This window comes from Pantoea sp. PvP021 (assembly GCF_054056055.1).
Window position 1 is genome coordinate 57,672 of the sequence record NZ_JBSRXX010000006.1, and the last position, 57,671, is coordinate 115,342.

General features: G+C 57.0%; 46 protein-coding genes and 3 pseudogenes (2 of these 49 cut by a window edge). 36 read left to right on the top strand and 13 right to left on the bottom strand.

The genetic code is table 11. The features are described from left to right. The 3 genes from ACVKSX_RS16250 to ACVKSX_RS16260 all read left to right on the top strand — a co-directional run. Nucleotides 1–12, top strand: partial view of an MFS transporter gene (locus tag ACVKSX_RS16250; protein WP_010258909.1) — the end only. The gene continues 1,269 nt to the left of window position 1, outside the view; the window shows 12 of its 1,281 coding nt (coding positions 1,270–1,281); its start codon lies off the left edge, out of view; it ends in the stop codon at nt 10–12. Nucleotides 13–86: 74 nt separating this feature from the next. Continuing rightward, on the top strand, nt 87–1,061 hold the full coding sequence (gene ghrB / locus ACVKSX_RS16255; protein ID WP_010671603.1) for a glyoxylate/hydroxypyruvate reductase GhrB: 975 nt from the start codon (nt 87–89) through the stop codon (nt 1,059–1,061). Between the two features lie 81 nt (nt 1,062–1,142). Then, on the top strand, nt 1,143–2,393 hold the full coding sequence (locus ACVKSX_RS16260; RefSeq protein ID WP_010671604.1) for a valine--pyruvate transaminase: 1,251 nt from the start codon (nt 1,143–1,145) through the stop codon (nt 2,391–2,393). Here the strand turns inward: ACVKSX_RS16260 and ACVKSX_RS16265 are convergent. Further along, entirely contained in the window at nt 2,390–3,841 is a 1,452-nt protein-coding gene (locus ACVKSX_RS16265; protein WP_010671605.1) for an aminotransferase-like domain-containing protein, read from the bottom strand. The two genes, ACVKSX_RS16260 and ACVKSX_RS16265, sit on opposite strands and share 4 nt — an antisense overlap. A 167-nt stretch (nt 3,842–4,008) precedes the next feature. On the opposite strand from ACVKSX_RS16265, the gene ACVKSX_RS16270 reads away from it, so the two are divergent. The 6 genes from ACVKSX_RS16270 to ACVKSX_RS16295 are packed head-to-tail and all read left to right on the top strand — an operon-like array spanning nt 4,009 to nt 9,731. Further along, nucleotides 4,009–5,475 carry a hypothetical protein gene (locus tag ACVKSX_RS16270; RefSeq protein ID WP_354439195.1) on the top strand — a complete coding sequence of 489 codons (1,467 nt, stop codon included), beginning with the start codon at nt 4,009–4,011 and terminating at the stop codon, nt 5,473–5,475. A 17-nt stretch (nt 5,476–5,492) separates the two neighbouring features. Next, nucleotides 5,493–6,767: an ATP-grasp domain-containing protein gene (locus ACVKSX_RS16275; RefSeq protein WP_033768425.1), complete on the top strand. Its 1,275-nt coding sequence runs from the start codon at nt 5,493–5,495 to the stop codon at nt 6,765–6,767. Further along, nucleotides 6,755–7,462: a class II glutamine amidotransferase gene (locus tag ACVKSX_RS16280; RefSeq protein ID WP_022624802.1), complete on the top strand. Its 708-nt coding sequence runs from the start codon at nt 6,755–6,757 to the stop codon at nt 7,460–7,462. Before ACVKSX_RS16275 ends, ACVKSX_RS16280 begins: the two co-directional genes overlap by 13 nt. Before the next feature lie 5 nt (nt 7,463–7,467). Further along, nucleotides 7,468–8,268 carry a 2OG-Fe(II)-dependent halogenase WelO5 family protein gene (locus ACVKSX_RS16285; protein WP_354439197.1) on the top strand — a complete coding sequence of 267 codons (801 nt, stop codon included), beginning with the start codon at nt 7,468–7,470 and terminating at the stop codon, nt 8,266–8,268. Between the two features lie 29 nt (nt 8,269–8,297). Then, nucleotides 8,298–8,798: a YbaK/EbsC family protein gene (locus tag ACVKSX_RS16290; RefSeq protein WP_010258916.1), complete on the top strand. Its 501-nt coding sequence runs from the start codon at nt 8,298–8,300 to the stop codon at nt 8,796–8,798. Between the two features lie 21 nt (nt 8,799–8,819). Further along, on the top strand, nt 8,820–9,731 hold the full coding sequence (locus ACVKSX_RS16295) for an EamA family transporter (protein ID WP_033768428.1): 912 nt from the start codon (nt 8,820–8,822) through the stop codon (nt 9,729–9,731). A gap of 62 nt (nt 9,732–9,793) precedes the next feature. Here ACVKSX_RS16295 and ibpA read toward each other — a convergent pair whose 3' ends face one another. Continuing rightward, nucleotides 9,794–10,210 carry a small heat shock chaperone IbpA gene (gene ibpA, locus ACVKSX_RS16300; protein ID WP_010258920.1) on the bottom strand — a complete coding sequence of 139 codons (417 nt, stop codon included), beginning with the start codon at nt 10,208–10,210 and terminating at the stop codon, nt 9,794–9,796. Nucleotides 10,211–10,500: 290 nt separating this feature from the next. On the opposite strand from ibpA, the gene ACVKSX_RS16305 reads away from it, so the two are divergent. Next, nucleotides 10,501–10,869 carry a YceK/YidQ family lipoprotein gene (locus ACVKSX_RS16305; protein ID WP_223564587.1) on the top strand — a complete coding sequence of 123 codons (369 nt, stop codon included), beginning with the start codon at nt 10,501–10,503 and terminating at the stop codon, nt 10,867–10,869. Here the strand turns inward: ACVKSX_RS16305 and ACVKSX_RS16310 are convergent. The 7 genes from ACVKSX_RS16310 to dnaA all read right to left on the bottom strand — a co-directional run bounded on the left by ACVKSX_RS16310 (nt 10,844) and on the right by dnaA (nt 20,147). After that, entirely contained in the window at nt 10,844–12,103 is a 1,260-nt protein-coding gene (locus ACVKSX_RS16310) for a DUF3748 domain-containing protein (protein WP_045139492.1), read from the bottom strand. The two genes, ACVKSX_RS16305 and ACVKSX_RS16310, sit on opposite strands and share 26 nt — an antisense overlap. A gap of 115 nt (nt 12,104–12,218) precedes the next feature. Beyond that, entirely contained in the window at nt 12,219–13,028 is an 810-nt protein-coding gene (yidA, locus tag ACVKSX_RS16315; RefSeq protein WP_354439199.1) for a sugar-phosphatase, read from the bottom strand. 99 nt (nt 13,029–13,127) lie between these two features. Next, entirely contained in the window at nt 13,128–13,607 is a 480-nt protein-coding gene (locus ACVKSX_RS16320) for a YhcH/YjgK/YiaL family protein (RefSeq protein ID WP_010258925.1), read from the bottom strand. Between the two features lie 192 nt (nt 13,608–13,799). Beyond that, a complete protein-coding gene (gene gyrB, locus ACVKSX_RS16325; protein WP_354439201.1) occupies nt 13,800–16,208 on the bottom strand; it encodes a DNA topoisomerase (ATP-hydrolyzing) subunit B in 2,409 nt (802 codons plus the stop codon). A gap of 18 nt (nt 16,209–16,226) precedes the next feature. After that, on the bottom strand, nt 16,227–17,312 hold the full coding sequence (gene recF, locus ACVKSX_RS16330) for a DNA replication/repair protein RecF (protein WP_010258927.1): 1,086 nt from the start codon (nt 17,310–17,312) through the stop codon (nt 16,227–16,229). Between the two features lie 314 nt (nt 17,313–17,626). Continuing rightward, the gene (gene dnaN, locus ACVKSX_RS16335; RefSeq protein ID WP_010258930.1) at nt 17,627–18,727 is read right to left on the bottom strand and encodes a DNA polymerase III subunit beta; all 1,101 of its coding nucleotides are present in this window, start codon (nt 18,725–18,727) and stop codon (nt 17,627–17,629) included. Between the two features lie 4 nt (nt 18,728–18,731). Next, nucleotides 18,732–20,147, bottom strand: a complete 1,416-nt coding sequence (dnaA, locus tag ACVKSX_RS16340; RefSeq protein ID WP_031591042.1) for a chromosomal replication initiator protein DnaA — start codon at nt 20,145–20,147, stop codon at nt 18,732–18,734. Between the two features lie 597 nt (nt 20,148–20,744). On the opposite strand from dnaA, the gene rpmH reads away from it, so the two are divergent. From rpmH to ACVKSX_RS16375, 7 genes are all read left to right on the top strand, one after another. Further along, a complete protein-coding gene (gene rpmH, locus ACVKSX_RS16345) occupies nt 20,745–20,885 on the top strand; it encodes a 50S ribosomal protein L34 (RefSeq protein ID WP_003849659.1) in 141 nt (46 codons plus the stop codon). A gap of 14 nt (nt 20,886–20,899) precedes the next feature. Then, a complete protein-coding gene (gene rnpA / locus ACVKSX_RS16350) occupies nt 20,900–21,259 on the top strand; it encodes a ribonuclease P protein component (protein WP_008926396.1) in 360 nt (119 codons plus the stop codon). Beyond that, nucleotides 21,223–21,480 carry a membrane protein insertion efficiency factor YidD gene (gene yidD, locus ACVKSX_RS16355; RefSeq protein WP_008926397.1) on the top strand — a complete coding sequence of 86 codons (258 nt, stop codon included), beginning with the start codon at nt 21,223–21,225 and terminating at the stop codon, nt 21,478–21,480. The genes rnpA and yidD overlap by 37 nt, the downstream gene beginning before the upstream one ends. A gap of 2 nt (nt 21,481–21,482) precedes the next feature. Next, the gene (gene yidC / locus ACVKSX_RS16360) at nt 21,483–23,129 is read left to right on the top strand and encodes a membrane protein insertase YidC (protein WP_010258933.1); all 1,647 of its coding nucleotides are present in this window, start codon (nt 21,483–21,485) and stop codon (nt 23,127–23,129) included. A 92-nt stretch (nt 23,130–23,221) separates the two neighbouring features. After that, a complete protein-coding gene (gene mnmE / locus ACVKSX_RS16365) occupies nt 23,222–24,586 on the top strand; it encodes a tRNA uridine-5-carboxymethylaminomethyl(34) synthesis GTPase MnmE (RefSeq protein WP_010258935.1) in 1,365 nt (454 codons plus the stop codon). Between the two features lie 265 nt (nt 24,587–24,851). Continuing rightward, nucleotides 24,852–25,442, top strand: coding sequence for a malonic semialdehyde reductase (locus ACVKSX_RS16370; RefSeq protein ID WP_010258936.1), 591 nt, complete (start codon nt 24,852–24,854; stop codon nt 25,440–25,442). Nucleotides 25,443–25,611: 169 nt separating this feature from the next. After that, a complete protein-coding gene (locus tag ACVKSX_RS16375; RefSeq protein WP_010258937.1) occupies nt 25,612–26,361 on the top strand; it encodes a 4'-phosphopantetheinyl transferase family protein in 750 nt (249 codons plus the stop codon). A gap of 36 nt (nt 26,362–26,397) precedes the next feature. On the opposite strand, the gene ACVKSX_RS16380 is transcribed toward ACVKSX_RS16375, so the two are convergent. Further along, the gene (locus ACVKSX_RS16380; protein ID WP_010258938.1) at nt 26,398–27,711 is read right to left on the bottom strand and encodes an NCS2 family permease; all 1,314 of its coding nucleotides are present in this window, start codon (nt 27,709–27,711) and stop codon (nt 26,398–26,400) included. Nucleotides 27,712–27,863: 152 nt separating this feature from the next. Between ACVKSX_RS16380 and yieH the strand changes: the two genes are divergently transcribed. Together yieH and ACVKSX_RS16390 are read left to right on the top strand one after the other, a co-directional pair. Further along, on the top strand, nt 27,864–28,523 hold the full coding sequence (gene yieH / locus ACVKSX_RS16385; protein WP_010258939.1) for a 6-phosphogluconate phosphatase: 660 nt from the start codon (nt 27,864–27,866) through the stop codon (nt 28,521–28,523). 11 nt (nt 28,524–28,534) lie between these two features. Next, nucleotides 28,535–29,467: a GlxA family transcriptional regulator gene (locus tag ACVKSX_RS16390; protein WP_323169308.1), complete on the top strand. Its 933-nt coding sequence runs from the start codon at nt 28,535–28,537 to the stop codon at nt 29,465–29,467. Here ACVKSX_RS16390 and ACVKSX_RS16395 read toward each other — a convergent pair. After that, nucleotides 29,452–30,447 (bottom strand): acyltransferase, encoded by a 996-nt coding sequence (locus ACVKSX_RS16395; RefSeq protein ID WP_010671618.1) that lies wholly within the window; start codon nt 30,445–30,447, stop codon nt 29,452–29,454. The genes ACVKSX_RS16390 and ACVKSX_RS16395 overlap by 16 nt on opposite strands. Nucleotides 30,448–30,668: 221 nt before the next feature. Here ACVKSX_RS16395 and glyQ point away from each other — a divergent pair, with 221 nt between their 5' ends. The 7 genes and pseudogenes from glyQ to ACVKSX_RS16430 all read left to right on the top strand — a co-directional run bounded on the left by glyQ (nt 30,669) and on the right by ACVKSX_RS16430 (nt 48,882). Then, entirely contained in the window at nt 30,669–31,580 is a 912-nt protein-coding gene (gene glyQ / locus ACVKSX_RS16400; RefSeq protein WP_010258942.1) for a glycine--tRNA ligase subunit alpha, read from the top strand. A gap of 9 nt (nt 31,581–31,589) precedes the next feature. Continuing rightward, nucleotides 31,590–33,659: a glycine--tRNA ligase subunit beta gene (gene glyS, locus ACVKSX_RS16405; RefSeq protein ID WP_064690441.1), complete on the top strand. Its 2,070-nt coding sequence runs from the start codon at nt 31,590–31,592 to the stop codon at nt 33,657–33,659. Between the two features lie 378 nt (nt 33,660–34,037). After that, a complete protein-coding gene (locus tag ACVKSX_RS16410) occupies nt 34,038–35,768 on the top strand; it encodes a ShlB/FhaC/HecB family hemolysin secretion/activation protein (protein WP_354439205.1) in 1,731 nt (576 codons plus the stop codon). Nucleotides 35,769–35,826: 58 nt separating this feature from the next. After that, entirely contained in the window at nt 35,827–46,017 is a 10,191-nt protein-coding gene (locus ACVKSX_RS16415; RefSeq protein WP_354439207.1) for a hemagglutinin repeat-containing protein, read from the top strand. 298 nt (nt 46,018–46,315) lie between these two features. Then, nucleotides 46,316–46,702, top strand: coding sequence for a hypothetical protein (locus tag ACVKSX_RS16420; RefSeq protein ID WP_137229734.1), 387 nt, complete (start codon nt 46,316–46,318; stop codon nt 46,700–46,702). A 102-nt stretch (nt 46,703–46,804) separates the two neighbouring features. Then, nucleotides 46,805–48,667, top strand: a pseudogene (locus tag ACVKSX_RS16425) (VENN motif pre-toxin domain-containing protein); the annotation flags it as partial. After that, a complete protein-coding gene (locus ACVKSX_RS16430) occupies nt 48,667–48,882 on the top strand; it encodes a hypothetical protein (RefSeq protein ID WP_010671622.1) in 216 nt (71 codons plus the stop codon). The pseudogene ACVKSX_RS16425 and the gene ACVKSX_RS16430, both read left to right, overlap by 1 nt. A 43-nt stretch (nt 48,883–48,925) precedes the next feature. Here ACVKSX_RS16430 and ACVKSX_RS16435 read toward each other — a convergent pair whose 3' ends face one another. Beyond that, the gene (locus ACVKSX_RS16435) at nt 48,926–49,177 is read right to left on the bottom strand and encodes a SymE family type I addiction module toxin (protein ID WP_010671623.1); all 252 of its coding nucleotides are present in this window, start codon (nt 49,175–49,177) and stop codon (nt 48,926–48,928) included. On the opposite strand from ACVKSX_RS16435, the pseudogene ACVKSX_RS16440 reads away from it, so the two are divergent. The 10 genes and pseudogenes from ACVKSX_RS16440 to ACVKSX_RS16485 form a co-directional block, all read left to right on the top strand. After that, nucleotides 49,059–50,874: pseudogene (locus ACVKSX_RS16440) on the top strand (VENN motif pre-toxin domain-containing protein); the annotation flags it as partial. The gene ACVKSX_RS16435 and the pseudogene ACVKSX_RS16440 overlap by 119 nt on opposite strands. Further along, nucleotides 50,874–51,224, top strand: a complete 351-nt coding sequence (locus ACVKSX_RS16445) for a hypothetical protein (protein ID WP_132499535.1) — start codon at nt 50,874–50,876, stop codon at nt 51,222–51,224. The pseudogene ACVKSX_RS16440 and the gene ACVKSX_RS16445, both read left to right, overlap by 1 nt. 129 nt (nt 51,225–51,353) lie before the next feature. After that, a pseudogene (locus tag ACVKSX_RS16450) lies at nt 51,354–53,183 on the top strand (hemagglutinin repeat-containing protein); the annotation flags it as partial. After that, nucleotides 53,157–53,813 carry a polymorphic toxin type 17 domain-containing protein gene (locus tag ACVKSX_RS16455; protein WP_080740542.1) on the top strand — a complete coding sequence of 219 codons (657 nt, stop codon included), beginning with the start codon at nt 53,157–53,159 and terminating at the stop codon, nt 53,811–53,813. The pseudogene ACVKSX_RS16450 and the gene ACVKSX_RS16455, both read left to right, overlap by 27 nt. Nucleotides 53,814–53,818: 5 nt before the next feature. Then, nucleotides 53,819–54,034: an Imm31 family immunity protein gene (locus ACVKSX_RS16460; protein WP_050482658.1), complete on the top strand. Its 216-nt coding sequence runs from the start codon at nt 53,819–53,821 to the stop codon at nt 54,032–54,034. Nucleotides 54,035–54,174: 140 nt separating this feature from the next. After that, nucleotides 54,175–55,620, top strand: a complete 1,446-nt coding sequence (locus ACVKSX_RS16465) for a VENN motif pre-toxin domain-containing protein (protein ID WP_354439209.1) — start codon at nt 54,175–54,177, stop codon at nt 55,618–55,620. Then, entirely contained in the window at nt 55,617–56,090 is a 474-nt protein-coding gene (locus tag ACVKSX_RS16470; RefSeq protein WP_167430500.1) for a hypothetical protein, read from the top strand. The genes ACVKSX_RS16465 and ACVKSX_RS16470 overlap by 4 nt, the downstream gene beginning before the upstream one ends. Before the next feature lie 138 nt (nt 56,091–56,228). Next, nucleotides 56,229–56,417, top strand: coding sequence for a hypothetical protein (locus ACVKSX_RS16475; protein WP_073832249.1), 189 nt, complete (start codon nt 56,229–56,231; stop codon nt 56,415–56,417). Nucleotides 56,418–56,609: 192 nt separating this feature from the next. Continuing rightward, on the top strand, nt 56,610–57,038 hold the full coding sequence (locus ACVKSX_RS16480) for a filamentous hemagglutinin (protein ID WP_137229829.1): 429 nt from the start codon (nt 56,610–56,612) through the stop codon (nt 57,036–57,038). An 11-nt stretch (nt 57,039–57,049) separates the two neighbouring features. Continuing rightward, a complete protein-coding gene (locus tag ACVKSX_RS16485; protein ID WP_031593501.1) occupies nt 57,050–57,397 on the top strand; it encodes an immunity 8 family protein in 348 nt (115 codons plus the stop codon). 58 nt (nt 57,398–57,455) lie between these two features. On the opposite strand, the gene ACVKSX_RS16490 is transcribed toward ACVKSX_RS16485, so the two are convergent. Then, nucleotides 57,456–57,671, bottom strand: the 3' portion of a protein-coding gene (locus tag ACVKSX_RS16490) for a SymE family type I addiction module toxin (protein WP_010257495.1). 108 nt of this gene lie beyond the right edge of the window; 216 of the gene's 324 nt are visible here — the last part of the coding sequence; the start codon falls outside the window, past its right edge; its stop codon occupies nt 57,456–57,458.

The window sequence follows — 57,671 nt, forward strand, 5'->3', positions numbered from 1 at the left end:
AAACCCGCCTGAAAGCGTAAACGTTAGCCTCTATTTCTCCGGGCGGCCTGCAAGCCGCCCGCTACTTATTGACCGGGAGCCACCGAATGAAACCCGCTGTAATTCTCTATAAAAAACTGCCCGACGATCTTTATGCTCGCCTGGCTGAACAGTGTGACGTGACGGAAATCAGCGATCTCTCGCCGGAAAGCCAGCAGGAACATGCTGCGGCGTTCCAGCAGGCAGAAGGTCTGCTGGGATCGGGCGGTAAAGTGAATGGCGAGCTGCTGGCGAAGATGCCCAATCTGCGCGTCTGCTCCAGCGTCTCTGTAGGCTATGACAATTTTGATGTGGATGCGCTGAATCAGCGTCACGTGGTGCTGATGCACACGCCGACCGTGCTGACCGAAACCGTGGCGGACACCATGATGGCGCTGGTACTGAGCACCGCGCGTCGGGTGCCGGAACTGGATGCCTGGGTCAAAGCGGGCAACTGGCAGAAGAGCATCGGTCCGGCGCAGTTCGGCATCGACGTGCACCATAAAACGCTGGGTATTCTCGGCATGGGACGTATCGGGATGGCGCTGGCGCAGCGCGCCCACTTTGGCTTCGGCATGAAAATCCTCTACAACGCCCGCCGCGAGCATGAAGAGGCGCAGTCGCGCTTTGGCGCACAGCGCTGTGAACGGGAGGCGCTGCTGAAGCAGAGTGATTTCGTCTGCATCAGTTTGCCGCTGACCGAAGAGACGCACCATCTGATCGGTGCCGCCGAGCTTGAACTGATGAAGCCGGATGCGGTGCTGATCAACGCCGGTCGCGGGCCGGTGGTGGATGAGAATGCGCTGATCGCCGCGTTGCAGGCGGGCAAACTGCATGCCGCCGGGCTGGATGTGTTTGAGCAGGAGCCGGTCTCTGCCGACTCTCCGCTGCTGTCGCTGCCCAATGTGGTGACGCTGCCGCATATCGGTTCTGCCACCCATGAAACCCGCTACGGCATGATGCAGGATGCGGTAGAAAATCTCCTCGCTGCACTCGGCGGAAGCGTCGAGAAAAACTGCGTGAACCCGCAGGCGCTGAAGTAATCCCCTCGCCTTTCCATTGCGCCCGCCCATGGCGGGCGTTATGGTGGACCCCCGATTCGCTATCACAAATATTTAACCGCTATGTCTTTTTCTCAGTTCGGCGACAAATTTACCCAACATTCCGGCATCTCACGTCTGATGGAAGATATGGGCGCGGGCCTGCGAACGCCCGGCACCATCATGCTGGGCGGCGGTAATCCGGCGCAGATCCCGGCCATGAACGACTACTTTCAGCAACTGCTGCAGCAGATGCATGAGGAAGGCAAACTCAGCGAGGCGCTGTGCAATTACGACGGCCCGCGCGGAAAAGCGACGCTGCTGGCGTCGCTGGCCGGGCTGCTGAGCGATCAGCTTGGCTGGCCCATCACCGCACAGAACATTGCGCTGACTAACGGCAGCCAGAGCGCCTTCTTCTATCTGTTCAATCTGTTCGCCGGTCGTCGGGCCGATGGCAGCAAAAAGCGGGTGCTGTTCCCGCTGGCGCCTGAGTATCTGGGCTATGCGGATGCCGGCCTGGAAGAGGGGCTGTTTGTGTCGGCGAAGCCGAACATTGAGCTGCTGCCGGAAGGTCAGTTTAAATATCATGTCGATTTTGAGCATCTGCCGATGAACGAAGAGGTCGGGCTGATCTGCGTATCGCGCCCGACCAACCCCACCGGCAACGTGATCACCGATGATGAACTGATGCAGCTCGATGCGCTGGCACAGCAGCATGACGTGCCGCTGCTGATCGACAATGCCTATGGCGTGCCGTTCCCCGGCATCATCTTCAGCGAGGTGCGCCCGCTGTGGAACCCCAACATCATTCTCTGCATGAGTCTGTCGAAGCTCGGCCTGCCGGGTGCGCGTTGCGGCATCATTATCGCTGACGAGAAGACCATCACCGCGCTGAGCAATATGAACGGCATCATCAGTCTGGCGCCCGGCAGTATCGGTCCGGCCATTGCCAATGAGATGATCCGTCGCGGCGATCTGTTGCGGCTCTCCGAAGAGGTGATTAAGCCGTTCTATCAGCAGAAGGTGCAGCAGACCATTGCGATCCTGCGGCGCTATCTGCCGGAAGACCGCTGCCTGATCCACAAGCCGGAAGGGGCGATTTTCCTCTGGCTCTGGTTCCGCGATCTGCCGATCACCACCGAATTGCTTTATCAGCGGCTGAAAGCGCGCGGCGTGCTGATGGTGCCGGGCCACTTCTTCTTCCCGGGACTGGAACAGGCGTGGCCGCACACCCATCAATGTATGCGGATGAATTACGTGCCGGATGCAGAGAACATTGAGCGGGCGGTGCAGATTCTGGCGGAAGAGGTTGAGAACGCCTGGCGCGACAGCTAATCCTGCGAATCGGTTAACGACAGCTGGCACCACTGTGCCAGCTGCTGAATCGCCTGTTCCACCTCTGCATTCCAGCCAAAACCGGCATTCAGCCGGAAACAGTGATCGTAGCGCTGGTCGGTGGCAAAAATGTGGCCCGGCGCAATGCCGATGCCCGCGTTGCGCGCTTTCAGAAACAGCTCGCGCACGTTCAGCGCCTGTCGGGGCATCTCAACCCACAGCACATAGCCTCCTTCCGGATCGGACACCCGGGTTCCCGCCGGAAATTCCCGCAGCACCGACTGACGCATTTCACGGATTTGTCGTGCCAGCTCACGCCGCAGCTTACGCAGATGAGCATCATAGCCGCCGCTGCGCAGCAGTTCCGCCACCGCCGCCTGCGACAGCACCGAGGTGCCCATGGTTGAGGTATATTTCAGTGAGGCGATTTTGCGCATGTAGTTGACGCTGTGAACCCAGCCAATACGAATGCCTGGCGCCACGGTTTTAGAGAAGCCGCTGCAGAGAATGGCGTTGGGGCTGAAGGCGCGCATCGGGAAAGGGCGGCGTTCACCGAAGGCAGTATCGCCAAAAATATCATCCTCAATAATCACCACGTCGTTTTCATCCGCCTGCCGCGCAATATAGGCCTTATGCTCATTGGGAATGCTTTTTCCCAGCGGATTGTTGACGTTGCACAGGGTGAGAAAGACCCGCACTGCCTTGCGCTGAAACAGCCCGGTGAGCTTCGCGACATCGACATACCCTTCCGGCCCGGCTTCCACTTCAATCACCCGTAAATTGAGGTTATGCAGCATCTGCAGCAGCACGAAATAGCAGGGTGATTCCACGGCGACCACATCGCCCGGCTGGGTCGTGGCGCGCAGCGACAGCGAGATCGCCTCAATGCAGCCGTTGGTGATCAGAATATCGTCAGCGCTGATATTACAGCCGTAACCCACTGCCCGACGGGCAATCTCTGTTTTCAGCGGCGCATAACCGGTGCCCTTCACCGTATTCCCGAGCAGGGCCGGTTTGCTGTAGCCCATCTGACGCATCAGCAGGCCGATGCGCTTGACCGGATAGAGTGCGCTGTCACCGTTGGCCAGATCGAGACGCACCCGGCAGTCTGAGCCAAGCATCGCCAGATGGAGTTCTGTCTGCTCATCAAGCGGCGCAATGGCGCGCGGCTGTTCACTGACGGCGGGCAGCTGACGGGAAGAGGGCCGCTGCGGGGCAACAAAAAAGCCCGATTTGGGGCGGGCAACGGCGTAGCGCTCATCTTCCAGCGTGCGCAGTGTCTTCAGGGCGGTGGTAAGGCTGACATTGTACTGCGTCGCCAGCGTGCGCACCGACGGCAGACGGCTGTCAGGTGCCAGCGAACCGGCATGAATGGCCTGCTTGATCTGTTCTGCGATCTGGCGGTAACGACTGCTCTGACTCTCCTGTTCCCCGATAATATCGGCCATCTGTTCCACCCCATATCGCGCTGATCTGTGCATATTCAACAGAGTACATTCAAAGTACTTTAGGCTGCATCTCTTAATTATTCATAACGCTAAACGGCCCGGCAACCCCGTCAGCCCCGGGCTTCAGACCATAAAGTGATTCTGTTCACCTGAGGAAAACGTGAGAAATGAATAATCTGCCCGCCATGATGAAGGAGATGGAAGCGTATCTGTCACCCGCCATCATTGAGTCTGCTCAGCGCTGCTCTCTTCGCCTGCTGGCAGCGTTGCCGGATCAGCAGCTGCTGGAGAATAACCGTGTGCTGCTCGCCTATGGCGGGGGAAAAGACAGCAGCTACATGGTGGCTTACGTGCGTTACATTCAGGGACTGATCTGGCAGCAGCAGGGCAGCACCTTTCATCTGCGGATCAGCACCAATCGCCATGCGGCGATGAATCAGAGCGTAATGGAGAATATCCACCGCGTTTATCAGTCGCTGGCGATGCATGACGATGAACGGGTGGAGTGCCTGGTCGTGGATGGCCTGCTGATCCGGCCGTTTGACCGCGACCTGCCGATGCCGGAGAGCGTGCGGCAGCAGAACCGCAATGACGTGCTGATGAATGGCCACCGGTTTCGCGCCGACGCGCGCTCGACCTTCTGCAACGCCTGTAATCTCAGTATGGTGAACTCCTTTGGCCTGGCGGCAGACTACAACGGTGGCGTGGATCTGATTGTTACCGGCGACTCGCCACAGGAGCAGGCCGCCTATGTCGCCTGGGCGCGGCACCTCTCACGGCTGTTTGATGCGCCGGTGGCGGATAAAACCCGGGGCTTCAGCGGGTTTCTGCAGACGCTGGATGGCGTGGCAGAGCGCTACTTCAGCGATGTTTATGGCGCCGATCAGCTGACGCCTGCGCACCGCATCACCCACCAGCTGGCGCGCAATCCACTGTTCTTCAACATCTATCAGGACACCGCCTATGAAGCGGGCGCGCACTGGGCACTGCTCAGCGAATTTATGCGCTTCCGTTTTGATGCGCTGATGTTCAGCTTCTCCGAGTCCGACTGCGGTAATCCGACGCTGATGGCACACCTGCGCGGATTGCGGGCAGAAACGCTGCTGCAGCGCCACTATGCCGAAGGGATCCGCGAATATGTGCGCTTTGCGCTGGGACTGATGGTGAAGAAAGATTTTCCGCCCGCGCTAATCGATGAGATGGCAGCACGCTATCAGGATGACGCCGCGATCCAGCGGCAGCGGCAGCGCGCGGCGGACTTCGCCATACAGGCGTTTGAACTCAGCGAAGATCAGCTGATCTGCATGATCTATTCCCCGTTCCTGGCGCAGGGAGAGCAGCTCGGACACTGGCTGGTGCAGCAGCAGATTACGCTGGATGAGGCGGCCATCCGCGATCTGCTTGAGCAACGCAGTGAAGATCGCGCGCTGGCACAGCAGTTAACCCGGCTCTCCGGCATGACGCTGACGCAGATGCGGCACTGCTGGCAGAGCAAGCCGGTCAGTTCGCTGCTGGAGGGCAAAAGCGCCGATCCGCTGTCGCGCGTGCTGCGTTTTGATCCCCACAAAGCGGTGATTCAGGTCAATAACGGTGTACTGAATGACATCGTGACAGAAATCATTTCCGGGCGTTAACCCGGTAAGGCGAGGCGATGAAAAAGATTTTTCTGCAAATTGGCGCCACCCGCGACGGGCAAAATCCTTACTGCGCGGTGGCGAAGCGCGACGGCTATTTTACCGTGCTGGCTGAAATGGGTGATTTCGTCGATTACCAGTCGTTAAGCCTGGCTCTGCCGTTTGATCTGATCATTCGCCTCGATCGCCCCGAGAATCCCTGGGAGGTGATGCAGGCCTATCTGCACGCCGGTTTACTGGCGCATCCGCTGGTGGTGCTGGCGGGCTTTGAAGCCTACAACGCCAGCGCCGGACGACTGCGCGAGATGCTGGCCGGGCCGGATGCGCCCGCCGCCTTTATTCCGCTGGATAAATATGCGCAGCGCATGGCGCTGAAAAAAGCCTGGCCGCGCTTCCCGCAGCCGGAGTTCCGCTTTTTCGCCTCGCCGCTCAGCATTCTGGATGCCGGACAGGCGCTGATCTATCCCTGCGTCGTGAAGCCGGTGGATGGCGGCGGCGGCCTGGGTATCTGGCTGATTGAGCATGCCGATCAGCTGCATAGCGTAGTGAAACAGCTGGTACAGACCATGAACTACGGCGGACGCGGCTTCAGCGGCTTTATTGTGGAAAGCGCGCTGATCGGCGATGAGTTTTCGTTGCAGGGCGTGGTGCATCAGGGACATCCCCAGGCGCTGACCTGCTGCCAGAAGGTGATTGAGCAGCACCGGGATGCTGAGGGCTGCGTCAGCTTTTATGAGTCGGGGCATGTGGCGATGGCGGCAGCGGCCCTGCCGGCGTCGTTCAGCAGCCTGATGACATTCTGTTGCGAAACCTTTGGCTACCGTCAGGGTGCATTTCATATCGATTTTATTGTGGTCAACGGCGTGCCGCATTTCCTGGAAATGGGGTTCCGGCTCTCCGGCATGGGTGTGGCGACGCTGGTGCAGGAGGCGACCGGCATCAACTGGGCGGAAGTCACCTTCCGGCTGGAGGCGGGTGGCGCATTGCCCGCGTTTGCCTTCACCACACCCGGTGCGGTCGGCCAGCTGCGGTTGCGGCAACCGGCGCAGCTGCAGGCTGCCGAACGCTGGATCGATCAGCATCAGCAGGGCGCGTTGTTACCGCCACTCAGATTGCCTGCGTTACAGGTTTCGTCACGCTCATCGCTCTATGCCGACCTGACGCGTCACGCGGGCATTCTGGCCACTTTCAGCCTGACGGCCACAGCGCGTGAGCCGATTATGACCACTTTTCAGCAGGTGATTGCCGCGCAGCCGGTGGCGGCCGGGAGAGATAAAGTATGTGCAGGATGATTCTGGCGCATGGCCGGTTCGACAGCGCAGAGATTCTGGAGGCGGCGCGCGCCATGAGCTGCGGTGAAAGCGCCGAACACGATGGCCCGATCAAATCACACCCTAACGGCTGGGGCTGTCTGTGGCTCGAAGAGGGTGAGATTCGTACCCTGCACGGCACCGGCGCGTTCGCAGAAGCGCTGCCGGGTATCGATGTGGATCGCCTGCGCAGCCGGTTTCTGGCGGTGCATGTGCGGCACGCCACGCTGAGTAAAAATCAGGGACTGGCGTTTTCTCATCCGCTGTGGCGCAACAGCGCCGGACATCAGTGGTACATGATGCATAACGGCTTTCTGCCGACGATTTACCGCCAGCTCGGTCTGGCCGAATCGCGCTTCGATTCAGAAGAGTATCTGCGTTATCTGGTGGATCAGACCACGCCTGCCGATTTCACCCGCGACTATCTGCGCGCAAAGATGGCGCAGGTAGAGCCGGGCGGCAGCGCAGGGAATGCCATTTTCGTCACCCGTGACAAAGCCTGGGCGTGGCAGTGGTATCCGCACGACACGCCCTGGCCTGACTATTTTACGATGCATTTTCAGCAACAGGATGGTTGCACGCTGATCGCCTCTGAACCCGTGGCAATACCAGGCAGCGCTGGCAACTGGCGGCGAATGAACAATCATGAACTCTATGAAATACCGTTTAGGGAGTGATAAACATGGCAATTTTCAATCAGTTCCGCGTGATTAATCCCAACATGTTTGTGGAATCGACCTGGCTGGATGACATCGTTACCGCACGGGTGCCGCTGCTGGTGCTGCGTAATTTCCTGACGCCAGAGGTGCGGGAAGCGGTGGTGACTGACCTGCAGAGCTGCCGGGAAAAGATCCGTGTCTCCTACTATCCCAATGGCGCGCTGACCACGCTCGGCCCCTATCTGGCGCGTCATACTGCGGCTCCCGATAACTACTTTACCGAGCTGCGCGATATCCAGCCGGCGTTGCCGCCCTCGCTGAATACGCTGCGCGAACAGATTTACCGCTGGGTTCAGCATGCGCTGCGGCTGGAAAGCTTACGCATCGCCCACGAACCGGGTTGTGGAGACTACGCCGGTTCTATCGTGCGCTTTCATGCCAATGGCGTCGCGAACCCGCTGCATAACGACAATATCGTGCGCGACGCCGCAGAGACTTCGCTGGTGGTGACGCAAATCCTGCATCAGCTCAGCTGCGTGGTCTGCCTGCAGGAGTGCAACGCGGGTGGGGCACTGCGCATCTACAACAAAAAGTGGTCGCCAGAGGATGAGCAGTTCAAAACCGTCGGGGAGCTGGGTTATCGCAGTGGGGTGATCGAAAACAGCGAGATCTGCGAATTTTCACCACGCAGTGGCGATATCTATCTGTTTAATCCTGCGTTTTATCATGAGATCGATCGGGTCGAAGGCGATACCCGTATCACCATGGGTTTCTTTTTCGGGCTGACCGATAAAAAAATGAAACACGCTATCGCCTGGAGCTAAGCCGGGCTGTGCCAGAACAGGAGAAGGGAATGACGACGTTTGAAAAAATTACTGCGCTGCTGGATCAGCAGCAGGCCAGCTACCGCGTGGTGGAACATGAGGCGATAGGGCAGACCGAACAGATCAGCCAGATACGCGGTAACCTGCTGGGCCAGGCGGCCAAAGCGATGGTGCTGGAGGTCAGCATGCCGGACGGTGCGCCATCGCGTCAGCTGCTGGCGATAGTGCCGGGCGACTGCCGGATCAATTTCAAAAGTGCGGCGCGCGCCATCGGCGGCAAAAAATCCTCTTTCGCCGCTCCGGAGCTGGCGCAGGCGTTGACGGGCTGTGTGATGGGCGCGGTACCGCCGTTTAGTTTTGATGACCGGCTGGCGCTGCGGGTGGATACCCGGCTGCAACAGGTCGGAACGTTATGGTTTAACGCGGGCGAGCTGGATAAGTCGATCGCGCTGGCTGTAGATGATTATTTTCGGATCGTGGGTGAAGGCTGCTGTGCCGATATCGCGACCCCGATTGCGGTTACCGCCTGACGGCAGGACAAGGAGTTTCTGATGTCGGTAAAAGATATGCTGTTAGCGCTGTGCGTGGTGGTGGCGTGGGGCGTCAATTTTGTGGTGATCAAGCTGGGGCTGCAGGGTATGCCGCCTTTTTTGCTCGCCGGGCTGCGTTTTACCCTGGTCGCCTTTCCCGCCATTTTCTTTGTGCGTCGCCCGCCGATTCCGCTGCGCTGGCTGGTGGTTTATGGCATGACCATCAGTTTTGGTCAGTTCGCCTTTCTGTTCCTGGCGATCAAGCTCGGCATGCCTGCCGGTCTGGCCTCGCTGGTGCTGCAGGCGCAGGCATTCTTTACCCTGTTGCTGGGCGCGCTGTTGCTGGCGGAGAGGCTGCGCTGGAATCATATTGTCGGGATTATCATCGCTACGCTGGGGATGTTTTTGCTGGCGACGGCAGGCATGGAAGGGCAGACCAGCGCCGGTATTACGCTGACCACCATGATGCTGACGCTGTCGGCGGCGCTCTCCTGGGGACTGGGTAATATCACCAATAAGATTATTATGCGGAACCGCAGCGTGCCGATCATGTCACTGGTGGTCTGGAGTGCGCTGGTGCCGATCGTTCCTTTCTTTGCCTGTTCGCTGCTGTTTGATGGTCAGGCCGCCATCGTTTACAGCCTGCTGCATATCGGCCTGCAGACCGTGCTGGCGCTGTTCTATCTGGCATTTGTCGCCACCATTGTGGGTTACGCTATCTGGGGGAATCTGCTGAGTCGCTACGAAACCTGGCGCGTCGCGCCGCTGTCGCTGCTGGTGCCGGTGGTGGGGATTATTACCGCCGCGCTGGTGCTGGATGAGCATCTCTCCGGGCAGCAGATGCTGGGTGCGGTGGTGATTATACTGGGGCTGCTGGTCAACGTGTTTGGTGGCGTGCTGGGTCAGCGCTTAGCGATGCGAACGCAGCCGTAAGGACAAGTCTGCCTTCAGATATAAGGGCAAAAAAAACGCCGCTAACGCGGCGTTTGTCATGGTTACTTCAGAATCTCAATACGGCGTGGTTTCGCCTCTTCCGGCACCAGACGTTCAAGATCGATGCTCAGCAGACCATTTTCGAGACGGGCATCGCGCACCACAATGTGGTCGGCGAGCTGGAATTTACGCTCGAAGTTACGCTCGGCGATACCCTGATACAGGTATTTACGCTCGGTCTGCTCTTCAGGATGGGCACCCCGCACGATCAGCACGTTATCGTGCGCCGTGATATCCAGTTCGCTCTGAGCAAAACCGGCCACCGCAATAGTAATGCGATAGTGATTTTCATCGACCAGTTCAACGTTATAGGGAGGATAGCCGCCATTGCTCTGATTCTGATTAGATTCGAGCAGGTTAAACAGGCGATCAAAACCGATAGCAGAGCGATAAAGTGGGGTGAGATCAAAATTACGCATATTAAGACTCCTGAATTTCAGCAAGTTTTGGCAACCTTCCACTACTGGACAGGCTGGATACGGCACCCCACTGTCCCTTGCGGCAACGGTGAGTGCGTCCGTAAACTAAAAATGGGTGCCACAAGACCATTTTCAAGAGGGTGAAATGCAATTTTTTTCGCCAATTTGAGGAAATGACATACACTCAGGACTACATTTGCCAGACCCAGACGGACTTCGCCCCAGAGTGTTGACGTTGTCTGGCAAGCAAACTCAGCCAGGCTTATGCCATGACTGAAGGGATGATGATGATGAAATTGATGAAGACCTTACCTCTGGCTGGAGTGGTGTGCTGCGCAATGGCAACAACCGGCTGTTCCAGCGTGATGTCTCACACAGGTGCGAGTCAGGGCTACTATCCAGGCACCCGTGCCAGCGCTGATATGCTGTCCGATGGTGATACCAGCTGGGCGCTGAAGCCGCTGGCGTTAATCGATCTTCCTTTCTCTGCTGTGCTGGATACGCTGCTGCTGCCGTGGGACTACTACCGCAGCGACAAAGATAAATCTCTCGACTCTCCACGTGAACGCATCCTGCAGAGCGAAAGGCTGGCGCATACGCAGGAAAGCCTGGCGCAGGCGCAGCCTATGCCTCCTATGCGGTCACTGCCGCAACCGTAAAGAGTTGCCGCCAGCCATTCACCTCACGCATATAAGCAATCTGTGTACCATCCGGTGACCAGACCACCGCGTCACCTGATGGCGCCTCTTCCGTTCTGCGGGTCAGACGCTGACACGCGCCGCTCTCAACGTCACATCGCATCACGCTGTTATCGCAGATAAAAGCGATCGCCTGGCCGTCAGGATGCCAGCTAAAGGCGGACTGAATGCTGTGGCTGAGTCGGGTGATCTGACGCGGTTCGCCGCCGTTGGGGGAGACCGTCCAGAGCTGGATCACCTCTGCGGCATCCGCCATCAGAAACGCTATCTGGCTGCCATCCGGTGCGGCGCGCAGCCAGTGGCGTGGTTGCAGAGCCACGCCACGGCTGTGCGTCAGGCGACGCTGCTGCACGCCAGCCGGTGGCGCAGGTAACTGCTGGCTGCTGCCCTCCATCGGCATCTCTCCGGCGCGAGCGTAATCCTCCAGCGCATCAGGCAGATCAACAATAAAAACTTCAGGCCGTTTTTCGCCCTGCGCCGTCAGCGTGTCGCCAATAAAGGCGATCGCCCAGCGCTGCCAGCTGCCGTCCGGCTTCTGGTAGCCACGCTCACCGACCCAGCACTCCTCACAGGCACGATTAATCTGGTCACTGCCTGGCAGCGGTTCCGCATGCGTCTGGCTCACCAGCAGGCAAAAAAAGGTGCCGTCATATTCGCGCGGATGCTGCTTTTCAGGCGTTACAGCGCAAAGGGGCACCGCGATGCCGACGTTGCGCAGATCGAGCCGGCTATCCAGTTCGTGCATCACGTGGTCATTGTAGGTAAAGCTCAGGCGAGAACCGTCGGGACTGAAGACATGTACATGCGAGCCGCCACGCAGCGCGCCAGGGGTAAACGGTGGCGTGATATCGCAGGCATCCAGATTCACCGCCGCACCGTTCTGAACGATCACCCCGCGCCGGTGGTGGAAGTCATACTGCCAGCTGGCATCGGGATGTTCCGGGCCATGAATGCAGACGTAGCGCGGTGGCAGATCGGGACTGACCGTGACGACGCCGACATGGGCACCATGTCGGGCCTGATAGAGCACCTCCACCTCACCGGTCATCACATTGACCCGCTCAATGGTCTGACTGGTAAACGACGCGCCCGATGGACGAACGTCAAACGCCAGCCACTGGCTGTCGGCAGTCCAGACATTAATATTGGTGAGCTGATGCTGACGGGCAGCAAAGGTGATCTGTTTTTCTGACATGATGAAACCCACGGAGAAAGAGTTGCCCGACAAATTACGCGATTCTGTTTTGCGGTGCAGCATTTTTGCCGGGTTAGGGGATCCGGGCCGAAGCGGCCCGGCAGAGAACGGGCCGTTACAGCACTAACTCTTCGATGGCATGCGCGACGCCATCTTCCATATTGGTTTTGGTGATGAACTGAGCAATTTTCTTAACAGAGTCAATGGCATTCCCCATTGCGACACCCGTTCCTGCGTATTCGATCATCGCCAGGTCATTCTCCTGATCGCCAATCGCCATTACTTCTTCCTGCTTCAGGCCGAGCTTCTCAGCCAGCATTTTGACGCCCTGGCCTTTATTCACCCGACGATCGAGGATTTCCAGGTAATAAGGCGCGCTCTTCAGGATGGTGTAAGTCTGCTGAGCATGCCCGGGCAGGCGGGCAATCGCCGCGTCGAGCAGAGCGGGCCGGTCGATCATCATCAGTTTCGGGAAGCGCATGGCACGATCCATCTCCTCCACCGCGCGGTAGCGCACCGGAATGCCGGTCAGGCTCGCTTCATGGATGGTGTATTCGCTGATGTCTTTGTTAGGGGTATAGAGATGGGTTTTGTCGAATGCCTGGAAATGTACGCCAAGCTCACGTGCCAGGTTCTCGATGTAGAGGTAGTCGTCAAAGGTCAGCGTCACTTCCGCCACGCACTCACCATCTTCGGCCTGATGAACCAGCGCACCGTTGTTGCTGATCGCGTACTGGCCGGGCGTCTGCATATTCAGTTCCATGAGATAGCGCTGGATACCCACAAACGGCCGGCCGGTGGTCAGCACAATCGACACCCCTTGCTGACGGGCGCGATCCAGGGCGGATTTCACCGCCGGTGTGATCTCATGTTGCGGGTTGAGCAGGGTGCCATCCATGTCGATAGCGATCAATTTAATAGCCATAGAGTCCTCGTAGCGTCTGGGTTTTGTTCAATGCTAGCGCGATTCAGCGCACATTGACCAGTTTCATGGCAGGCGAGAACGGCCAGCTGATCACCAGTTTCAGGCGGTAAAGAGATCGCGGTGGATTTTAATCACGGCTTTTCGGATTGTTGCGGGTTCGCCAGGGGCGCAGCAGGGGCGATGGATATCGTGCGGGAAAAAGAGCGCGAACATGCCGGGCATCAGCGTAATCACAGACTCATTCAATATCTTCTGATAAAAAACGACGTCTCGCTGCTGGGCAAAATCTTCGGTGATGTGCTGGTCGGGATGGGCGCGGGCCACGCCAATATTTTCGGTGCCTGCCAGCAGATACTGAATATCGATGTAGTTGAAGTGGGACTCCGCTTTACGCGCGCTGGCCGGTTCGGTCATCATCTCCTGCACCAGACAGAACATTTTGTTGTCGGGCAGGATCTCATATTTGCCGGTTTCCAGCTGGCTGAAATCTGTGCTGGCAATCCAGCTTATCGCCTGATCGACTACCGGATGAAAGGCGTGACGTTCTCTGTCCCAGTCGTGACGATCGCAAACAATCATGGTGTTACTCCCTGTGTGGAATAGTGCGCGGTAAATGCGCAAAGAGGGGCAAGAGTAAGGGAGCTGACCGGGTTAAAACGTGATCGGGATCGCAGCATGCGGGCAGGAAGGCACGCCCTGGCGGGTTTTCCGCCCGGACGGCACAAAAAAAAGGCCATCACCTGGGTGATGGCCTTTCATCTCTGATGCCGGTTAAATATCGATATTGGCGGCTTTCAGCGCATTTTCTTCGATGAAGGCGCGGCGCGGTTCAACCGCATCGCCCATCAGGGTAGTAAACAGCTGATCAGCGCCAATCGCATCTTTAATGGTGACGCGCAGCATACGACGGCTGTCTGGATCCATGGTGGTTTCCCACAGCTGCTCCGGGTTCATCTCGCCCAGACCTTTGTAGCGCTGGACCGAGAGGCCACGACGCGACTCTTTAATCAGCCACTCAATCGCCTGTTCGAAGCTTGCCACTGGCTGACGACGCTCGCCACGCTCGATATAAGCATCTTCTTCCAGCAGACCACGCAGCTTGCTGCCCAGGGCGCAGATTTTGCGGTACTCAGGACCCTGAATGAAATCAGCATCCAGCGGATAGTCAGTATCTACACCGTGGGTACGGACGCGCAGTACCGGCTCGAACAGGTTTGATTCGCGGTTTTCACGCACCTGTGCCAGATAGGTGCTGCCATGCGCTTCGCGTTCAGTCAGATAGCTCACCAGACCATTCAGCCAGGTTGTAACCTCTGCTTCGCTGGTCAGGTCGCTCAGCGTGTCGTGATAAATCATCGCACGCAGCATGGCCATCGGATAACGGCGCTCCATACGCTTGATCATCTTCTGGGTGCTGTTGAAGTTAGTGACCAGCGTCTCCAGCGGCTCACCGCCCAGCGCCGGCGCGCTGGCATTGGTGTGCAGCGTCGCGCCATCAAGCGCGATAGCGATCTGATATTGATCCATCGCTTCATCATCTTTGATGTACTGCTCCTGCTTGCCTTTCTTCACTTTGTAGAGTGGCGGCTGGGCGATATAAACGTGGCCGCGCTCAATGATTTCAGGCATCTGACGATAGAAGAAGGTCAGCAGCAGGGTACGGATGTGCGAACCATCGACGTCGGCATCGGTCATGATGATGATGCTGTGATAGCGCAGCTTGTCCGGGTTGTACTCGTCGCGACCAATACCGCAGCCCAGCGCGGTGATCAGCGTGGCCACTTCCTGGGAGGCGAGCATCTTGTCGAAACGCGCTTTCTCAACGTTAAGAATCTTACCTTTCAGCGGCAGAATCGCCTGGTTTTTACGGTTACGGCCCTGTTTGGCCGAGCCGCCTGCGGAGTCACCCTCCACCAGGTAGATTTCAGACAGCGCCGGGTCGCGCTCCTGGCAATCCGCCAGTTTGCCTGGCAGACCCGCCAGGTCCAGCGCGCCTTTACGGCGGGTCATTTCACGGGCGCGGCGTGCCGCTTCACGGGCACGGGCAGCGTCAATAATTTTGCCGACTACAATTTTGGCGTCTGATGGATTTTCCAGCAGGTATTCAGCCAGCAGCTCATTCATCTGCTGCTCAACCGCTGTTTTCACCTCGGAGGAGACCAGTTTATCTTTGGTCTGCGAGGAGAATTTAGGATCCGGTACTTTCACCGAAACCACAGCGATCAGACCTTCACGGGCATCATCACCGGTGGCGCTGACTTTGGCCTTCTTGCTGTAACCCTCTTTTTCCATATAGGCATTCAGGGTACGGGTCATCGCTGAACGGAAACCGGCGAGGTGTGTACCGCCGTCGCGCTGTGGGATGTTGTTGGTAAAGCAGTAGATATTTTCCTGGAAGCCGTCGTTCCACTGCAGCGCCACTTCCACACCAATGCCATCTTTCTCGGTAGAGAAATAGAACACGGTAGGATGAATCGGGGTTTTGTTTTTGTTGAGGTACTCAACAAACGCCCGGATGCCGCCTTCATAGTGGAAGTGATCACTTTTACCATCACGCTTATCATCCAGACGAATCGACACGCCGGAGTTCAGGAATGAGAGTTCACGCAGGCGTTTCGCCAGGATGTCATACTCAAAATCGCGCACGTTGGTAAAGGTTTCGTGGCTTGGCCAGAAACGCACACGGGTCCCGGTAATGTCGGTCTCACCCGTCACCGCCAGTGGTGCCTGCGGTACGCCATGGACGTAAATCTGCTGATGCACTTTGCCTTCGCGACGAATGGTCAGCTCCAGCTTCTGCGACAGGGCGTTAACCACGGAGACGCCCACGCCGTGCAGGCCGCCGGAGACTTTATAGGAGTTATCATCGAACTTACCGCCAGCATGCAGCACGGTCATGATCACTTCAGCGGCAGAGATGCCCTCTTCTTCGTGAATACCGGTAGGAATGCCGCGTCCATCATCCTGCACCGATACGGAGTTATCGGCATGGATGGTGACCACAATGTCACTACAGTGACCAGCGAGCGCTTCGTCGATTGCGTTATCCACGACCTCGAATACCATGTGATGCAGACCGGTACCGTCATCGGTATCGCCGATATACATGCCCGGGCGTTTGCGTACCGCATCAAGTCCTTTCAGGACTTTAATACTTGAGGAGTCATAAGAATTCGACATCAACGTTTCTCGCTCATTTTAATCTTCAGGTTGAACCGCTATTTTACCCTGTTCCACGCGGAACATCTTGCCCTTTTCGTCGGTCATGTCGATTACATGTCCGGCAGAAATTGCGCTGACAAATACCTGAGCCTGAGTGGCTTTTAACCGTTCCGCCAACAGGCGTCGGCGGCTCTCATCCAGCTCAGAAGCAAAGTCATCAATGAGGTAAATACAGCGGCGTCCGCTCTGGCTTGTCAGGAACTCGCCCTGTGCCAGACGCAATGCACACATCAGCAGTTTTAACTGCCCGCGTGAGAGTAAATCTTCTACCGGCGTCCCTTCAGCCCGAATACGAAAATCCGCTTTATGGGGGCCGCTGGCGGTATAGGTCAGTGCGCGATCGCGCTCGAAGTTACGTTCCAGCAGTTCGGCGTAGTCGCTCTCTTTGTCCCAGCCACGCTGGAATGAGAAGCGCAGCTCAAATTCCGGCAGAAACTGGCCACAGGTGGCGGTGATTTCCGCTGAAATCGCCGCGCTGTATTCCGCCCGCCACTGGCTGATCTGTTCAGCCAGCGGAACCAGCTCCTGATCCCAGGGACGAATCTGGCTGTAACGTGAGACCTGGCGCAGCGCCGCGTTCCGCTGTTTAAGCAGGCGGCGCATGTTGTTCCAGGCGTTAAAAAAGCCGGGGGTGTTATGAAAGCAGCCCCAGTCGACATAGGCTCTGCGATATTTGGGGCCGCCATTCAGCAAACTAAAGCCTTCAGGGGTGATTAACTGCATCGGCAACAGCTGCGCCAGCTCCGCGACCTTATGACCATCGCTGCCATCAATGCGCACTTTGCTGTCACCGGCACGGTTTTTGGTCAGCCCGACTGAAATTTCCCGCTCTTTGTTTTCCAGACGCCCATGCAGCACAAACGCCGCCTCATCGTGACGAATGACGCGTCCCGCCTGCAGGCTGCGAAACGAACGGCCATGCCCCAGAGTATGAATCGCTTCTAAAACGCTGGTTTTACCACTGCCGTTGGCGCCGACCAGGAAATTAAAGCCGGGTGCCAGCTGCAGGTCAGCCTGCTCAATATTACGAAAATCTTTGATAAGAAGGCGGGTTAAAGCCATGAATCAGTCCAGCGTGAAGGGCAATAAAATTTTGGGCCTGGCGATCCAGGGCGTCAACGGGAAAGCAGGTTTGCCCGATACCTCAGTCACCAGGCCGTCGGCGTCGCAGCTACGTTGTGCCCCGCCAGCGCACAACCACCGGAGCGTACTGAAGTACGTGAGGATGGCGAGCACTGCCGGGGCACAACGTAGCAAGTAAGCCAGGCCGATATATTCTACAAGAAGCGCGCAGGCCCTGGGAGCATACTGAAATATGTGACCAGGGGCGAGCACTGCCCGGAATCAGAATGGCAAGTAAGCCAGGCCGATATCTTCTACAAGCGCATGGGCATGACGACATAGGCCGCTGCCGGGCTCGCCACATCCTCAATCTGCACGCTCGACACTGAATCGGTCAGCAGCAGACGGACGTTTTCGCACTTCAGCGCGTTCAGCACATCCAGCACGTAACTGACGTTGAAGCCAATCTCCAGTTCCGTGCCGTTGTAGCTGACATCCAGCATCTCTTCCGCTTCTTCCTGTTCAGGGTTATTGGCGGTGATCTTCAGCTGATTTTCGGTGATATAGAGGCGAACACCGCGGAACTTCTCGTTAGAGAGGATAGCGGCGCGGGCAAAGGCCTGTTTGAGCAGATCGCAGCCCGCTTCCAGCGCTTTGTCGGGATTCTTCGGCAATACGCGACGATAATCGGGGAAACGGCCATCAACCAGCTTAGAGGTAAAGATGTAGTCGCCGACATGCGCACGGATATTGCTGCCGCCAATCTGAACCTGCAGAGGTGTATCGCCGCCATCCAGCAGACGCAGCAGTTCAATCACGCCTTTGCGCGGCACAATCACCGAATGACTCGGCAGCGCCTGACCAATCGGCATGGAGCAGACAGCCAGACGGTGACCGTCAGTGGCCACGGTGCGCAGCTCTTCCCCTTCGGTTTCAAACATCATGCCGTTGAGGTAGTAACGCACATCCTGATGCGCCATCGAAAACTGGGTGGCTTCAATCAGCCGTTTCAGCGTTGCCTGCGGCAGGGTGAATTCAACCTCACTCTGCCAGTCGTCAAGATTCGGGAAGTCACTGGCGGGCAGGGTCGACAGCGAAAAACGGCTGCGGCCAGAGCGCACCAGCATGCGATCGCCTTCCAGTGCCAGAGTAATTTCTGCGCCATCCGGCAATCCGCGACAGATATCGAGGAATTTACGCGCCGGAACGGTGGTGGATCCAGGCTCATGTGCCTGAGTCAGCGCCACGCGTGCGACCATCTCCATTTCCAGATCGGTACCGGTCAGCAACAGCGAACCTTCAGTTACCTGCAGCAGCAGGTTTCCAAGGATCGGCAGCGTCGGACGACCACCCAGGGGACCACTTACTTGTTGCAGCGGCTTCAGCAGCTGCTCACGTTCAACAATAAATTTCATAGCGTCAGGAAGATAATGTTCTGATGAGATTAGAGAAATCTTCTTTGATATCGTGGCTCTCTTCACGCAGCTGCTCAATCTTGCGGCAGGCATGAAGCACCGTTGTATGGTCGCGACCCCCAAAAGCATCGCCAATTTCTGGCAAGCTATGGTTGGTTAACTCTTTCGCCATCGCCATCGCCATCTGGCGCGGACGTGCCACCGAGCGCGAACGGCGCTTGGAAAGCAGATCCGCCACCTTAATTTTGTAGTACTCAGCCACGGTCTTCTGAATATTATCGATGGTGACCAGCTTTTCCTGCAGCGCCAGCAGATCGCGCAGCGCTTCGCGCACGAAGTCGATGGTAATCGCCCGGCCAGTAAAGTTGGCATTGGCGATCACGCGATTCAGCGCGCCTTCCAGCTCACGCACGTTAGAGCGTAACCGCTTGGCAATAAAGAAGGCGACTTCACCAGGCAGACGGATGTCGTTCTCATCCGCTTTTTTCATCAGGATCGCCACACGCGTTTCCAGCTCAGGCGGCTCGATCGCCACCGTTAAACCCCAGCCGAAACGTGATTTAAGACGATCTTCCACCCCGTTGATCTCTTTTGGATAGCGATCCGAGGTGAGGATGATCTGCTGGTTGCCCTCTAATAAGGCATTAAAGGTGTGGAAGAACTCTTCCTGGGATCGCTCTTTATTAGCAAAGAACTGAATGTCATCGATCAGCAGCGCATCTACCGAACGGTAGTAGCGTTTGAACTCTTCAATCGCATTGTTCTGCAGTGCTTTAACCATGTCCTGCACGAAGCGCTCGGAGTGCATATAAACCACTTTTGCATTGGGTTTTCGGGCAATGATGCCGTTGCCCACCGCATGCAACAGGTGCGTTTTACCGAGACCGGTGCCGCCATACAGAAACAGCGGGTTGTAAGCGCCGCCTGGATTATCCGCCACCTGACGTGCCGCCGCGCGCGCCAGCTGGTTAGATTTACCCTCGACGAAGTTATCGAAGTTATGACGGTTGTTCACATTTGAGCGATAGGTCACATCGGCCGGAGCCGGGACATTATCCCAGCTGGGACGCATAATCTGCGTCGGGGCCGGACGAATATGGCTCTGTACGGGCATCACGGGCGCGCTGACGCTGGCCATTACGGGCTGGCTGACCGCTGCCGCCTGCTGCTGAACCGGGCGCGTTCCCACTTCAAAACGCAGTGCGGGCACGTTTGGACCGCAGAATTCATTCAGCAGTGCATTGATACTATTAAGGTATTTGTCCCGAACCCAGTCGAGTACGAAGCGATTTGGAGCATACAAGGCAAGCGTATTGTCGTTTAACTCAGCCTGTAGTGGACGGATCCACATGCTGAATTCGGTGGCAGGAAGCTCATCCTGCAAACGGGCAAGACACTGTTGCCAAAGCGTAAGTGACACGGCGGACTCCACTCGTACAAATTCGAAAAGAATAGTAGGCGTTACTCTAAGAAACGTTCATTTTTGACACAGACGCTAAGAAAGCGCCTGCGACCGCTATCAGCGGTTTTCCGTCCTGCAATCACCGGAGGATCGTCAGCGGAAGGGCGGATCATAGCGCAAAGCGAGGCAGAGATCTTCCCTTTCTACACAGTTTTGATCCTTTTTATCCACAGGCCAGAGGCGCGCAAAGAAGTTTACGCCAGTTGCGGGAAAAACCGGCAGGGATCTGGCGCAATCCATTAAAATTTCGGGCGACATCTCATTTTATCCCCAGGATCCGGCAAGCCGATCGCAATAAGATCCCGTGCGATCCTTGCGCTTTAGTGCGGAGCCCGTATAATTCTCCACCCGACATTGAGCCATCAGGCGCAAAGTCGGGACTCTGCGGGCTGTATGCGGGTTTTCAGGCACTATGACACGCGAAGTAAATTGACTCGGGACTGTACAATTATTACAATCCCGCCTCTTTATTAAAGACACATTGAGGCGTAGGTCGATTTTCTGGCCCGAAACGCGTCACCCAGTGAAAATTTTCAAGTTTAGGTAGAAACCGCCATGAAACGCACTTTTCAACCGTCCGTACTGAAGCGCAACCGTTCACACGGTTTCCGTGCTCGTATGGCAACAAAAAATGGTCGTCAGGTTCTGGCACGTCGTCGTGCTAAAGGCCGTTCTCGTCTGACCGTTTCTAAGTAATAAAGCAAGCCCTGATGGGTAAGCTCGCATTTCCCAGGGAGTTACGTTTGTTAACTCCCACTCATTTCACTTTCGTCTTCCAGCAGCCACAACGGGCTGGCACGCCGCAAATTACTATTCTCGGCCGCCTTAACGCGCTGGGGCATCCCCGCATCGGTCTCACCGTCGCTAAAAAACATGTGAAACGCGCTCATGAACGCAACCGGATCAAACGATTGACCCGCGAAAGCTTTCGTCTGCGTCAACATGAACTGCCGTCGATGGACTTCGTGGTGGTCGCGAAGAAGGGGGTTGCCGATCTGGATAACCGTATGCTGGCGGAAGCGTTGGAGAAATTATGGCGTCGTCACTGTCGCCTGGCGCGCGGCTCCTGATCGTCCTGATACGCGTCTATCAACGCGGCATCAGTCCATTACTGGGACCACACTGTCGGTTTCACCCGACCTGCTCTCATTACGGAATTGAGGCATTACGCAGGTTCGGCCTGATAAAAGGCAGTTGGTTGACATTAAAACGCGTATTAAAATGCCACCCCTTGAACCCGGGTGGTGACGATCCTGTGCCGCCAAAAACCTTTGATACCAGAGAACATTAACGATGGATTCGCAACGCAATCTCTTTCTCATCGCTTTTCTGTTCGTGACCTTTATGATCTGGCAAGCCTGGCAGACGGACCACGCTCCGCAGCCACAGCAGACGCAGACCACACAAGGCACAAACAGCGTAGCGGGTGATACCGCCAGTCAGGGTGTACCGGCCAGCGGTCAGGGCCAGACGATCACCGTTAAGACTGATGTCCTGTCATTGAATATCAACACCCGAGGCGGTGATGTTGAACAAGCACAGCTGCTGACTTTCCCGGACAAACTGGGTTCTAACCAGCCGTTCCAGCTGCTTGAAACAACGCCAGCGTTCCTTTATCAGGCACAGAGTGGTTTGACCGGTCGTAATGGCCCGGATAACCCGAACAACGGCGCGCGTCCGCTGTTCAACGCTGCGCAGGATCACTTCGAGATGGCTGATGGCCAGTCCGAACTGCGTGTGCCGATGACCTACACCGCTGAAAATGGCGTGGTTTACACCAAAACCTTCATCTTCAAGCGTGGCGAATATGCCGTTAATGTCGATTATCATGTCAACAACACCACCCAGCAGCCGCTGGAAGTGTCGCTGTTTGGCCAGCTGAAGCAGACCATCGATCTGCCTAAGCATCGTGATACCGGCAGCAACAACTTTGCTCTGCACACCTTCCGTGGCGCGGCCTACTCCACCAGCGAGTCGAAATATGAGAAGTATAAATTCGACACCATCGCGGATAACGAGAACCTGAACGCCACCACCAGCAATGGCTGGGTTGCGATGCTGCAGCAGTACTTTGCAACGGCCTGGGTTCCGCGTACCGAAGGCACCAACACCCTTTACACCAGCAACCTGGGTAATGGCGTGGCGGCGATTGGCTATAAATCTGCACCGGTCACCATTGCCGCGGGCGCACAGCAGAATCTGGGTGCAACGCTGTGGGTCGGCCCGGAAATTCAGGACAAGATGGCAGCGATTGCGCCGCACCTTGATCTGACCGTAGATTACGGCTGGTTGTGGTTTATCTCTCAGCCGCTGTTCAAACTGCTGAAATTTATCCACAGCTTCATCGGTAACTGGGGCTTCTCCATTATCGTGATCACCTTCATCGTGCGCGGCATTATGTACCCGCTGACCAAAGCGCAGTACACCTCGATGGCGAAGATGCGCATGCTGCAGCCGAAAATTCAGGCGATGCGTGAGCGTCTGGGTGATGACAAGCAGAAGCAGAGCCAGGAAATGATGGCGCTGTATAAAGCAGAGAAAGTGAATCCGCTGGGTGGCTGTCTGCCGCTGGTGATTCAGATGCCAATCTTCCTGGCGCTTTACTACATGCTGTCAGGCTCGGTTGAACTGCGTCATGCGCCATTTATTCTGTGGATCCATGACCTGTCAGCGCAGGACCCGTACTACATCCTGCCGATTCTGATGGGCATCACCATGTTCTTCATTCAGAAGATGTCACCGACCACCGTGACCGATCCGATGCAGCAGAAGATCATGACGTACATGCCGGTGATTTTCACCGTGTTCTTCCTGTGGTTCCCGTCAGGTCTGGTGCTGTACTACATCGTCAGCAACCTGGTCACCATTCTCCAGCAGCAGCTGATTTATCGCGGCCTGGAAAAACGTGGTCTGCATAGCCGCGACAAGAAGAAAGCGTAAGCGATCCAGAGCGGGAGTAATCCCGCCCTAAAATAGTCTATTCTCAGGCGGTCAAAGCGACCGCCTGTGTTTTTTGTAGCGAGAGAAAATTTATGAGCCACAGCGATACCATTGTTGCCCAGGCGACGCCACCCGGACGCGGCGGCGTAGGCATTCTGCGCGTCTCTGGCGCCCAGGCGGCAGAGGTCGCCCGCCAGCTGCTGGGCAAACTGCCTAAGCCGCGTTACGCCGATTATCTGCCGTTCACCGATAGCGATGGCCGCGTGCTGGATCAGGGCATTGCGCTGTGGTTTCCTGGTCCTAACTCCTTTACCGGTGAAGATGTGCTGGAGCTGCAGGGCCACGGCGGCCCGGTGATCCTCGACCTGCTGCTGAAGCGCATCGTGGCGCTGCCTGGCGTGCGTATCGCTCAGCCGGGTGAGTTTTCAGAGCGTGCGTTTCTGAATGACAAGCTCGATCTGGCGCAGGCCGAAGCGATTGCTGACCTGATTGATGCCAGCTCTGAGCAGGCGGCGCGTTCGGCCGTGAACTCCCTGCAGGGCGTCTTCTCCACCCGTATCAATCATCTTGTGGAAGCACTCACTCACCTGCGGATCTATGTCGAAGCAGCTATCGACTTCCCGGATGAGGAGATCGATTTCCTCTCTGACGGCAGAATCGAAGCGCAGCTGAATACGGTGATCGGCGACCTGGATGCCGTCCGTGCCGAAGCGCGTCAGGGCAGCCTGCTGCGTGAAGGGATGAAAGTGGTGATTGCGGGCCGGCCTAATGCGGGCAAATCGAGCCTGCTGAATGCGCTGGCGGGCCGTGACGCCGCCATCGTCACGGATATCGCAGGCACCACCCGTGACGTACTGCGTGAGCATATTCATATTGATGGCATGCCGCTGCATATCATCGACACCGCCGGTCTGCGTGAAGCCAGCGACGAAGTGGAGCGCATCGGGATTGAGCGCGCCTGGCAGGAGATCGAACAGGCTGATCGCGTGCTGTTTATGGTGGACGGCACGACGACCGATGCCACCGAAGCGGCGGCGATCTGGCCCGATTTCGTCTCCCGTCTGCCGCCCGAACTGCCGATTACCGTGGTCCGCAACAAGGCGGATGTCACCGGTGAGTCTCTCGGTCTGACAGAAGTAAATGGTCACTCACTGATTCGCCTGTCGGCACGCACCAGCGCGGGCGTGGACGAGCTGCGCGATCACCTGAAGCAGAGCATGGGCTTCGCCGGCAATATGGAAGGCGGCTTCCTGGCGCGTCGCCGTCATCTGCAGGCGCTGGAGCTGGCGGCAACGCACTTACAGCAGGGTAAAGCGCAGCTGCTCGGTGCCTGGGCCGGTGAGCTACTGGCGGAAGAGTTACGTCTTGCCCAGCAGGCGTTAAGCGAGATCACCGGCGAGTTCACTTCTGACGATCTGCTGGGTCGCATCTTCTCCAGCTTCTGTATCGGTAAATAACCGTGCTGGCCTGATAGCGTCCTGCTGTCAGGCCAGATTTCCTGCCACGCTGCCTCCCTGTTATTCCCGCCTCTGCGTTGATTCTTGCTGATATGTTATTTTGCGGCGGCACGGCATTGCCGTATAACGGTTGAAGCGCCGATCTGACGTGCGGCGACGGATTGCGGTGAGTGATCCCCGCCTCATCCCGCCGCGCCGGACCGGACGCAAACCCACTACGTGAACACCGTTGGGCGAACTTTTTCGCCTGAAACAGGAGAGTTGCATGAGTACACCGCTCGACACTGCCGCACTGGACACGCTGTTTAATGACGCCCGCACCCACAGTTACTGGCAGGCTAAGCCCGTCGATAACGCCCTGCTGGAGCAGCTCTATGCTTTAACAGCACTGGGCCCGACCTCGGCGAACTGCTCGCCTGCGCGATTTGTTTTCGTGACCTCGGCGGAAGGCAAAGAGAAGCTGAAACCGGCACTCTCTTCCGGCAATCTGGAAAAAACCATGAGCGCGCCGGTCACGGTGATTGTGGCCTGGGACCGCGAGTTCTATGAGCAGCTGCCCGCCCTGTTCCCGCATGCTGATGCGCGCAGCTGGTTTACTGGCAGCCCGGAAGCGGCAAAAGAGACCGCTTTCCGTAACAGCAGCCTGCAGGCGGGCTACCTGATTCTGGCGGCGCGTTCGCTGGGTCTGGATGCCGGTCCGATGTCCGGTTTTGATCCGGCCAAAGTCAATGACGCCTTTTTCCCCGACGGTCAGTATCAGGTTAACCTGCTGATTAACCTCGGCTATGGTGACGCGTCAAAACTGCATCCGCGCCTGCCGCGACTGAGCTTTGAGCAGGCGAGCCGTTTCGCCTGATGCTGCCCGCGTCGCGAGTCGAATCGCGACGCTTATCTCTGGTCGATCCCCGCGATTCTGCTCATCCTATTCCGAATTTACCCCAATCTGTGCGTTGCCAGGTGCATTAAGGTAAGAAAATTCCTACAATGCTTCTGATGATTATCTGACCATTTTCACGGAGCGACAGATGGCTGGTCATTTTGTACGCTGGACGGGCGATCCCGGCTTCCCGGCTAATGATTTACGCATTCCCCAGGCTATCACCGACACGGCACAGCAGTTTGCTGACAAACGCCGTGGGCGATTTCTTGCCGCCCGTACCCTGCTGGCACAACTGATGCTACGGGTTTATGGCATTGGTGAGCTGCCGCGCCTGCTTATCCAGAGCAACGGACGCCCCGTTTTTGCTGACAGCGATCTGCCCGATTTCAGCATCGCCTATGCGGGCAATACGGTGGGTGTGCTGCTGGCCGAAGAGGGTGGACGTGCCGGTCTGGATATGGAGATTGTGCATGCCAGAAGCCGTCAGACTCAGGAGCAGCTGATTCAGGGATTAACCTCGGGCGAGATCGCCTGGATCAATGCCCAGCAGGATGCCATGGAGGCGGTGACGCAGATCTGGACATTACGCCAGAGCATTCTCAAGCTGACGGGAGAGGGCGATCGGGGACTGGATTCGCTGCGCCTGTTGCCCGGTGCGGGTCGGCTGCGATCTTCACTCTATCCCGATATTCAGGTGGTGTGTGATGCGGAGCCCATGCTGGTCTGGTCGTGTGCGCTGTCGTCTGCGACTCAGCGTCTGCATCTGTGGGAGATGGATAACGCCTTTCAGTGGCACGCATTACGCGAAATAGAGATGGGTAAGCCCAACATCGGGCCTCATGCTCTGCGGCTGACCAGCCTGCCCAGCGAGCGCAGCCTGCATCCTGAAATGTAAAAAGCCGCAACCCGGAGGTTGCGGCCCTGAATGCGCTTAGTGCGCGTCTACAAAGACAATCTTCAGCACAAACAGCAGAGCAACAATTACTACGCAGGGGCTGATTTCACGCCAGCGGCCAGTACCCAGCTTCATGACGCAGTAAGCGATGAATCCCAGCGCAATGCCTTCGGTGATGGAAAAACTAAAGGGCATCATGGCGGCGGTCACAAACGCCGGAACGGCTTCGGTCAAATCATCCCAGCGTACGCGCGACAGGCTGGCGGTCATTAACACCCCAACGTAAATCAGCGCGCCCGCAGCGGCGTAGGATGGCACCATCGCGGCCAGCGGTGACAGGAAGGTCACCAGCAGGAACAGCAGGCCGGTCACCACTGCCATCAGGCCGGTACGACCACCAATCGCCACGCCCGAGGTGCTTTCGATATAGGCGGTCACGGATGAGGTGCCCGCCAGCGCACCACTCACTGAACTGATGCTGTCGACATAGAGCGCCTGCTGCATGCGCGGGAAAGTGCCGGTTTCATCGGTCAGTCCCGCTTTGTCGGTGACGCCGATCAGCGTGCCGGAGGAGTCGAACAGATTGACCAGCATAAAGGAGAAGATTACGCCTGCCATGCCGATGTTGAAGGCGCCTTTGATATCCACCTGGCCAACCACAGAAGTAATGGAAGGCGGCGCAGAAAACAGGCCGACAAACTTCACGTCGCCCAGCATCCAGCCGATAGCGGTGGTAACCACCATCGAGATCAGCACTGCCGCGTGGATATTGCGTGATGCCAGAATAGCGATGATAAAGAAGCCCAGCGCGCCCAGCAGTACGCTGTGCGAGGTCAGGTTCCCCACGGCCACCAGGGTATCGGGATTCGGCACGATAATACCGGCATTCTTCAGCCCCATCATGGCGATAAACAGGCCGATACCGGCGGTAATGCCGACGCGCAGGCTCAGCGGGATATTGGCAATCATCCAGTAGCGAACCCGCAGCAGCGTCAGGATCAGCAGGCCGACCGCACCCCAGAAGATCGCGCCCATACCCACCTGCCACGAATAGCCCATCGCACCGACCACCACAAAGGCGAAAAAGGCGTTCAGCCCCATTGCGGGCGCCAGCGCCACCGGCAGATTGGCAAACAGTCCCATCAGAATGCTGCCGAAAGCGGCAATCAGACAGGTGGTCACAAACACCGCCTGGGTATCCATGCCGGCGACGCCGAGGATCTGCGGATTGACGAAGACGATGTAGACCATCGTCAGAAAGGTGGTGATACCCGCGATCACTTCGGTGCGCACCGTGGTGCCATGTTCCTGCAGCCTGAAGATGCGCTGCAAAACGCCTTGCTTGCTCATGCCATCCATCCAGAAGAAAAAATCATCGGCGCGTATCCTGGCGATTTTACCGGGGCAATACAATGATTTTTCGCAACCGATTGCCAGTCTCGCAATCTGCGCTGAGTGCGGTAGAGTGTGGAGCACACCCCTGAATCGAAGGATAGAGTCTGATGTCAGTAGAATGCGTCTTTTTTGATTGCGATGGCACGCTGGTGGACAGTGAGTTGCTCTGTACCCAGGCCTACGTCAACACCTTTGCCCGTTACGGCCTGGAACTGTCGCTGCAGCAGATGTTTGAAAAGTATAAGGGCGTCAAACTCTACGACATTATTCGTGACGTCGGCGACGCGCATCAGGTGACGCTGCCGATGGAAGAGGTGGAGACCGCCTATCGCGCAGAGGTCGCGCGGCTGTTTGATCAGCAACTGCAGCCCATCCCGGGCGCGAAAGCGCTGGTTGAGCAGATCAAGGTGCCGATGTGCGTGGTTTCAAACGGGACGGTAAAAAAGATGCAGCACTCGCTGGGCTTAACCGGCATGCTGCCGCTGTTTGCGGAGCACCTCTACAGCGGCTATGACATTCTGCACTGGAAGCCCGATCCGGAACTGATGTACCACGCGGCGGAACAGATGCAGGTGCCGATTGAGCGCTGCATTCTGGTGGATGACTCCGAAGCGGGCGCCCGCGCCGGTATCGCTGCCGGCATTCCGGTCTACTACTACTGCGCTGACCCGCACAACCCTGAACTGGATCACCCGCTGGTGACGCGCTTCGACGATATGGCGCAACTGCCTGCGCTGTGGCGCGCCCGTGGCTGGGATCTGGTGTAGCGCGGGCCAGCATGACACACACCGTCTGTTTTTTAACCCTGCCCGGCGTGATGGCGCTGGATCTCACCGGCCCGGCCGAGACGCTGAAGCTGGCGGGCGAGCACTTTACGCTGCGCTACATCGGCCCGCAGCCGGAGGTGGTCTGCTCCACCGGCATGACCATTGGCGGCATCGAACCGTTACCTGATCAGTTGCCCGCCGGGAGTCTGCTGGTGGTGCCTGGCGTCTATGACTCGCAGGTCTGTTACGCCACGCCGCAGGCCGGAGAGGCTCGCGACTGGCTGATGCGCCAGCACGCCGCGCTGTGCGCGCAGACCTTTATGCTGGTCTGCGTCTGCTCGGGTGCGCTGCTGGCGGCGCAGGCAGGCATGCTGGATGACGTGCTCTGCACCACCCATCACGATGTAATTGCCCGCCTGAAAGCCGCGGCCCCGCGCGCACGGGTGCAGGAGAACCGGGTGTTTGTCGGGCATGAGAATATCTGGACCAGCGCAGGCATCACGGCGGGAATCGATCTGGCGCTGCATCTGATTAATCAGCTCTGCGATACGCAAACCGCGCTGGCGGTAGCGCGGGAGATGGTGGTCTGGTTCCGCCGTGCCGGTGACGATCCGCAACTTTCGCCGTGGCTGCGTTACCGCAACCACATGCATCCGGCCATTCACCGGGCGCAGGATCTGATGATTGCCCATCCTGAGCACGGCTGGACCCTGACCGAGCTGGCTGGACGCACGCATGTCAGCAGCCGCCATCTGGCGCGGCTGTTTCGCCAGCATCTGGGGATTAGCGTGCGTGAATACCATGAGCAGCTGCGGGTTGGCGTGGCGCGCCAGCGTCAGCAGCAGGGTGAATCTGCCGAAAAAGCGGCGCTGGCGGCGGGGTTTTCATCGGCGCGCCAGCTACGGCGCGCCCGCCAGCGTGAAGCCAATCAGCTGACAAAGTGACGGGTATCGACGCGTTTCAATGCCATACCCAGCAGCAGGCTGCCGCCCAGCGTCAGCCCGAACACCCAGGGCAGGTCGAGCCACGGACGCGACATATCATCGTAATGATGCGTTCGCAGGTAGTGAATGAACAGCGCATGAAAGCCGTAGATCGGCAGTGAATAGCGCGCAATCACCGTTAAACCGGGCAGGGTGCGCTGGTTCAGGCTGTTTTTAAACACGATCAGCAGGCTGATCGCGGCGATAAACACCAGCGGTCCGCAGTAGAGATACCAGGTGTCATTAAACGCCCCGTTAACGATCAGCGCCTGTTTCGTCCCTAACGTAATGCCAATCACACAGGCGATAAACAGCCCGGCAGCCAGCGGCGTCAGGCCGCGCCGGGTCGTTTCCATCGTGCCGATAGCCCGTCCCAGCAGCGCATAGAGCAGGTAGTAGATACTGTCACCGCTGACATAGAGATTAACCGGCAGAAAGTGAAATGGCCCCAGCGACTGGCTGACCGTATTGGGATTGGCGAGCACCGCCAGCACCAGCACCAGCAGCGCCACGTAGCGCGCCTGCACGGTTTTTACCTGGATCAGGGGCGACAGCAGATAGATGCCGATCAGCGCAAAGAAGAACCACAGGTGATAAAACACCGGCTTCTGCAGCATCTTCAGGATTGATCGCCCTTCGCTGATGGGGGTCAGCCAGGTGATATAGGCCAGCGATACCGCGCTGTAGAACAACAGACAGAGCACCAGCCGGAGCATATGGCGCGGCTGGGCGCTGCGTTCGCCGAAAAACAGATAGCCGGAGATCATAAAGAACAGCGGAACACAGACGCGTGATGCTGAGTTCAGCAGATTAGCCGCATCCCAGGTGATGCCAGTCACCGCCATCGGCCCGGTGATATACCAGGTGGTGGTATGAATCACGATCACCATCAGACAGGCAACCGCGCGTAAATTATCGATCCAGTAAATCTTCTGCGGCATGGCATCCTCTTGCGCATCGCGTCCGTGCGCAAAAGGGTAGCCAAATGCGACCAGAGCAACAACTGCTGCCAGCAGGATTCGGAGCCATCTGTATGCCAGCGCCCTGAATCACCGCGAAAACGCGCCGGTAGCGCCTGGGATTTACGGCTGCACATCGCGCGGTCAAAGGGTATACTGTCGGCCTCTTTTTTTAATCTAACCGAAGCGCGTGCACACTCAACATGCAAAAGTTTGATACCAAAACCTTTCAGGGGCTGATCCTGACCTTGCAGGATTACTGGGCGCGTCAGGGCTGCACCATTGTCCAACCGCTGGACATGGAAGTGGGCGCTGGCACTTCACACCCGATGACCTGCCTGCGCGCACTCGGCCCGGAGCCGATCGCCGCCGCTTACGTGCAGCCATCACGCCGTCCTACCGATGGCCGCTACGGTGAAAACCCGAACCGCCTGCAACACTACTACCAGTTCCAGGTGATCATCAAACCCTCACCGGACAACATTCAGGAGCTCTATCTTGGCTCGCTGAAAGAGCTGGGTATGGACCCGACGGTGCATGACATTCGCTTCGTGGAAGATAACTGGGAAAACCCGACGCTGGGTGCCTGGGGACTCGGCTGGGAAGTGTGGCTCAACGGCATGGAAGTGACGCAGTTCACCTACTTCCAGCAGGTTGGTGGCATGGAGTGTAAGCCGGTGACCGGCGAGATCACCTACGGTCTGGAGCGTCTGGCGATGTACATCCAGGGCGTCGACAGCGTTTACGATCTGGTGTGGAGCGACGGTCCGCTGGGCAAAACCACCTACGGCGACGTGTTCCATCAGAATGAAGTGGAGCAATCCACCTATAACTTCGAATACGCCGACGTTGATTTCCTCTTTACCTGCTTCGAGCAGTATGAGAAAGAGGCGCAGCATCTGCTGGCGCTGGAAAAACCGCTGCCACTGCCCGCCTACGAACGCATTCTTAAAGCGGCACACAGCTTCAACCTGCTGGATGCCCGCAAAGCGATCTCGGTAACAGAGCGTCAGCGCTATATTCTGCGCATTCGTACCCTGACCAAAGCCGTGGCTGAAGCTTACTACGCCTCTCGCGAGGCAATGGGCTTCCCGATGTGCAATAACAAAAAGTAAGAGGCAGCCATGACTGAACAAACCTTCCTGGTGGAGATCGGCACCGAAGAGCTGCCACCAAAAGCCCTGCGCAGCCTGGCAGAAGCCTTTGCCGCGCAGGTCACTGCTGAACTGGATGCCGCTAACCTGAGCCACGGCGAGGTCAGCTGGTTTGCTGCGCCGCGTCGTCTGGCGCTGAAAGTCGCAAACCTGAGCGCCTCACAACCCGATCGGGAAGTAGAGAAGCGCGGACCGGCGGTCGCTGCGGCGTTTGACGCTGACGGCAACGCGACCAAAGCCGCTGAAGGCTGGGCGCGTGGCAACGGCATTACCGTCGATCAGGCTGAACGTCTCGCCACCGATAAAGGCGAATGGCTGGTTTATCGCGCTCAGGTCAAAGGCGAAGCGGCCCAGGCGCTGCTGCCCGCAATGATCGCTACCGCGCTCAGCAAGCTGCCGGTGCCAAAACTGATGCGCTGGGGCAACAGCGATGTGCAGTTCGTTCGTCCGGTTCACACCGTGACGATGCTGCTGGGCGATGAGCTGATCCCAGGCACCATTCTGGGCATTAAGTCAGATCGGGTTATTCGTGGTCACCGCTTTATGGGTGAAAGCGAAATCACGCTCGACAACGCCGATCAGTACCCTGATGTGCTGGAAAAACGCGGCCAGGTCATTGCCGACTATCAGGTCCGCAAAGCGATGATTAAAGCCGATGCTGAAGCAGCAGCACGCCGTTTAGGCGGCAACGCTGATATCAGCGACAGCCTGCTGGAAGAGGTGACATCGCTGGTGGAGTGGCCGGTGGTCCTGACCGCGACCTTTGAAGAGAAATTCCTCAAGGTACCTGCGGAAGCGCTGGTCTACACCATGAAAGGCGATCAGAAGTATTTCCCGGTGTATGACAATGACGGCAACCTGATGCCGAACTTCATTTTCGTCACCAACATCGAATCCAGCGATCCGCGCCAGATTATCTCCGGCAACGAAAAAGTGGTACGTCCACGCCTGGCCGATGCGGAGTTCTTCTTTAATACCGACCGCAAAAAGCGTCTGGAAGATCACCTGCCGCGTCTGGAGACGGTGCTGTTCCAGAAAGAGCTGGGCACGCTGCGCGATAAAACCGATCGCATTCAGGCCCTGGCGGGCTGGATTGCCGGTGAAATTGGCGCAGATGTGAATCACGCCACCCGCGCGGGCCTGCTGTCGAAGTGTGACCTGATGACCAACATGGTCTTCGAGTTCACCGACACCCAGGGCGTGATGGGCATGCACTACGCGCGTCACGACGGCGAAGCCGAAGATGTGGCGGTGGCGCTGAATGAGCAGTATCAGCCGCGCTTTGCCGGTGACGATCTGCCGTCCAGCCCTGTCGCCTGTGCACTGGCGATTGCGGATAAAATGGATACGCTGGCCGGTATTTTCGGCATTGGTCAGCATCCAAAAGGCGACAAAGACCCGTTCGCACTGCGTCGTGCGGCGCTGGGCGTGCTGCGTATCATCGTTGAGAAGAACCTGCCGCTCGACCTGCAGACTCTGACCGAAGAAGCGGTGCGCCTGTATGGCAGCAAGCTGAGCAACGCCCGCGTGGTGGATGATGTGATCGACTTTATGCTGGGTCGCTTCCGCGCCTGGTATCAGGAAGAGGGTCACAGCATCGACACGCTGCAGGCGGTTCTGGCGCGTCGTCCGACCCGTCCGGCTGACTTTGATGCACGCATGAAAGCGGTGTCGCACTTCCGTACGCTGGAAGCAGCCGCAGCACTGGCGGCGGCGAACAAGCGCGTCTCTAACATTCTGGCAAAATCGACTGAAACGCTGAATGAGAGCGTGCAGGCGTCGCTGCTGAAAGAGAATGAAGAGATCCAGCTGGCGACCTTTGTCACTGCGCTGAGCAGCAAGCTGCAGCCTTACTTCGCTGAAGGTCGTTATCAGGATGCGCTGGTCGAACTGGCGCAGCTGCGTACTGCGGTAGACAACTTCTTCGATAAAGTGATGGTTAACGCCGACGATCAGGCGGTGCGGGTTAATCGCCTGACGCTGCTGTCAAAACTGCGTGAGCTGTTCCTGCAGGTCGCGGATATCTCACTGCTACAGTAATGCTATTTGTTGTGCGGAAAAGGGACGAGCAATCGTCCCTTTTTTTATGGGATTTTTTGGCCTGATGTTTTCAACTCATACCTGGGTGTGACCGCTATAGCGGCCATTTTTTAGGGTGCAAATGAATACGCTAAAGTGCTCAAACTACCATTGCCGGTCATCAGGGATCGGCTGTTGTGATGCGCCAGGTTATAAATATTATGTCTATATATCAAAAGGTTAATTGTTAATTTTTCTCCTGTCATACTCTAAAGTTTTTCATCAATCCGGTGGTTAAGAAACCGCCCTAAAAATAGCCAGCCCTCTTGTTTTTCCCCTCACCTGATGGATAATTCGCCAGAATTTACACCCGGTTACATTTAGTGAAATGGAATTTTCATGAAAAGGATTTGTTTATCGCTCTGGCATCCGCCAGTGCGTCTGCTCACCATGGTGGCAGGCGCGCTGCTCTGCTCTGCTTTCCCGCTGATGGCAGCCCCACCAGCCGATAATCCCCGCGAAGAAGGCCAGGCAATTGATGCCCGCGAGCAACTGCGTCAGCAGACGCGCGAGCGCGTGCTGCAACAGCAGAATGCGCCGCAGGCGAATGAACATCTTCCCCGTCCTGATAGTCGTCTGCCCGGTTATCCTGCCAGTGAGCAGCCCTGCTTTACCATCAATCAGATCGCCCTGACTGGCGATGAAGCCAGCCGTTTTCAGTGGGCGCTCGACGCCGCCGCGGATGCCACCGGCCGCTGCCTGGGCGGACAGGGCATCGTGCTGGTCATTAACAAAGTGCAGAATGCAATTCTCGCCAAAGGCTATGTCACCACCCGCGTCATGGCACAGGAGCAGGATCTGACTAAAGGCGTATTAACGCTGACGTTACAGCCGGGCCGTATCAGCAGGATCCGTTTTGATGAACCGGTTTCCTGGCGTGGACGGCTGTGGAATGCGATTCCGGCGTCATCGGGCGAGATATTAAATCTGCGGGATATTGAGCAGGGGCTGGAGAACTTCAAGCGGGTGCCCAGTGCCAGTGCCGACATTAAAATCGTGCCGGGCGAGCAGGAAGCCACCAGCGATCTGCAGGTCAACTGGCGCGAAGGCAGACCGGTGCGGCTCAGTCTGGGACTGGATGACAGCGGCTCCAGAAGTACCGGGCGCTACCTCGGTTCCGCCACCCTCGCAGTGGATGCGCCCTTTGCGCAGAACGATCTGTTTTACGCCAATATTGGCAAAAATCTGTTTGAGCATGGGCCGTTCGGTAACCGCTCGCACACCCTGAATTACTTTTTCCCGATAGGCTACTGGGCCGTTTCCGCCAACTACAACGACTACACCTATCACCAGAACATCCCCAATGCCAATGAGGTGCTGCGCTACAGCGGCAAGAGCGATAATTTCCAGCTCACGGTCTCCCGGTTGCTCTACCGCGATCAGTCGAACAAAACCACGCTTAATCTGCGTGGCTACCGCAAACATTCCACCAACGCCGTCAACGATATCGACATTGTGCAGCAAAAGCGGCGCACCGCGGGCTGGGAACTGGGCCTGAATCAGCATAGCTATCTGGGCAGCAGCACGCTGGACGCCAGTATCGCCTGGCGGCGCGGTACTGGTGCGTTTAATGCGCTTCCTGCACCAGAAGAGTCGCGTCATCAGGGCAGCGCGCGTACCGGCATATTGCTGGGCGACCTCGGCATCAACCATCCTTTCGCTGTGGGCGAGCAGCCCTGGCGGGTCTACAGCAGTGTGCGGGGCCAATGGAGTCCGAATGCCCTGACGCCACAGGAGCGCATGGCGATTGCCGGCCGTTATACGGTACGCGGCTTCGACGGTGAACAGATGTTGTCGGGGGAAAAAGGACTGCTGTGGCGCAACGAAATTGGCTGGAATCTTTTCTCGCGCGGACATGAGCTCTATCTGGCTGCCGATTATGGCCGGGTAAGCGGACCTGCGACTTGCGACCTGGTCGGACATCAACTGGCAGGCAGTGCAATAGGCGTACGCGGCGCGCTCTGGGGGCGCTTCAGCTACGACCTGTTTGCGGGCATTCCGCTCTATAAACCCGCGGGATTTCATACATCAGGCGCGACGGCGGGTTTCAGCGTTAACCTGGAAATCTGACCACCAAAGCGGGCGATCCCGCTATCTGAACTGAGTGACTTTCACATGGATGTGACCCATGAATAAACATTGCTATCGCATTATCTTCAGCCGCACCCATGGGGAACTCCGGGTGGTGTCAGAACTTGCCCGCAGTTGCAGCACGGAGCCCGGTCAGAGCCGTGGCAACGGCACGCCGCGTCTCTGGGTCACTTTACGCCGCGCGGCGTGGCTGCTGGGAATGGCCCTGTTTGCCGGGCCTGCAATGGCGAACGGCATTGTGGCGGATAGCAATGCTACGCCAGGACAGCGGCCGGACGTCATCGCCACCCAGAACGGGCTGCCGCAGGTTAATATCACCGCCCCCAATCAGGCGGGTATCTCGCATAACCAGTATCAGCAATTCGATGTCGCGCAGAACGGCGCCATCCTGAATAACTCCGCAGTGATGACCTCAACACAACTGGCCGGAATGATTCAGGGCAACCCGAATCTCAACCCAGACACCCCAGCGGCGCGGGTAATCATCAACGAAGTAAACAGCAATAATCCCAGCCAGCTGCGCGGTTATATGGAAGTGGCGGGCGGACGGGCGCAGGTGATCGTTGCCAACCCGGCCGGGATTGTCTGTAACGGATGCGGCACCATCAACGCCGGACGGATGACGCTGACCACCGGCAAACCACAGCTCAACGCTGACGGCAGTCTGGCGGGTTATCAGGTCGAACGCGGCGTGGTGCGCATTGAAGGCGGCGGACTCAACGGCGATCACCGTCATGATACTGAGTATGTTGACATACTGGCCCGCGCGGTGGAGATCAATGCGGGCGTCTGGGCCAAAAAAGAGCTGGCGGTGGTGGCCGGTCGCAATCGCGTAAGCGCAGACGCACAGACGGTCACACCGCTGGCTGATGACGGCAGCGCCAGACCTGAACTGGCGATCGACATGGGGCAGATGGGCGGCATGTACAGCGGCCAGATCCGCATGATAGGCACTGAAGCGGGCGTCGGCGTGCGAAATCAGAACGCTCAGGTGCAGGCGGGCAAAACGCTGGTGGTGAGCAGCGAAGGTAAGCTTGTCTGGCAGTCGGCGGCGCAGGATGGCGTGACGCAGGCCGGAGGCGACATCAGTCTTGCGGCCAGAGAGGATATCGATTATCAGGGCAAGCTCCACAGTGGCGGTCAGCTGACGGTCCGGAGCCGCGAAGGCGGAATCACTCAGTCCGGCACCCTGGCGGCGGCAGGTGATGTGCGGCTGACGGCGGCCCGCAGTATCCAGAGCAGCGGACACCTGCTGGCAGGCAGCGATGCCAGTAGCCAGGTTGTGCAGGAAGCTAATCTGCAGCTGGAGAGCCAGGATACCATTCGCGCCAGCGGCAGCCTGCTGAGCAAAAAAGAGGTCAGCGCACGCGGACGCCGGGTCGATCTCAGTGGCGCTCAGGTCGCCGCCAGCCGCGCCACCCTGACGGCTCAGGATGAGGGTGTTGCCGTGCGTCAGTCGGTGATTAATGGCACGGAGCTGGTGATTAACACGGCAGGTGATATCGAGGCGCAGCAGGCGCAGATTAGCGCCGGGCGCTGGCAGGTCGATGGACGCAGCCTGTTCAGCCAGCAGGCCGGATGGTCGCAGACCGGAAGTGGCGAAAGCCGCTTCACCCTGAGTGGTGGGCTGGATAACAGCGACGGAGCGATTGAGAGCCGGCAACTCAGCTTCCGGGCCGCCTCGCTCAATAACCAGCGTGGACGCATGGTCGCACTCGACAACGCCGCCCAAAAATGGCGGATTGACGGTCTGCTCGACAATACCGCGGGTGAGCTGGGTAACAATGGCGATCTGACGCTTGAGACAGGCAGCCTGACTAACCAGGGTGGCACCGTTAAAACCCAGGCCGCGCTGGCTATTAATGCCAGCACGGCTGTAAACAACAGTCAGGGTAAGCTGCTGGCCGGTGATGCGCTGACGCTCAGCGCGGGCGGTGATCTTGATAATCACGCTGGCACCCTGAACGGCGGTCAGCTGTCGCTGACCGCGCAGCATCTGAATAATGTGCAGGGCGAGATCGTCAGCCAGGGCGATCTTGATCTGACGACACTACAGGGCCTGGACAACAGCAATGGCTGGATCGAAGCGGGTCATCATCTCTCACTCAACAGCGGCGGACTCTGGCAGAACCGCGACGGAACGGCACAGGGCGGTGAGCGGGTCACGGCGGCGGCAGATCAGCTCAATAACGCCAGCGGCCGGTTGCAGTCTGGCGGTGATCTGGAGCTGACCAGCCGTGGCGATATCCTCAACCAGAGCGGCAAACTCACGGCGAAAAATGCCCTCGCGGTCCATGGCACCGCAGCGACGCTATTTGATAACGATGGCGGATCGCTGCAAAGCGGCGGCGATCTGCTGCTGCAGGGCGGCGCACTGAACAATCGCCAGTCAGGGCAGATTCTCAGCCAGCAGGCACTGACGCTGAACCTGGCGGGCGACTGGGACAATCAGGGTGGCACCCTGACCGGTAATGGCCGCACGCAGGCCAGCGCCGCAAATCTGTTGAATGCTCAGGGCGCGATCAATGCGCTGGATACGCTGGATATGCAGGTTGCTGGTCGTCTGGATAACAGCAATGGCCGCATCTTCAGCCGGTTAAGCCAGACGCTTCAGGCGCAGGAGATGAGCAATACGCAGGGCTGGATGGGCAGCCAGGGAAGCTGGACTGCCACGACTGCCGGTTTCGATAACACGGCGGGCAGCGTACAAAGTCAGCAGCAGGCTGAACTCTCGGCGAACTGGCTTAGTAACGCCAGCGGCGTGTTGCAATCGGCTGCTGGCATGGCGTTACGCATTGCGCAGGATATCAACAACCTGGCCGGTAAAGTCTCTGCTCAGCAGCAGCTTACCGTTCAGGGTCAGACCGAAGGCAGCCGCACCGGTAACATTAACAATGCGGATGGCCAGTGGCTGGCTGGTGAGGGGCTGACTATTATCGCTGCGCGACTCGATAACACCCAGGGCGGTCTGCTCTACAGTCAGCGGCAGTTGAAGCTGAATCTGGCCGGGGATGTGCATAACCAGGCCGGTAAGATCCAGAGCGGCGAAGCGTTCCAGCTGGATGCGCAGACGCTGAACAACACAGGCGGCAATATCGACAGCCAGCAACAGCTGACACTTCAGCTGTCAGGGCAGTTTGATAACAAGGGCGGCGCGGTACGCAGTAATGGCGGGCAGCAGATCAATGCCGCAGCGATCAACAACCGTCAGGGCGTGTTCAGCAGCCGTGAAGCGATTAATCTGACCACCGGGCAGCTGGAGAATGCCAGCGGCACACTAATCAGCCAGGGCGCGGGAAGTTATCACGTCGGCACGCTCAACAACCAGCAGGGCAAAGTCCACAGCGGCGCGGCGCTGGCCCTTGAAGCCGCACAACTGAACAATCAGGGCGGCCAGCTTGTCGCCACCCAGGATCTTGTGCTGAACGCCACGGCGATCGATAACAGTACCCAGGGTGTGATCAGCAGTCAGGCGGGGCTCTCACTGCAGGCCGATCGCCTTATCAACCGCGACGGCGGTCTGTTACTCGGCACCACCTACAGCGACATTACTGCACGTGATATCGATAACAGCGCCGGACGGCTGCAGAGCGCCGGAACGCTCATGCTGCGCGGTGTTGCACAGCTGGACAACCGGCAGGGAAGGGTGCTGGCGAATGGCGATCTCATTCTCAACGGTGATCTCTCACCGACTGATTCACCGCTGGTGCTGCTCAATCAGAGCGGACGGCTGGAGAGTGCTGGCGCATTAAACATCCATGCACACTCTTTCGATAATCAGGGCGGCACGCTGCTGGGCCTGCAAGCTCTGAGGCTGAGCGCGCAACAGGACTACACCCGCCAGGCGAGCGAAACCATCAGCAGTAACGGCACGGTGACTGTCTCTCTGAGCGGGGCGTTTACTAACCTGGTGGACTGGCTGCTGCCGGGTAATCTGGTGCTGAATGCGGCAGGCATAACCAACCCGGCGATGCTGGTGGGCAAAACAGTTCAGCTCACGACCGGTGCGCTGCTGAACAGCGGGCGTCTTGAAGCCGACGACCTGACGCTGAGTGTCGACTCGCTGGATAACCGTGCCGCGTTGATGGGTGATGAAGTCACCGTGCGTTCCCGGGTGATCGACAACCATGGACAGCCTGCGGTCATCGCGGCAACTCAAAACCTGACCCTGCAGGCCCGTGAGCGGCTGAGCAACACAGATGGCGCGCTGCTCTATAGCGGCAATCGCCTGTCATTGCATAGCGATGACCTGATCGAGAACCGGGCGAGCTTTATTGAAGCGGACGGTGATATGACGCTGGAAGCGCGGCGGCTCGACAACTTGCGCGAAGGGCTGGTGATAGAGCGTGAGGCTGAGACCAGCGACTACAAGTGGCATCGTTATAACTACTACTGGCGATCTTACGGCTCAGCAGTGAGCACGGATCTCAGCACCATGGCGTCAACGACTCAGCAACTGACTTTCCAGGATGAGGCCGCGGCGCAGAGCAATCCTTACGGCACCCTGCTGGCAATTGACGCTGTGGGCAAACGCGCTCAGGTACGGGTCATGAACAATCAGGGCGTGCTGACCGATCTTTGGGTTAACTATCTGGCGCTGAACCCCAGCGCCGATGGCACGTATGCCATGACGTTCTATGAAACCCGCGGATTCCGGCAAAATAACGTACCGACTCCCTATCAAAATACGGTGTGGCGTGAACATGATCGTGGACGTCTGGAGCAATGGGATCCCGAAAAACATATCGACATCGACAATGCGCCGTTCGTTACTGATTACAACAATTTCCGTGAACGAACTGCAACTGGCACCATAACGCGTGATCGGCTGGTCAGCGAAGGCATTGGCGCCCGTATTCTGGCGGGCGGCAACATGATCCTGCGCATCACCGGCGCGTTATTCAACGATGCCAGCGTGATCACGGCTAACGGCAATCTGACACTGGATGGCGGTGGCAGCATTGATAACCGGGGTTACTCGGTCAATGAGCGACGCCAGGAAGTGATTGTCGATCATTACGACAGAAGCACGCGCCACTGGTATCCGACCTTCAATTCCGATGAGACCACAGCCCTGGCAACCGTTGACGGCATCATTACCGGCAACGGCAACGTCAGCATTAACGGGGCCAGCATCAGCACTACCACCGTTAATCAGGCGCAGATAAGCCAGCTTGAAGCGGCGCTGCAGGCAGTGGACGCTGAGCGTGCGGAGTATGAACGTAACCCACTGGCCTTTACCGTGGACGGGGTCGCCCGCCATGACGGCGACACAGAACTTACGACGGGTGATAACACATCGGGTCGCCCACTGTTACCGGCTGAACTGGCCCTGACGGCGCTACAACAGCTGGAGAAAGTCGCCACAACCATCCCCAATAATGGTCTGTTCAGCCAGCATACCGCGGCGGGCAGCCCGTATCTGATCGTGACTGACGAGCGTTTTACCAGCAAGAGCAAATTTATCAGCAGCGACTATCTGCTTGAACGGGTGGGTTACGACCCGTCACAGGTGCATAAACGTCTGGGCGACGGTTTTTATGAGCAGCGTCTGGTTCGCGAGCAGGTCCTGAAACTGACCGGCAGGCCTTCCGTTAACGGCTGGGATGCGATGGCGCAGTATCAGGAGCTAATGAACAACGGCTCTAAAGTGGCGCAGGATTTCCATCTGGTGCCGGGCGTGGCGTTGACGCCGCAGCAGATTGCGGCGCTGCAACAGGATATCGTCTGGCTGGTCAGCGAAACGGTTGATACGGCAGACGGCCCTCAGACGGTGTGGGTGCCGAAAGTTTATCTGGCACAGACCACGCTGCGCCTGACTGGCGCGGGCGCGGTGATTGGCGGCGGTAATCTGCAGCTCTCGGCAGACAGCGTGACCAATGCCGGTAACCTTTTTGCGGATCAGGCGCTCTCCATCGACAGCGGGCAGTTTCAGCACCTGGGTGGCGACATCACGGCGGGCAGCATTGATGTGAAGGCGGAGACGCTGACGATCAGTACCGATCTGCAGAATGCCCTGCGTCAGGCGACGATGAGCGCTGACGATATCAGCCTCAGCGGCACTGATATCCGGCTACAGGGCGCGAAGCTCAATGCCACCAGTAACCTCAGTCTGAGCGCGCGCAACAACCTTGAGATTGGTGCCGCGAAAAGCAGTCACAGCGGCAGCCTGAACGTGATCTCCGGGGCGATGGGTAACCGCACCAGCAGCGGCATGGAAGAAGCGGGCAGGCGCATGGCGCAGGTCAGCGGCGAGTGGCAGCAGGCGCAGGGCAGCGAGCTTAACGCCGGTGGCAATCTTCTGCTCTCGGCCGGGCGTGACCTGACGCTGACCGGTAGCCAGGCCAGCGCCTCCGGCTCTGCCCGGGTTCAGGCTGGCGGCGACATTCACATCGGCGCTGAAACCACCACCAATACCACCCATCTTGAGGCCGACAGCCGGACCTCGTCGGTCAGCAACAGTCGCACGGAAGATCGCCTTTTGCTCAGCACCCTGAGCGGCGCTCAGGATGTGACGCTGGTGGCGGGTAATAACCTGCTGGCCGAAGGCGCGCAGGTCGACAGTACCGAGGGCCGCATTGGCGTCAGCGCGCAGAACGTCACCATTAAAGATGCGCGCGCCAGCCTGCTCGATCAGGACAGCGAAAACAAGCGCGAGGGTAATTCCCGCACCCATCGTGAAGAAGAAAGCGTGCGCGAGAGCAGCACCGGTAGCACCTTCAGCGGGCAGCAGGGCGTAACAGTGATTGGGCGCGAGGGCGACGTCACCGTGACCGGCAGTACGCTGCACAGCGAACAGGGCGCGGTCGGGCTTCAGGCGAAACAGGACGTGGTGCTCAACACCGCCACCGAACGTGAGTCACTCTATAGTGAAGAACGCTCAGAGAATAAAGGCCTGCTGAACAAAAGTAGCAGTCACAGCGTGACGCGGGACGTTACCACCCGTGAGAACGGCAGCCTGCTGAGCGGCGAAAGCGTCACGGTCATCGCCGGACGCGACCTGACGGTGACCGGATCGGCGGTGGCTGCCGACCAGGACGTCAATCTGCGGGCCGGACGCGACGTGGAGATCGGCGCGGCAACCGAGACCGACAGCCACTACCAGCTGCAGGAGAACAAAAAGAGCGGCCTGCTGGGCAGCGGCGGCATCGGCTTCACGGTCGGCAAGCAGTCGACCCGCCATGAAATCGATGAGAAGGGTACCACCCAGAGTCAGAGCGTCAGCACCGTCGGCAGCAGCCAGGGCAGCGTGAACGTCACGGCGGGCAACCGGCTGCACGTCGGCGGCGCAGACCTGGTGGCGGGTAAAGACATGAACCTGACGGGCGACAGCGTGAGCATCGATCCGGGTGTTGACCAGCGGACCCGCACCGAGAAGACCGAGTCGAAGCAGAGCGGACTGACGCTGGCGTTGTCGGGTGCGGCAGGAAGTGCGCTCAACACGGCGGTCAGCAGCGCGCAGCAGGCCAGGAAGTCGGGCGACGGGCGGGTCAGCGCGCTGCAGAACACCCAGGCGGCGCTGAACGGGGTGCAGGCGGCGCAGGCGTATCAGATGGACGGGCTGAACACTGCCTCAGCAGACGCACATAATGCAGCCGGCGACCTGAAGCCGGGGCAGGACGGCTATCAGGCGGGATCGACCAACACCATCGGCGTCAGCGCCTCGTACGGCAGCCAGTCGTCGAAAAGCGAAACGCGTACTGAAAGCAGTCAGTCGAAGGGCAGTACGCTGACGGCGGGCCGGAATCTGACCGTCACGGCAACCGGCAAAAACGGTACGGCGCAGAGCGGCGACATCAGCATCACCGGCAGCCAGCTGAAGGCGGGCGGCGACATGGGTCTGGATGCGTCACGGGACATTCTGTTGCAGTCGGCGCAGAACACGCAGAGCACTGAAAGCACCAGCAGCAGCAAGGGCGGCAGCGTCGGTATCGGCATCGGCGTGGGGTCGGGCGGGTACGGCATCACGGTATCGGCGAGCGTCAACGCGGCGAAGGGCAGCGAAAAAGGCAACGGGCTGACGCACGGCGAAACCACGCTGGACGCGGGCAACCGGCTCAGCCTGACCAGCGGGCGCGACATCACGCTCACGGGCGCGCAGGCCAGCGGTGAGAGCGTGAAGGTGGATGCGGGCCGCAACCTGACGCTGACCTCGGAGCAGGACAGCGACCGCTACGACAGTAAGCAGCAGAGCGCCAGCGCGGGCGGCAGCTTCACCTTCGGCTCAATGACCGGGTCGGCGAACGTGAACGTGAGCCGGGATAAGATGCACAGCAGCTGGCAGAGCGTGGCGGAGCAGACCGGGATTTTTGCCGGGAAGGGCGGCTTTGACGTCACGGTGGGTGAGCACACGCAGCTGAACGGCGCGGTCATCAGCTCAACGGCTTCCGCCGATAAGAACCGGCTCGACACCGGCACGCTGGGCTTCGGCAATATTGAGAACCACGCGGAATATGAGGTGGAGCACCAGAGCGCGGGGATGAGCACCGGCGGTAATATCGGCGGCGACTTTGCGGGCAACATGGCGAACGGCATGCTGGCGGGGCTGAACGACAGCGGCAGCGCGGACTCTGTGACGAAGGCGGCGGTGAGCGAAGGCACGATAATCATCCGCGACCCGTCGAAGCAGAAGCAGGACGTGGCAGGGCTGAGCCGCGACGTGGCGAATGCCAATCCGGGGCTGGACGTCATCTTCGACAAGGAGAAGGAACAGAACCGGCTGAAGGCGGCGCAGCTCATCGGGGAAATCGGCGCGCAGGCGGGAGATATCGCACGGACGCAGGGCCAGATAGCGGGCCTGAAGGCGCAGCAGGACCCGGCGGCTCTTCAGGCGGCGCGTGAGCAGCTGGCGGCAAGCGGTAAGGCTTATACGGAAGCCGATATATCGCAGCGGGCGTATGACAACGCGATGAAGCCATTCGGCACGGGTTCGTCGCTGCAGCAGGGCATCAGCGCGGTGACGGCGGCGGTGCAGGGCCTGTCGGGCGGGAACGTGGCGCAGGCGATAAGCGGCGCGGCGGCACCGTACCTGGCGGAAAAGATACATGAACTGACCACGGACGCGAACGGTAAGGTTAATACTGAAGCGAACCTGATGGCGCACGCGGTGCTGGGTGCGGTAACCTCGTACGCGGCGGGCAATGCTGCGCTGGCCGGCGCCTCGGGGGCGGTGATGGGCGAGTACATCGCGCAGCAGCTGTATCCGGGCGTTAAACGTGAAGACCTGTCTGAGGAGCAGCGGCAGACGATAAGTGCGCTGGGGACGCTGGCGGCGGGTCTTGCGGGCGGCGTTGTGGGTGACAGCACGGCGGATGCGGTGGCGGGGGCTCAGGCGGGTAAAAATGCGGTTGAGAATAATCATTTGCACACCGCAGAAGCCAGGGCGCTTGATAAAGAACTCTCGGACTGTAAAGCGTCGGGCGGTGACTGTCAGGCCGTAATTAACAAATATATTGATATCAGCAATAAAAACAGTAAAGAACTGGCGGAAGCCTGCACCGGAGGAGGTGTTGCCTGTGTAAGCTGGGAAGAACTGGTTCAGGCGGAAACTAACATTGCTCTGGATGCTGATAAACATCAGGTAAGGCTGGGTGATAAACTGAAAGATCCGGATGCAGCTGCGATAGTTAAATATCTTAACGGGTCTGATCTTAAATTCCTTAAGGATAATATCACGAAAAGTGATCGGTTTATGGATGTGGTAATGAACCCAACTTCCTGGCCGGTAGTGATAATGGGTGGGAAAGCAATTATTACGAATATTGTGAATAACAGCAAGGAGCAATTAATTGCTGTTGGAGTTGCTGGGGCTGCAAATGTAGGTATTCAATATGGCACGACAGGTGAGGTAAAACTGTCTGATGTAATTGGATCTGTAATTGTTGGTGGGATTACTGCGGGTAAAGGTTATAACCCAACGGTTACATGGAATGCAGCAGGTGGGTATTATCAGGCAGAAATAAGTGGAGATGATCCGATTATGGCTGCACTTATGAGTACTACTAGTTCTGGGGCAGGATATAAAGCAGGAAATATTTTAAAAGTACCTTTTGATAAGGTCTTCAATCCTGTGTCAAAGCAATATGAATGGGTGTCGAGCGGGGTTTGGACAATATCAAAACCGGTCCCTCAAAGCTCAGTGCCATCTGTGGCGGGTAATGTCGCAGACTCTCTCACATCAGGTTTACTTAATTCACCGAATGGCAATAATTCGGGAGAGAAAAAATGATCCGTATAACTAAATGGAAGTTAATAATTTTATTCATATACTCATGCACCACTATTCCTGTGTTTATGTTTTTATTGAGTCTATTTTTTCTATGGCAGCCGTCTCCAGTAGGGGAGGGGGTTTTTGCGGAGAAAAATTTAAATGTTGCATTAAATATGGCAGGAGTGGGGTTTTTATTGGGTATCATTTTATGGCTATCTTATTATTTACCGTATAGAAAAAGAAATTTGAATAAAACAAAAAGTTAATGCAGTCTGTTAAAAATAGGGTTAAGTTTAGATATGATGAGTGATGCCATATGACTGAGAAAATTTTAAGTATTGATATCGGTGTTCATTCCTTTAAAAATATTCAGCTAAAGGATATTAAGTATTTTTCTGGGGCGCTTGATCTGACTTTTTACTTATTTGATGAGGATTTTAAAAGTAATGTTATGGTTACTTTTGAATGGATACACTCCTTTCGTGTAACAGATGAAGGTGACTTGCTAAAAATGCAAGATGATCTGAATGGTCAGATGATTACAGGAATTTATACAGTAGAAGGATCTCATTATTTATCATGGTTTAATAAGCAAAGCGCCAACATCCATGATGGGGGTCCTATAAATCATTACTTAATAGTTACAGGCGATGATGTTATTGAAGTACTGTCTTCTGTTAGTCCAACAATAACATCTTGTTAATAGAAAGCCCAGTTTTCACGGCTGGGTTTTTACTTTATAACCAGTGAGTTACCCGATAATGGCCGCTACTCAATAAACCTCATCACTGTCACCGACAGCACCAGCAGCAGCGCGGGCGGCAGCTTCACCTTCGGCTCGATGACCGGGTCGGCAAACGTGAACGTGAGCCGGGATAAGATGCACAGCACCTGGCAGAGCGTGGCCGAGCAGACCGGTATCTTTGCCGGGAAGGGCGGCTTTGACGTCACGGTAGGTGAGCATACGCAGCTGAACGGCGCGGTCATCAGCTCAACGGCCACCGCCGATAAGAACCGGCTCGACACCGGCACGCTGGGCTTCGGCGACATAGAGAACCACGCGGACTACAGGGTGGAGCACCAGAGCGCGGGCATTAGCACGGGCGGCAGCATCGGCGGTCAGTTCGCCGGGAACATGGCGAACGGCATGCTGGCGGGGCTGAACGGCAGCGGCAGCGCGGACAGCACCACGAAGGCGGCGGTGAGTGAGGGCACCATCGTTATCCGCGATAAGGAAAAACAGGCGCAGGACGTGGCAGGGCTGAGCCGCGACGTAGCGAACGCGAACCCGGGGCTGGACGTCATCTTTGATAAGGAGAAGGAGCAGAACCGGCTGAAGGCGGCGCAGCTTATCGGGGAAATCGGGGCTCAGGCGGGAGATATCGCGCGGACGCAGGGCGATATCATTGCGACGCGGGCCGCAAACGAGAAAATGTCCGGCGCCACGCAGACCGACCGCGACAGAGCGCTGGCTGAGCTGAAAGCAAAGGATCCGACGAAGCAGTACAGCGCAAGCGACGTCAATAAACAGGTTTACAGCAACTACTATAATCAGGCGTTCGCGGAGAGCGGGTTCGGCACCGGCGGTAAGGTGCAGCAGGCCATCAGCGCGGTGACAGCGGCGGTGCAGGGTCTGTCGGGCGGGAATGTGGCTCAGGCGTTGAGCGGCGCGGCAAGTCCATATCTTGCTGAGCAGATACATAAGCTGACGGAAGGCAACCCGGAAGCGCAGGCTATGGCCCACGCGGTTGTCGGGGCGGTAGCGTCTTACGCATCCGGGAATAATGCGCTGGCGGGTGCAGCCGGAGCGGTCAGCGGCGAACTGATGGCGAAGCTGGTGATGAATCAGCTGTATCCGGGTAAAGCGGTCAGCGACCTGACGGAAACGGAGAAGCAGACCATCAGCGCGCTGGGGACACTGGTGGCGGGTCTGGCTGGAGGTATGACCGGAGACAGCACTGCGGACGCGGTGGCGGGCGCGCAGGCGGGACAGAACGCCGTTAATAACAACTTATTTGGTGGAACCGAAGCGGGACAGAAAAAGTTCGTGCAGAAGCAGGGTAAAGACGTGATGTCCTGTGCAGACGATCCTTCTTCAGTTAGCTGCCAGCGCGGCGAGGCGGTGAATAAAGCGATTGCGGGAGCGCTGGCAACTGGCGGCGTGGCATCTTTAACAGCTCCAGCGCAGGCAATGTGGGCACTGGGTGCAGGGGTTAATGCAGGCGCTCAGTACGCTGAAGATGGTACGGTGAACCCGGTTAACTCTGTTGTCGCTGGCTGGACAAACGTTATCACCATCGGAAATGGCCTGACCGGTACAGTGATCTGGAACGCTGTTGGAGGAGCCTTAACGAATCAAATCAATGGCGATGATCCGCTAACTGGTGCGATAACTAATGGTGCAGGATCGGCATTAGGTTATGGAGCCGGTAAATTGATCTCTTCAGGGACAAATGCCGCTGGTAAATGGATCACTGGTGGCTGGGATCCAAAGTTCAATCCTGACCTGCTGAAATATACCGAAGTCAAAGGACAACTGGGGATATCGAAGGAAATGCTGCCGAGCAAATATCCAAGTGCAGCAGGTAACGTTGGGGCTTCTTACGTTTCTGAGAAGTCAGGGAATATCCTACAGGATCAAATAAAATCGAATGGAGACGCCAACTAATGAAACTACTGATAAGTTTATTAATCAGTGTTGTTGTTATGATTTTATTTTGCATCTCGGCGACATTCATTCTCCGCCTGAGTGCTTATTTATTTGTCGGTGGTAATCTACTCTTCTCATTAGAAGATGTTAAGGGGTCAGCGACAACTGGCTCAATACTTGGAATAATGCTCAGCTTTGGTGTTTTTATTAGCAACAAACTAGCCAAGCGTTAATCATAAATCCCGGACACAAAGCCGGGATCCTTTTACCCACCAATCACACCTCAGCCAGCCGGATGATCAACTGTTCGCGCTCAACCATAACCTTAACCGGCTGCACGGTCTCAAACCCCGTCTCTTCCAGCCAGTAGCCCCTGAGGTTGATGCTGGGACAGCGGATGTAATACGTTAAGGGCGGCTTTGACGTGACGGTCGGTGAGAACACGCAGCTGAACGGCGCGGTTATTGCGAGTACGGCAGATGCCAGCCTGAATAAACTCGACACCGGCACGCTGGGCTTCGGCGACATAGAGAACCACGCGGAATATGAGGTGGAGCGCCGGGATAAGCACGGGCGGCGGCATCGGCGGTCAGTTCGCCGGGAACATGGCGAACGGCATGCTGGCGGGGCTGAACGACAGCGGCAGCGCGGACTCCACCACGAAGGCGGCGGTGAGCGAAGGCACGATAGTCATCCGCGACCCGTCGAAGCAGAAGCAGGACGTGGCAGAGCTGAGTCGCGACGTGGCGAACGCGAACCCGGGGCTGGACGTCATCTTTGATAAGGAGAAGGAGCAGAACCGGCTGAAGGAGGCGCAGCTGATAGGTGAAATCGGCAGCCAGGCGGGAGATATCGCACGGACGCAGGGTCAGATAGCGGGCCTGAAGGCGCAGCAGGATCCGGCGGCTCTTCAGGCGGCGCGTGAGCAGCTGTCGGCAAGCGGTAAGCCTTATACGGAAGCCGATATATCGCAGCGGGCGTATGACAACGCGATGAAGCCGTTCGGCACGGGTTCGTCGCTGCAGCAGGGCATCAGCGCAGTGACGGCGGCAGTGCAGGGCCTGTCGGGCGGGAACGTGGCGCAGGCGATAAGCGGCGCGTCGGCACCGTACCTGGCGGAAAAGATACACGAGCTGACCACGGACGCGAGCGGTAAGGTTAATGTTCAGGCGAACCTGATGGCGCACGCGGTGCTGGGTGCGGTAACCTCGTACGCGGCGGGCAACTCGGCGCTGGCCGGAGCCTCGGGCGCGGTGATGGGCGAGTACATCGCGCAGCAGCTGTATCCCGGCGTTAAACGTAACGACCTGTCTGAGGAGCAGCGCCAGACGATAAGCGCGCTGGGTACGCTGGCGGCGGGTCTTGCGGGCGGCGTCGTGGGTGACAGCACGGCGGATGTTGTGGCGGGGGCGCAGGCGGGGAAAAATGCGCTGGAGTTCAACTCGCTGAGTGGTGACAAAGCCCGTGAAACGGCGAAGCAGGTAGCTGAATCGCTGAAGAGTCAGGTCAGGGAAAAGCTGGGTGAGGGCACAACCTCTTCCATCGCCAACGGCATTATTAATGCGCTTGCTGATACCGGCGATGCGGCATTAGGTGGGGCAGATTACGGTGCTGATGCGGCAATGGCTCTTACCTCCTGCGCTATGGGTGATAGCTACTGTACCCAGGCGTTAAGCGATCTGTCGGGTAAAAATCAAGCTGCGGCAGATACGCTGAAAGCCCTGATGAAAAGCGAAACCTGGACAGCTGTTGCCGGGCAGGTTAAAGAAGCTGCACAAGGTAACCAGCTTGCTCTGGAAGCAACGGGTGGAATGTTGGCGGGGTTGTTCCTGCCAGGCAAGAAAATACCTGATGCTATTGCCATACAGACAATATCTAATTCTGTAGTTGATGCGAAAAAATTTGATTACCTTTTTGGAAGATCAACAGGAAATCCCCATACATTAGATCGCACAAATCAACTTTCTTTAGAAATGAAGAGATTAGGAGTTACTGATGATGTAAGTGGGCATGCAATGCTTGCTGAACACTTCACGACAGCAACAAAAAACCCAAGTAATATTGTGAAAAAATATACTGATCAGTACGGCAGTTTCGAAGTGAGGGAGTCTTTCTTTATGGGGCCTTCTGGTAAGGCAACAATGTTTGAAAGCACTTTTGAAGTTATGAGTAATGGTTCACATCGTTTTATTACTACAATACCGAAAAATGGAGCAACTCAATAATGTTTATAGAAAAAAAACCTGATGAGATAGAGTTACTCTCTTTTTTTGAAAGTGAGCCAGTTTCTTTTGAACGAGATAATATAAGCTATTTATATACGGCTAAAGATGAAAAAGGGGTGGTTATCGACTTCTCTTTCAGTGCTGTTGAAGGATGGATTCAGTACGCTATAAAACTTGATGGAAATGAACTTGTACATAATTCTATTGATGGAGTTAGTTCATTCAGTATAAAAAATGATAAATCAGGGGAGTATTTATTTACTGAAATAATTGCTAATGGAGTTATTACAAAGGTCGTGATACGCGTAAAGCCATATATATCAGCAATTAGTAGTTCTTTGATTATATGAAGAATCCCGGCCTTGTTGGTCGGGATTTTCTTTTTACGCTTTGAAAACCTCCACTTCTCGCCGCTGCAACTCTAGCACACAGAGTGGTGCGCTTACTTCCGGTTGTTCAGCGCTGACGATGCCGGACTCGGTGAGCCAGTCGCCGCCAATAATTACCTCGCCATCGGCGCGCAGCCGGGCAGCGCGGGCGACATCCTCGTGCAGGGCAGCCAGCTGAAGGCGGGCGGCAACCTGGGCCTGGATGCGTTGCGGGACATCCTGCTGCAGTCGGCGCAGAACACGCAGAGCAACGACAGTAAGAACAGCAGCAAGGGCGGCAGCGTCGGTATCGGCATCGGCGTGGGGTCGGGCGGCTATGGCATCAGCGTGTCGGCGAGCGTCAACGCGGCGAAGGGCAGCGAAAAAGGCAACGGGCTGACGCACAGTGAGACCACGCTGGACGCGGGCAACCGGCTCAGCCTGACCAGCGGGCGCGACATCACGCTCACGGGCGCGCAGGCCAGCGGTGAGAGCGTGAAGGTGGACGCGGGCCGCAACCTGACGCTGACCTCAGAGCAGGACAGCGACCGCTACGACAGCAAGCAGCAGAGCGCCAGCGCGGGCGGCAGCTTTACCTTCGGCTCAATGACCGGGTCGGCGAACGTGAACGTGAGCCGGGATAAGATGCACAGCAACTGGCAGAGCGTGGCGGAGCAGACCGGGATTTTTGCGGGCAAGGGCGGCTTTGACGTCACGGTGGGTGAGCACACGCAGCTGAACGGGGCGGTCATCAGCTCGACGGCCTCCGCCGATAAGAACCGGCTCGACACCGGCACGCTGGGCTTCGGCAATATTGAGAACCACGCGGAATATGAGGTGGAGCATCAGAGTGCGGGCATGAGCACGGGCGGCATCGGCGGTCAGTTCGCCGGGAACATGGCGAACAGCATGCTGGCGGGGCTGAACGGCAGCGGCAGCGCGGACTCCACCACGAAGGCGGCGGTGAGTGAGGGCACCATCGTTATCCGCGATAAGGAACAGCAGACGCAGGACGTGGCGGACCTCAGCCGCGACGTGGCGAACGCGAATCCGGGGCTGGACGTCATCTTCGACAAGGAGAAGGAGCAGAACCGGCTGAAGGAGGCGCAGCTTATCGGGGAAATCGGGGCTCAGGCGGGAGATATCGCGCGGACGCAGGGCCAGATAGCGGGCCTGAAGGCGAAGGACGACCCGGCGGCTCTTCAGGCGGCGCGTGAGCAGCTGGCGGCAAGCGGTAAGCCTTATACGGAAGCCGATATATCGCAGCGGGCGTATGACAACGCGATGAAGCCGTTCGGCACGGGTTCGTCGCTGCAGCAGGGCATCAGCGCGGTGACGGCGGCGGTGCAGGGCCTGTCGGGCGGGAACGTGGCGCAGGCGATAAGCGGCGCGTCGGCACCGTACCTGGCGGAAAAGATACATGAACTGACCACGGATGCGAACGGTAAGGTAAATGTCCAGGCGAACCTGATGGCGCACGCGGTGCTGGGTGCGGTAACCTCGTACGCGGCGGGCAATGCTGCGCTGGCCGGAGCCTCGGGCGCGGTGATGGGCGAGTACATCGCGCAGCAGCTGTATCCGGGGGTTAAGCGCAGTGACCTGTCTGAGGAGCAGCGGCAGACGATAAGCGCGCTGGGTACGCTGGCGGCGGGTCTTGCGGGCGGCGTTGTGGGTGACAGCACGGCGGATGTTGTTGCGGGGGCTCAGGCGGGTAAGAACGCGGTTGAGAATAATGCGCTGCACGCCGAAGGCGAGAAGCAGCGTCAGGATGCGAAGTGGTCGCTGCCGTATCTGGAAGCCGAAAAGAAACAGCAGGCTGAGAAGTTAATCAGTGACCTGAATGCGAAAGATAAGGCATTCGATGCAGCGTTAGACTCAGCCTGTAAAGGGCTTTCTTCAGCAGCCTGCCAGGGAATGCGGCAGGAACTGGCAGCGATGTCGAAGAGTTATGACCAGCAGCTCGACGGCCAGTATATCGGCACGATGGGCAGCGTTTATAAAGAAGGAAAAGGTCAGGTTGACGCGCTGATGTGGCAGTATGCCTCGGCGGATGCGAAAGCGGAGCGCGAAGCCAACGTTAACCGTATCGCTGAAAACTGGGGTGTGAGTAAGGAGACAGCAGACGGCCTCTATACCGCAATGGCTGGCGTTCATACCACAGCGGCGATTGGTGGCGCGGTTTATGGGATGAAGGGAAGTAGTTCGGCGCAGACAGGTAAGAATCCCGCTTATATAGAAGAGCCACCTTTCAATCCCTCAGGCACAGGCGGAGCTGCGCAACCGTGGTCGACTAAAGGTCGTATCAACTATGTTCAGCTACCGAATGAAGGTAAAATTCGTTATATACCGCCAGAGGGGTACTCTGCATCTCAACCTCTGCCAAGAGGCCCAAATAAAGGTTACATTGACAAGTTTGGGAATGAATGGGTTAAAGGCCCATCTCGTACAGCGGGCCAGGCATTTGAGTGGGATGTCCAGTTATCACGAACAGGTAAAGCTCAGTTAGGTTGGGCAACGCGAGATGGCTCTCACCTTAATATCTCCCTTGATGGAAAAGTTACGCATAAGTGAAAACTATGAAAATAGATTTTTATCAAGAAGTAGAAATTAAAGCGGATGCTAAAAATAGTAAGTACGCAAAATGCAAGGGAGTCGTTCTTGGAATCAGCGAGGAGGAGAATACTGTCTTTGGTTACTCTGTAGTAATTCATGGGAAAGAAAACACAGTGTACTTCGATAAAGATGATGTTTCCCCCACTGGTATTACCTTCAGTCGAGAAGACTTTTATTGATAAAAAGCCCGGCTATAATGTGCTGACTCCATAAAGTTGGACATCCAACAAGTAGGGGTTCACTTCATTAATAGCCGGTTTGTTTTATCAGCCCCTACGCAAAATGCCCGTCATCACGCTTAAACTTCGGCGCGTCACTGGTGCTGTGCATCGCACCAGGAAACTCCGTCAGCCACTGCGCCACCTTCTTCCGGTTGATGGGCACCACGCTTAAGCCCTCGACGCAGCCCCACAGTTCGCGGGTGGCGGGCCTGAAGGTGCAGAAAGATCCGGAAGCACTGGCGGCTGCGAGGGAAGAGCTGGTCAAAAAAGGGAAGCTGAACCCGACGGCAGATGAAATAGCGAAACAGGCTTACGACACGGCGATGAAGCCGTTCGGCACGGGTTCGTCGCTGCAGCAGGGCATCAGCGCAGTGACGGCGGCAGTGCAGGGCCTGTCGGGCGGGAACGTGGCGCAGGCGATAAGCGGCGCGTCGGCACCGTACCTGGCGGAAAAGATACACGAGCTGACCACGGACGCGAACGGTAAGGTTAATGTCCAGGCGAACCTGATGGCGCACGCGGTGCTGGGTGCGGTAACCTCGTACGCGGCGGGCAATGCTGCGCTGGCCGGAGCCTCGGGCGCGATGATGGGCGAATACATCGCGCAGCAGCTGTATCCGGGGGTTAAGCGCAGTGACCTGTCTGAGGAGCAGCGGCAGACGATAAGCGCGCTGGGTACGCTGGCGGCGGGTCTTGCGGGCGGCGTTGTGGGTGACAGCACGGCGGATGCGGTGGCGGGGGCTCAGGCGGGTAAAACGTCGCTGGAAAATAACGCACTGAGTGATATTGCGCAGGCGCAGTCTGAAGGTAAAACGCCGGAACAGAAGGCCGGTGAGTACGTTGAGGCGGAAAACGAACGCTATAAGAAGGCAAACTGCAGCGGCATGAGCGCCGAAGCCTGCTCGGTGAAGATGTATGAAGAGCGGCGTGAAGCGCTGAAAGATATGGCTTCGCTGGGTGCTGACTTCGTACCTGTTGTGGGTGATATCAAAAGCTTTGCGGAAGCGCAGTCGGCGCTTGATTACCTTGTGGCTGCAATCGGTATCATTCCTGGCGCGGGAGATGCGGCAGGCAAGGTCATCAGGGCAGCAGAAACGGCGCTGAAGAAAGGCGACGTGGCTGAAGCGTCGAAGCTGATTAATAAGGCCAGCGATGAAATATCAGGGCATTTACCGAGTCCTGGCCAAATATCTTTACCAAGCTCTGGAGTTGGATCTAATGCTGCATTCTCAGTTAACAATGCACAACTAGGTAAAAAGCTTGGAAAACACGTTGAAGATTTTGGTGGTAATGCATCGAACGCAGCAGATAGACAGCGTGTATTAGATATTATCAATGATATCGGTTCTCACCCGGATAAAGTTATTGCTGGAAAATTTGCGGGGCAAGGTACTGGAATTGGGGCCAGTCGTGGAGATGTATTTTTTAGGATCAAGGGTAATAATGTTGTTGTTACCAAACCAGATGGTAGCTTCGTCACTATCCTTAAAGATGGTATTAATAATACATCTGTAATAAATGCATTGAAGGGGGATCCGAAATGATTAATGTTGTGGGAGGATATCAAAAATGGGCTCGCAGTGTCGTTGGAAGAAAGCTTCTAAGGGTTAATGGGGTGATTTATTCGCTTGAAACTCATGATTTTAGTCACCCTCAGCAATTACAGCTTGTTTTTTCAGAAGTTGAAGAGATGGAGAGTTTTAAATGTGGAAGGAATGGCTCGACACTTGAATTAACAGACGTACCTCTCCAGGGAAATGATCTTGGCGAATATGGGAGAGAAACGGTCATTGATATTTCACACGTTTATCCGTTCGTTAATTATATCGAAAAAAAACTTTTAAAAGTATTTTTAATTTTTTCTTCATTAGAGGATGCATTTATAGGTGTAAAGCTGGTTTTTGAAGGTGAATTAATCTTGTTCATTATGAATGTTGGAGATGAAATAAGTATGTTGGAATCTTTGTCGTCATCATATGAACAAGACGAAGGTATTAAATATCAACACTTATAAATTAGAACCTAGACCTCAATTAACCGACGTTTTCTTAACTTTAATGATCAGATTTTCGCGTACAGCAGGTTCGGAATGGGGCGTAAGGCGTAGTAGGCCATCAGCATCGGCATGAGTTCAGGCGGCTAATGCATCAGCGTGTCGACGAGCGTGAAGGTGGATGCGGGCCGCAACCTGACGCTGACCTCGGAGGAAGACAGCGACCGCTACGACAGTAAGCAGCAGAGCGCCAGCGCGGGCGGCAGCTTCACGTTCGGCTCGATGACCGGGGGCGGCGAACGTGAACGTTACCGGGGCTGTCTGGTGGGAACCTTGCGCAGGCGATAAGCGGCGCGGCGGCACCGTACCTGGCGGAAAAGATACATGAGCTGACGACGGACGCGAACGGTAAGGTTAATATCCAGGCGAACCTGATGGCGCACGCGGTGCTGGGTGCGGTAACCTCGTACCATTCCTGGCGCGGGAGATGCGGCAGGCAAGGTCATCAGGGCAGCAGAAACGGCGCTGAAGAAAGGCGACGTGGCTGAAGCGTCGAAGCTGATTAATAAAGCAAGTGATGAAATATCGGCCTATAGTTCAGCTACCTATCTAAAACTGAAAGAAGATCTGATCCAGCAAAATCTGAATAATATCGCGAAGCAGGATCCCAGACTGGCGGCGGTTGTCAAAGGTGACAATGGGAAGCTGAACTATGGTGTTGGTACTGGCACTAAAGAGGAAGCTGATCGGCTGGGTAAAATTTGGGTGGGAGACGGAGCCAGACCAACAAGTGATGGCACAGGATTAGTCAGTGCTGATGGAACCAGAATTTATAGATCCCCTAAAGAAAAGCCAAATGCTCCGGATTCATTAAATCCAACGGTAACTCAGGCTAACTTTGAAAGTTATACAAAAAATATTGAAACAGGAAAAATGGATAAAACTGGTAACGGTCACTTGAATATTTAAGGGGAAAATAAATGAAAGCATCTCTGAGAAGTATTGGTTGTGATTGGCTTGATTTATCAAGTTATGAACCTGAAGAAGATGATTGTTTTCAATTTTTAGCCCATTTATGTATAGGGCCATCAGAAGAAAAAGGAATAAATCATTTTGAGGTTTATGTCTGTACCCCAGAATGGCTCTGCAAACACCACTGGCTACCAGAATTGATGCGCCATACGCTTCTGGTGCGTAAATACGATCTGGATGAGATCACCAAAACCATTACGGATTATATCGACCAGTGCGAAGGGAGAGACTGGATGGAGATAGCGCATAAACTCTCCCGCGTATTTGCCTGGGAATATGAAGATTATCAGCCTTAAACGTTAAATCCCGGCCAGTGAGCCGGGATTTTGCTTTTAATCCCTAAATCCTTCCCGCTTACCGCCGCTGCAACCGAATCACACCGGGTTCAGCGGTAATCTCCAGCTGTTCCACCTCAGTGATATCAAAGCCGGTCAGCCAGTCGCCGCCGATAACCAGCTCACCGTTCTCCCGCACCCATTCTGCACCTAAATCCTGCCTCTGCTGGCTGGCTTCACAGAGTACTTTCCACTCAGCTTCATCGATCACGGTTGTTACCGAAATCTTGTTATC

What these genes read in the sequence shown, in the direction of transcription:
- ghrB (WP_010671603.1), top strand. Translation starts at nt 87, where the DNA reads ATGAAACCCGCTGTAATTCTCTATAAAAAACTGCCCGACGATCTTTAT.
- ACVKSX_RS16260 (WP_010671604.1), top strand. Translation starts at nt 1,143, where the DNA reads ATGTCTTTTTCTCAGTTCGGCGACAAATTTACCCAACATTCCGGCATC.
- ACVKSX_RS16265 (WP_010671605.1), bottom strand. Translation starts at nt 3,841, where the DNA reads ATGGCCGATATTATCGGGGAACAGGAGAGTCAGAGCAGTCGTTACCGC.
- ACVKSX_RS16270 (WP_354439195.1), top strand. Translation starts at nt 4,009, where the DNA reads ATGAATAATCTGCCCGCCATGATGAAGGAGATGGAAGCGTATCTGTCA.
- ACVKSX_RS16275 (WP_033768425.1), top strand. Translation starts at nt 5,493, where the DNA reads ATGAAAAAGATTTTTCTGCAAATTGGCGCCACCCGCGACGGGCAAAAT.
- ACVKSX_RS16280 (WP_022624802.1), top strand. Translation starts at nt 6,755, where the DNA reads ATGTGCAGGATGATTCTGGCGCATGGCCGGTTCGACAGCGCAGAGATT.
- ACVKSX_RS16285 (WP_354439197.1), top strand. Translation starts at nt 7,468, where the DNA reads ATGGCAATTTTCAATCAGTTCCGCGTGATTAATCCCAACATGTTTGTG.
- ACVKSX_RS16290 (WP_010258916.1), top strand. Translation starts at nt 8,298, where the DNA reads ATGACGACGTTTGAAAAAATTACTGCGCTGCTGGATCAGCAGCAGGCC.
- ACVKSX_RS16295 (WP_033768428.1), top strand. Translation starts at nt 8,820, where the DNA reads ATGTCGGTAAAAGATATGCTGTTAGCGCTGTGCGTGGTGGTGGCGTGG.
- ibpA (WP_010258920.1), bottom strand. Translation starts at nt 10,210, where the DNA reads ATGCGTAATTTTGATCTCACCCCACTTTATCGCTCTGCTATCGGTTTT.
- ACVKSX_RS16305 (WP_223564587.1), top strand. Translation starts at nt 10,501, where the DNA reads ATGAAATTGATGAAGACCTTACCTCTGGCTGGAGTGGTGTGCTGCGCA.
- ACVKSX_RS16310 (WP_045139492.1), bottom strand. Translation starts at nt 12,103, where the DNA reads ATGTCAGAAAAACAGATCACCTTTGCTGCCCGTCAGCATCAGCTCACC.
- yidA (WP_354439199.1), bottom strand. Translation starts at nt 13,028, where the DNA reads ATGGCTATTAAATTGATCGCTATCGACATGGATGGCACCCTGCTCAAC.
- ACVKSX_RS16320 (WP_010258925.1), bottom strand. Translation starts at nt 13,607, where the DNA reads ATGATTGTTTGCGATCGTCACGACTGGGACAGAGAACGTCACGCCTTT.
- gyrB (WP_354439201.1), bottom strand. Translation starts at nt 16,208, where the DNA reads ATGTCGAATTCTTATGACTCCTCAAGTATTAAAGTCCTGAAAGGACTT.
- recF (WP_010258927.1), bottom strand. Translation starts at nt 17,312, where the DNA reads ATGGCTTTAACCCGCCTTCTTATCAAAGATTTTCGTAATATTGAGCAG.
- dnaN (WP_010258930.1), bottom strand. Translation starts at nt 18,727, where the DNA reads ATGAAATTTATTGTTGAACGTGAGCAGCTGCTGAAGCCGCTGCAACAA.
- rpmH (WP_003849659.1), top strand. Translation starts at nt 20,745, where the DNA reads ATGAAACGCACTTTTCAACCGTCCGTACTGAAGCGCAACCGTTCACAC.
- rnpA (WP_008926396.1), top strand. Translation starts at nt 20,900, where the DNA reads ATGGGTAAGCTCGCATTTCCCAGGGAGTTACGTTTGTTAACTCCCACT.
- yidD (WP_008926397.1), top strand. Translation starts at nt 21,223, where the DNA reads ATGGCGTCGTCACTGTCGCCTGGCGCGCGGCTCCTGATCGTCCTGATA.
- yidC (WP_010258933.1), top strand. Translation starts at nt 21,483, where the DNA reads ATGGATTCGCAACGCAATCTCTTTCTCATCGCTTTTCTGTTCGTGACC.
- mnmE (WP_010258935.1), top strand. Translation starts at nt 23,222, where the DNA reads ATGAGCCACAGCGATACCATTGTTGCCCAGGCGACGCCACCCGGACGC.
- ACVKSX_RS16370 (WP_010258936.1), top strand. Translation starts at nt 24,852, where the DNA reads ATGAGTACACCGCTCGACACTGCCGCACTGGACACGCTGTTTAATGAC.
- ACVKSX_RS16375 (WP_010258937.1), top strand. Translation starts at nt 25,612, where the DNA reads ATGGCTGGTCATTTTGTACGCTGGACGGGCGATCCCGGCTTCCCGGCT.
- ACVKSX_RS16380 (WP_010258938.1), bottom strand. Translation starts at nt 27,711, where the DNA reads ATGAGCAAGCAAGGCGTTTTGCAGCGCATCTTCAGGCTGCAGGAACAT.
- yieH (WP_010258939.1), top strand. Translation starts at nt 27,864, where the DNA reads ATGTCAGTAGAATGCGTCTTTTTTGATTGCGATGGCACGCTGGTGGAC.
- ACVKSX_RS16390 (WP_323169308.1), top strand. Translation starts at nt 28,535, where the DNA reads ATGACACACACCGTCTGTTTTTTAACCCTGCCCGGCGTGATGGCGCTG.
- ACVKSX_RS16395 (WP_010671618.1), bottom strand. Translation starts at nt 30,447, where the DNA reads ATGCCGCAGAAGATTTACTGGATCGATAATTTACGCGCGGTTGCCTGT.
- glyQ (WP_010258942.1), top strand. Translation starts at nt 30,669, where the DNA reads ATGCAAAAGTTTGATACCAAAACCTTTCAGGGGCTGATCCTGACCTTG.
- glyS (WP_064690441.1), top strand. Translation starts at nt 31,590, where the DNA reads ATGACTGAACAAACCTTCCTGGTGGAGATCGGCACCGAAGAGCTGCCA.
- ACVKSX_RS16410 (WP_354439205.1), top strand. Translation starts at nt 34,038, where the DNA reads ATGAAAAGGATTTGTTTATCGCTCTGGCATCCGCCAGTGCGTCTGCTC.
- ACVKSX_RS16415 (WP_354439207.1), top strand. Translation starts at nt 35,827, where the DNA reads ATGAATAAACATTGCTATCGCATTATCTTCAGCCGCACCCATGGGGAA.
- ACVKSX_RS16420 (WP_137229734.1), top strand. Translation starts at nt 46,316, where the DNA reads ATGACTGAGAAAATTTTAAGTATTGATATCGGTGTTCATTCCTTTAAA.
- ACVKSX_RS16430 (WP_010671622.1), top strand. Translation starts at nt 48,667, where the DNA reads ATGAAACTACTGATAAGTTTATTAATCAGTGTTGTTGTTATGATTTTA.
- ACVKSX_RS16435 (WP_010671623.1), bottom strand. Translation starts at nt 49,177, where the DNA reads ATGTCGCCGAAGCCCAGCGTGCCGGTGTCGAGTTTATTCAGGCTGGCA.
- ACVKSX_RS16445 (WP_132499535.1), top strand. Translation starts at nt 50,874, where the DNA reads ATGTTTATAGAAAAAAAACCTGATGAGATAGAGTTACTCTCTTTTTTT.
- ACVKSX_RS16455 (WP_080740542.1), top strand. Translation starts at nt 53,157, where the DNA reads ATGCGGCAGGAACTGGCAGCGATGTCGAAGAGTTATGACCAGCAGCTC.
- ACVKSX_RS16460 (WP_050482658.1), top strand. Translation starts at nt 53,819, where the DNA reads ATGAAAATAGATTTTTATCAAGAAGTAGAAATTAAAGCGGATGCTAAA.
- ACVKSX_RS16470 (WP_167430500.1), top strand. Translation starts at nt 55,617, where the DNA reads ATGATTAATGTTGTGGGAGGATATCAAAAATGGGCTCGCAGTGTCGTT.
- ACVKSX_RS16485 (WP_031593501.1), top strand. Translation starts at nt 57,050, where the DNA reads ATGAAAGCATCTCTGAGAAGTATTGGTTGTGATTGGCTTGATTTATCA.